Here is a 49,809-nt window from a genome sequence, read left to right as displayed (position 1 = left end):
CCCAAGTAGCACGGGGCCCGAGAAATCCCGTGTGAATCTGGCGGGACCACCCGTTAAGCCTAAATATTCCCTGGTGACCGATAGCGGATAGTACCGTGAGGGAATGGTGAAAAGTACCGCGGGAGCGGAGTGAAATAGTACCTGAAACCGTGTGCCTACAAGCCGTGGGAGCGTCGCTGTCGTCTTTGGACGGCAGTCGTGACTGCGTGCCTTTTGAAGAATGAGCCTGCGAGTTTGCGGTATGTTGCGAGGTTAACCCGTGTGGGGGAGCCGTAGCGAAAGCGAGTCCGAATAGGGCGTTCAGTAGCATGCTCAAGACCCGAAGCGGAGTGATCTAGCCATGGGCAGGTTGAAGCGGAGGTAAGACTTCGTGGAGGACCGAACCCACCAGGGTTGAAAACCTGGGGGATGACCTGTGGTTAGGGGTGAAAGGCCAATCAAACTCCGTGATAGCTGGTTCTCCCCGAAATGCATTTAGGTGCAGCGTCGTGTGTTTCTTGCCGGAGGTAGAGCACTGGATAGGCGATGGGCCCTACCGGGTTACTGACCTTAGCCAAACTCCGAATGCCGGTAAGTGAGAGCGCGGCAGTGAGACTGTGGGGGATAAGCTCCATGGTCGAGAGGGAAACAGCCCAGAGCATCGACTAAGGCCCCTAAGCGTGTGCTAAGTGGGAAAGGATGTGGAGTCGCAGAGACAACCAGGAGGTTGGCTTAGAAGCAGCCATCCTTGAAAGAGTGCGTAATAGCTCACTGGTCAAGTGATTCCGCGCCGACAATGTAGCGGGGCTCAAGCACACCGCCGAAGTCATGTCATTGCCATGGGAGCCCTAACGGGTGTGGTGATGGGTAGGGGAGCGTCGTGTGCCGGGTGAAGCAGCCGTGGAAACGAGTTGTGGACGGTTCACGAGTGAGAATGCAGGCATGAGTAGCGATACACACGTGGGAAACGTGTGCGCCGATTGACTAAGGGTTCCTGGGTCAAGCTGATCTGCCCAGGGTAAGTCGGGACCTAAGGCGAGGCCGACAGGCGTAGTCGATGGACAACCGGTTGATATTCCGGTACCCGTTGTGAAGCGTCAAACATCGAGCCCTCTGATGCTAAGGCCGTGAAGCCGCCCTGATCTCTTCGGAGTTGAGGGGAGTGGTGGAGCCGCTGATCCAAGGTGGTAGTAGGTGAGTGATGGGGTGACGCAGGAAGGTAGTCCAGCCCGGGCGGTGGTTGTCCCGGGGTAAGGGTGTAGGACGCACGGTAGGTAAATCCGTCGTGCATATAGTCTGAGACCTGATGCCGAGCCGATTGTGGCGAAGTGGATGATCCTATGCTGTCGAGAAAAGCCTCTAGCGAGTTTCATGGCGGCCCGTACCCTAAACCGACTCAGGTGGTCAGGTAGAGAATACCGAGGCGTTCGGGTGAACTATGGTTAAGGAACTCGGCAAAATGCCCCCGTAACTTCGGGAGAAGGGGGGCCATTGCTGGTGATCCGATTTACTCGGTGAGCTGGTGGTGGCCGCAGAGACCAGCGAGAAGCGACTGTTTACTAAAAACACAGGTCCGTGCGAAGCCGTAAGGCGATGTATACGGACTGACGCCTGCCCGGTGCTGGAACGTTAAGGGGACCGGTTAGTCATGATTCGTCATGGCGAAGCTGAGAACTTAAGCGCCAGTAAACGGCGGTGGTAACTATAACCATCCTAAGGTAGCGAAATTCCTTGTCGGGTAAGTTCCGACCTGCACGAATGGCGTAACGACTTCTCGACTGTCTCAACCATAGGCCCGGTGAAATTGCACTACGAGTAAAGATGCTCGTTTCGCGCAGCAGGACGGAAAGACCCCGGGACCTTTACTATAGCTTGATATTGGTGTTCGGTTCGGCTTGTGTAGGATAGGTGGGAGACTGTGAAGCGATCACGCCAGTGGTTGTGGAGTCGTTGTTGAAATACCACTCTGGTCGTGCTGGATGTCTAACCTGGGTCCGTGATCCGGATCAGGGACAGTGTCTGGTGGGTAGTTTAACTGGGGCGGTTGCCTCCTAAAGAGTAACGGAGGCGCCCAAAGGTTCCCTCAGCCTGGTTGGCAATCAGGTGTTGAGTGTAAGTGCACAAGGGAGCTTGACTGTGAGACTGACGGGTCGAGCAGGTACGAAAGTAGGGACTAGTGATCCGGCGGTGGCTTGTGGAAGCGCCGTCGCTCAACGGATAAAAGGTACCCCGGGGATAACAGGCTGATCTTCCCCAAGAGTCCATATCGACGGGATGGTTTGGCACCTCGATGTCGGCTCGTCGCATCCTGGGGCTGGAGTCGGTCCCAAGGGTTGGGCTGTTCGCCCATTAAAGCGGTACGCGAGCTGGGTTTAGAACGTCGTGAGACAGTTCGGTCCCTATCCGCTGTGCGCGTAGGAGTATTGAGAAGGGCTGTCCCTAGTACGAGAGGACCGGGACGGACGAACCTCTGGTGTGCCAGTTGTCCTGCCAAGGGCATGGCTGGTTGGCTACGTTCGGAAAGGATAACCGCTGAAAGCATCTAAGCGGGAAGCCTGCTTCGAGATGAGTACTCCCACCTCCTTGAGAGGTTAAGGCTCCCAGTAGACGACTGGGTTGATAGGCCAGATATGGAAGCCGGGCAACCGGTGGAGTTGACTGGTACTAATAGGCCGAGGGCTTGTCCTCAGTTGCTCGCGTCCACTGTGTGGTTCCCGGGTTGCGAACAGTCGCAATCGCTGGTTGAACCAAGTTTCACCTTTTAATTGAAGAGTGTGCTTGTTCGCTAGAACCCGATAGGGTTTCGGTGGTCATTGCGTTAGGGAAACGCCCGGTTACATTCCGAACCCGGAAGCTAAGCCTTTCAGCGCCGATGGTACTGCAGAGGGGACTCTGTGGGAGAGTAGGACGCCGCCGAACAATTTTTTAGGACCCTTGGTCCCAGCGTTCATGCTGGGACCAAGGGTCCTTTTTGTTTTGCCGAAGCGCGCCGAAGTGGTCGGTGCGTGAGAATGATTGCAGTGCCGAAGACAGGAGTCACGTCGATGTCCAGTAACTCTTCCGACGATCGTTCGGAGCGTCGTCCGCAGCGGCGTGATGACGGCGACCGCGGTGGTTTCCGGCGTGATGACCGGGGGCCGCGACGTGACGACGGCCGTGGCGGACGCCCGTCCGGTGGCGGTTATGGTCGGCGGGATGACCGTTCGTCCGGGGGCGACCGGGGCGGCTTCCGTCGCGACGACCGCGGTGGCGAGCGTGGCGGCTTCCGTCGTGACGAGCGCCGCGACGACCGTCCGTCCGGCGGCGACCGTGGCGGGTTCCGTCGCGATGACCGGGGCGATGACCGGGGCGGTGACCGGGGCGGCTTCCGTCGCGACGACCGCGGTGGCGAGCGCGGGGGCTTCGGGCGGGACGACCGGCCGCGTGGGCCGCGCCGCGATGAAGGCGACCGTGGCGGGTTCCGTCGTGACGAGCGTCGGGATGACCGTCCGTCCGGCGGCGACCGTGGGGGCTTCCGCCGGGATGACCGTTCGTCCGGGGGCGACCGGGGCGGCTTCCGTCGCGACGAGCGTCGTGACGACCGTGGTGGCTCCCGCCGTGACGACCGGCCGTCGTTCCGGCGGGATGACCGTCCGTCCGGTGGGGACCGTGGGGGCTTCCGTCGCGACGACCGAGGCAGCGACCGTGGCGGCTTCCGGCGTGACGAGCGCCGGGATGACCGTCCGTCCGGCGGCGACCGTGGCGGGTTCCGTCGCGACGACCGAGGCAGCGGCCGTGGCGATTTCCAGCGGGATGACCGCGGCGGGGAGCGCGGTGGCTTCCGTCGTGACGAGCGCCGTGACGACCGGGGCGGCGACCGTGGCGGGTTCCGTCGCGATGACCGGGGCGGTGACCGCGGGGGCTTCCGCCGCGACGACCGTCCGTCCGGCGGCGACCGTGGCGGCTTCCGTCGCGACGAGCGCCGGGATGACCGTCGTGACGACCGCGGCGGCGACCGCGGGGGCTTCCGACGTGACGACCGGGGCGGTGACCGCGGTGGGTTCCGTCGCGATGACCGCCGGGATGACCGCGGGGGCTTCCGCAAGGACGACCGAGGCGGCGACCGTGGCGGATTCCGGCGGGACGACCGCCGGGATGACCGCGGCGGCGACCGCGGGGGCTTCCGTCGCGATGACCGCGGTGGCGACCGCGGCGGCTTCCGTCGGGACGACGAGCGTGGCCGTCGGCCTTACGGGGCCGGGCGTGGGCGTGATGACCGGCGTGATGACCGGCGGGACGAGCGGCGGGAGCCGATCAAGCGGCTGCCGATTCCCGAGGACGTCACCGGTGACGAGATCGACAAGGATGTGCGGCAGGAGCTGCTGAGCCTGCCGAAGACGCTTGCCGAGGACGTCGCCAAGAACCTGGTCATGGTGGCGAAGCTGCTGGATGAGGAGCCGGAGCGGGCATACGGCTACTCGCGGGTCGCGCTGCGGCTGGCGTCCCGTGTGGCCGCGGTGCGGGAGGCGGCGGGCTTCGCCGCGTACGCCGTCGGCAAGTACAGCGAGGCGCTGGCGGAGTTCCGGGCGTCGCGGCGGATGACCGGCAGCGTGGAGCTGTGGCCCGTCATGGCGGACTGCGAGCGCGGTCTGGGCCGTCCGGAGAAGGCGATGGCGATGGCCGGCGAGCCCGAGGTGGCGAAGCTGGACAAGGCCGGGCAGGTCGAGATGCGGCTGGTGGCCGCGGGTGCCCGCCGGGACATGGGCCAGGCGGAGGCCGCGGTGGTGACGCTGCAGAGCCCCGAGCTGGCGTCGAACGCCGTGCACCCGTGGACGGCGCGGCTGCGCTACGCGTACGCCGACGCGCTGCTGGCCGTCGGCCGGGAGGCCGAGGCGCGCGACTGGTTCGCCAAGGCGCTGGAGGCCGACCAGGGCGGGACGACCGACGCGTCGGACCGGCTGGCCGAGCTGGACGGTGTGGAGTTCACCGACGCGCTGGACGAAACGGCGGACGACGAGGGCGACGTGGAGCCCGCGGCCGCGAAGGCGGAGGACCGGGACGCGGCTGACGCCGGTGCCGGGGTCGTCGACGCGGCGGTCGATGTGGCCGACGAGGACGCCGGTGAGGTTGCCGAGGCCGGTCGGGAGAGCGACGAGGCGCGTGCGGACGGTGCCGACGAGGCTCGCCGGGACGGTGCCGAGGACGGCGAGCCCGGGAAGGGCTGAGCCGGTGCCGCGTCGCGGATGACGTGAAGGACGGAGGGCGGGATCCCGTGGGGATCCCGCCCTCCGTCGTGCGTGGTGGGGCCGGGGCGCCTGCGCCGGGGCGCCTGCGCCTGGGCGGCCCAGGCCACCTGGGTGCCTCCGGTCGGTGGCGCCCGGGCCACTCGTGTCCGGTTCGCCTTCTGGTCGGTGGTGCCCGGGCCATCGGCGTCCGGGGCATCTCTGGTGGGCCATGCACCGGCTCGTATCCGGGCCGCCTCCGGGACGCTCGGCCACCGACCGTCACGGCGGGCGGCCGTTTGCCCCGGCAGACCGCTCCGGATCAGTCCATCGCCGAGTCCAACGTACGCAGGACCAGCCCTGTGGCCGGTTTGGGGCCGAAGGAGGTGGACTTGCGGGGCATCGTGACGCCTTGGCGGGCGAGGTGGCGGACGGTCTCCTCGGTGGCGGCGCGCATCAGGAGGGCCGTGCCGCCGTGGCGGGCGGCCTGGGCGAGGGCGGCCTCGGTGTGGTGGAGGTAGCTGATGTGGGAGGGGTGGTCGGGGATCTGCCAGACCGTGTCGAGCAGGACGGAGTGGAGGACCGTGGCGTCGAGGGTCCGCCACAGCTCCGGGCGGTCGGCGCGTACCGCTTCCGCCAGCAGGTGCGGGTCGGGGCGGTCCAGCAGGTGGAAGGTGCCGGTGCCGTCCGTGAGGACGAAGGCGTTGCCCGGGGTCTTCTCCAGCGTCGCGAGGGCGGCCGCCGCGTCGCCCGGCAGCGGGCGGGCCCGGAAGGCGCCGCCGAGCCGGGCCAGCGCCTCGTCGGGCGGCAGGTGCGGCAGCACCCGGTGGATGGCGCGGACCTGGAGCGGATGGCGGGCGGTGTCGACGAGCAGCACCAGGCCGGAGGCCCACGGCGAGTCGATGTCGGCGCCGGGCGTCTGCTCGTGGAGGAGCTGGTAGGTGGCCCAGCGGTGGTGGCCGTCGGCGATCAGGGCCTGATGGCCGGAGAGGTCCGCGTCGATCGTCGCGAGTTCGGCCGGGTCGGTGACGGCCCAGAGCCGGTGGGTGAAGCCGTCCTCGGTGGTGGTGGCGAGCAGCGGGGCGCGCCGGACGGCGGTCTCGATGACGGCGGCGGCGCCGGTGACCGACCCGTCGCCGCGGTAGGCGAGGAGCAGCGGCTCGAAGTTGGCGGCCGCCGCACGCATCAGCTCCGCCCGGTCCTCGACCACCTCGGGGATGACGTCCTCGTGCGGCAGCACCGGCCCGTCCAGCCGCAGCGAGCCGATCAGCCCGCGCTGGAGGACGTCGCCGCTCCGCTGCTCGTAGACGTAGAGCGCGGGCCGCGGGTCCGTCACCAGGACGCCCTCGGCGCGCCAGCGGGCCAGGGTGGTGGCGGCCTGCCGGTGCCGGGTGGCCGGGTCGGCGGCGTGCGGCAGGATCAGCCGCACGATGTTGTACGGGTCGGCGGTCTCCAGCAGCCGGACGCCGTCGGGGCGGACCACGACGTCGTACGGGGGAGAGGTGACCGCGGTGAGACTGCTGATCCGGTCCGGGGCGTAGCGCAGTCCACGGAACGGGAGGAGGCGGAGGCCGTCGGTATCGGTCATTGGGGAATGCTACGGCGCCCGCCGTGTACGGGATGATCGGGGGAGAGCCAGGACATGGCTGGATGTATCGGTGGTCCGCGGGGCGGGCCGCGCGGCGGTGCGGGCGGAACGCGACGGTCCGCACCGGGGCGCGGTGCGGCGCGGGCGGTGAGGAGCGAAGCGGCATGACGGAGCGGATGCGCGGGCGGCCCGACGGGTGTGACCGTGCGCTGTGCGCGGAGTACGACACGGCGCTGCTGGATCTGGACGGGGTCGTCTACGCCGGGGGCGTGGCCCTGCCGCACGCCGTGGACGCCCTCACCGCGGCGCGGGAGGGCGGGATGCATCTGGCGTATGTGACCAACAACGCCGCCCGGACGCCGCAGACGGTCGCCGGTCAACTGACCGGATTCGGCCTGCCGACCGGTGCCGAGGACGTGATCACTTCGGCGCAGGCGGTGGCCCGGCTGATCGCCGAGCAGGTGCCGCCGGGCTCCCGGGTGCTGACCGTCGGCGGCGAGGGACTCCGCGTCGCGCTGCGCGAACGCGGGCTGGAGCCGGTGGAGTCGGCCGACGACGACCCGGCGGCGGTGGTCCAGGGGTACGACGCGGCGATCGACTGGGGGCGGCTGGCCGAGGCGGCGTACGCGGTGCAGCGCGGGGTGCCGTGGTTCGCGTCCAACACCGATCTGACGATTCCCCGGGAGCGCGGGATCGCGCCCGGTAACGGTGCACTGGTCGAGGTCGTGCGGATCGCGGCGGGCGGGACGCCGCAGGTGGCGGGGAAGCCGCAGCCGCCGATGCACCGCGAGACGGTGCTGCGGACCGGTGCGCGCCGGCCGCTGGTCATCGGGGACCGCCTCGACACGGACATCGAGGGGGCCTTCAACGGCGGTGTCGACGCGCTGCTGGTCCTCACCGGCGTCACCACCCCCGCCGACCTGCTCGCCGCGCCGCCGCCGCACCGGCCCGCCTACGTCGACGCCGACCTGCGCGGACTGCTGGTGCCGCAGCCCGCGGTGGTGCCCGACGGGGACGGGTTCCGGTGCGGTGGTCTGTGGGCGGTGGCCCGGGGCGACCGGCTGGACGTCGAAGGGGACGGTGCGCCTCTGGACGGGCTGCGGGCGCTCTGCGCGGCGGCGTGGACGGCGGCGGGGGACGGCGCGTACGCGGGGGACGCGGAGAAGGCGCTGCGGACGTTGGGGATGTGAGCGCGCGGCGGGCGTCCGGCCGGTCGGGCGCCGCCGCGTCCGGACCGCCGCAGGGCGTACCGCCCCCGCTCAGCGCACCTTTTTCGCTCCCCGGATCGCCTCCGTGAGCTGCTCGATGAGCGGCGTGGCGCCCTCGTACGAGAAGCGGGGTTCGCTCGACCACGGGGTGATCTGGCCGGCCTTGACGGCGGGGAGCTGGGCCCAGGACGGCTTGCTCGCCAGGTCCTTGGGCTGGAGGGTGGCGGTGCGGTTGTCGAGCAGCAGCACGTCCGCGCGGTACTTGTTGGCGTTCTCCCAGCTCAGGCTCTCGAAGTAGCCGCCCTTGTCGAGATGGTCGGGGACGATCAGGTCGACGCCGAGCGACGTGTCGTACATGAGGTCGGCGTTGATGCCGGGGTTGGACGCGTAGAAGAGGTCGGCGCTGCCGGAGCAGGCGAGGACCTTGACGGGGCTGGCCTTGGCGGCGGCGCGCAGCTCGGCGCTCGCCTTCTCGAAGCGGGCCTTGGCGTCGGTGACGCGCTTCGCCGTCAGGTCGGCGCCGAGCGCCCCGGCCAGCTCCGCGTACCGTTCGATGATCTTCACCAGCGGGGTGCGGGACGCGGTGAGCGCGACGCTCGGGGCGAGCTGGGCGATCTTGTCCTTGCGGTCGTCGGGCACGAACCACAGGGCGCCCGGCTCGTACATGTGGGTGATCAGCAGATCGGGGCTCAGGCTCGCGTACTTCTCGACGTTGAACTGGTTGTAGGCGTTGCCGATGACGGTGACCTTGTCGACGTCGAGGCCGCCGGCCTGCGGGTCGGGCTTGCCGTTCGGCAGCTTGGCCGGGCCGAAGACGCCGACGATGTGGGTGTCCGCACCGAAGTCATGCAGCGCGGCGGCGGTGCCGGTGAACGCGACGATGCGCTGCGGGGTGTGACCGAGCGACACCTTCTTCTTCCGGTCGTCGGTGAACGCCCAGGCGCCGCCGCCCGCCGACCCGGAGCCCTTGCCGCCGCTGCCGCCGCCGCATGCGGCGAGGAGCGCGCCGATGCCGTCGGCGCCAAGCAGATCCCGCTCGACCAGGTCTGGCACGGCCTCGTCCACTACTCCGGCACCGACACCGACGTCATCGTCCACGACGTCCGCGTGCCCCGCACCCTCCTCGGTCTCGCCGTCGGCGCCGCCCTCGGCCTCGGCGGTGCCGTCATGCAGGCGCTGACCCGCAACCCCCTCGCCGACCCGGGACTGCTCGGCATCAACGCCGGTGCCGCGGCCGCCGTCGTCACCGCGATCAGCGTCCTCGGCATCACCTCGCTCACCGGCTACGTCTGGTTCGCCTTCCTCGGCGCCGCGGTGGTCTCCGCCGCCGTCCACGCCCTCGGCGGCACCCGCGGCGCCACGCCCGTACGGCTCGCCCTCGCCGGTACCGCGCTGACCGCCGTCCTCACCGGCTACACCAACGCCGTCAACCTCCTGGACTCCGCGGCGCTGGACAAGATGCGCTTCTGGACGGTCGGTTCGCTGGCCACCGCCACCATGCCGACGTTCGGGCACATCACGCCGTTCCTCGCCGCCGGGGCGCTCCTCGCGCTGCTGCTGGCCCGCCCGCTCAACGCCGTCGCGCTCGGCGACGACCAGGCGCGCGCCCTCGGCGCCCGGCTCACCCGCACCCGCATCCTGGCGATGTGCGCGGTCACCGGCTGTGCGGCGGCGCCACCGCCGCCTGCGGCCCGATCGCCTACGTCGGCCTGATGGTGCCGCACGCCGTCCGCGCCCTGACCGGCCCCGACCTGCGGTGGATCCTGCCGTACTCCGCGGTCCTGTCGCCGGTGCTGCTGCTCGGCGCGGACATCCTCGGGCGCGTCGTCGCCCGGCCCGGCGAACTCCAGGCCGGCATCGTCACCGCCGTCCTCGGCGGACCGGTCTTCATCCACCACGCTCCGTACCCCCGGCGGCCTGTCACTGCGCCTCGACGTCCGGGCCGTCGTCGCCGGGACGGCGCTGCTCGCCCTCGCCGCGGCCGCGGCCGCCGGGCCGATCGCCTTCGTCGCGCTCACCGCACCGCAGCTCGCCCGGCGGCTGACCCGCGCGCCCGGCCCCAACCTGCTGCCGTCCGCCGCGATGGGCGCCGCTCTGCCGGTCGGCGTCCTCACCGGCGCCCTCGGCGGCGGCTATCTCGTCTGGCTGCTGGTCACCGAACGCCGCGCCGGACGGATATGAGCGCCCGCCGCCCCGCCCCGAAAACCACCTCCAGGAGCCCCGAAGTGAGCCGTCTCGCGGCCGAGCACCTCACCCTCGCCTAACGACCGCCGGGTCATCGCCGACGACCTCTCGGTGGAGATCCCCGACCACTCCTTCACCGTCATCGTCGGCCCCAACGGCTGCGGCAAGTCCACCCTGCTGCGCGCCCTGTCACGGATGCTCAGGCCCACCGGCGGCCAGGTTCTGCTGGACGGCGCGGCGCTCTCCTCGTACCCGGCGAAGAAGGTCGCCCGGACCCTCGGGCTGCTGCCGCAGTCCTCCGTGGCGCCCGACGGCATCACCGTCGCCGACCTCGTCGCCCGCGGCCGCCACCCGCACCAGGGCGTGCTGCGGCAGTGGTCGCGCGACGACGAGCGGAGGGCGGGAGTCGATGGCGGCGACCGGCATCGGCGACCTCGCCGACCGCTACGTCGACGAACTCTCCGGCGGCCAGCGCCAGCGGGTGTGGATCGCCATGGCGCTCGCCCAGCAGACGCCGCTGCTCCTCCTCGACGAGCCCACCACCTGCCTCGACATCCAGCACCAGATCGAGGTCCTCGACCTCTGCGCCACCCTCCACGAGGAACAGGGCCGCACCCTCGTCGCCGTCCTCCACGACCTCGACCACGCCGCCCGCTACGCCACCCATCTGATCGCGGTGCAGGGCGGCCGGGTCGTCGCCGAGGGCGCGCCGTCGCAGATCGTCACCGCCGAGCTGGTCGAGTCCGTCTTCGGGCTGCGCTGCCAGGTCATCGACGATCCGCAGACCGGCACCCCGCTGATCGTCCCGGCGGCCCGCGCGGCCCGGCGTACGGCCGTGGCGGCTACAGCAGCTTCCTGAGCCGCAGCAGATCCCGCACCCCGGCCTCCAGCCGCACCCGGCCCCGGCCCCAGGCCCGCGCGAAGTCCAGCTCCCCGTCGACCAGCGCGATCAGGTCGTCGCCGGACATCGCCAGCCGGATCTCGGCCCGGTACGGCGGCGGTCCTGGCACGCTCGTCACGTCCTCGATGGTGCCGTGGGCCAGCCGACCCAGGAACGTGACGTCGGGGTCGGTGAGGCAGCAGCTGAGCGAGCGGTCGAGGGTGGCGGCGCCGCGTACCTCGCCGTCGGCACCGGACATGTTCCGGGCCAGCCGGTCGAGCGCCGCGCGGCACTGGTCGAGAGTTGCCATCGCCGCCGACGATAGCCCAGCGCCTCGCCCCGCGGCCCGCCGCCGCGGCGCCCCGGGGAGCGGCGTGGCGGGCCCCGCCGACCGGCCTGACCGGTGAGCCGCCCGGCCGTACGCGGTAGCGTCGGGGACATGCACGAGCCGACGCCGGACCCGCCGCCGCAGCGGTCGCATCAGCCCTTGACCGGGGAGACCGGCGGCCCGCCGCCTGACGGGTCCGGGAGGCCCGGCGGGCCCCGCGCGCCCGTCGCACCGGACGGCGCCCCGGAGCCGGAGGCCGGGCCCGGTCCCGCCGCTCCGGGCGCCCCGGAGCCCGGTCCGGCCGCCGACGCCCCGCCGGAACCCGAGGAGCCCGCCGCCCCGCAACCGCTGGGCGTCGCCCTCACCCCCACCGGCGAGCCCGCCGTCGACACCCCGCTGCGCCGCCTCGCCGACGCCGACCACCTCGCCGTCGGCGCGCACCTCGCGGTGTACGAGGATGTTCACCGTGGGCTGCGCGACGCGCTGGCCGCCCTCGACGGGCAGCCCGGGCCGCCCGCCCCCACGCACGACACCACGACGCACGACATCAGGAGCTGAACCACAGGTGGCAGGAGTGGCACGACGCCGACTCGACGCGGAGCTGGTGCGCCGCAAGCTGGCCCGCTCGCGGGAGCACGCCGGTCAGCTGATCGCCGCGGGACGGGTGACCGTCGGCGGCGCGACCGCGACCAAGGCCGCCACCCAGGTCGCCACCGGCGCCGCCGTGGTCGTCCGCGAGGATGCGAACGATCCGGACTACGTCTCGCGCGGCGGACACAAGCTCGCCGGGGCCTTCGCGGCATTCGTCCCCCTCGGGCTGCGCGTCGAGGGGCGCCGCGCCCTCGACGCCGGGGCGTCCACCGGCGGCTTCACCGACGTCCTGCTGCGCGCCGGGGCCGCCCATGTCGTCGCCGTCGACGTCGGCTACGGCCAGCTCGCCTGGTCCCTGCAGAGCGATGAGCGGGTCACCGTCAAGGACCGCACCAACGTCCGCGAGCTGACCCTCGACCGGATCGACGACATCCCCGTCGACCTGGTCGTCGGCGATCTCTCCTTCATCCCGCTGGGCCTGGTCCTGCCCGCCCTCACCGCCTGCACCGCGCCCGGCGCCGACCTCGTCCTGATGGTCAAGCCGCAGTTCGAGGTCGGCAAGGAACGCCTCGGCAGCGGCGGTGTGGTCCGCAGCCCGGAACTGCGCGCCGAGGCCGTCCGCGCGGTCGCCGCCCGCGCCGCCGAACTGGGCCTGGGCGTCCTTGGCGTGACCGCGAGCCCGCTGCCCGGCCCCTCCGGCAATGTCGAGTACTTTCTGTGGCTCCGCGCCGGGGCGCCCGCACTCGACCCGGCGGACGTCGACCGTGCAGTGGCGGAGGGGCCGCGTTGACCACCACACAGGCAGTTCAGGAGAGCGCACCGCACCAGGGCGAGCAGCCGGCACGGACGGTGTTCCTGCTCGCCCACACCGGCCGCCCGGCGGCGATCCGCAGCGCCGAACGCGTCGTTACGGGGCTGCTGCGCCACCGCATCGGCGTCCGCGTCCTCGCCGAGGAGGCCGCCGACCTGCCGCTGCCCGACGCCGTCGAACGCGTCGCCTCCCGCCAGAGCGCCGCTGAGGGCTGTGAACTGCTCGTGGTCCTCGGCGGCGACGGCACCCTGCTGCGCGGCGCCGACTTCGCCCGCACCTCCGGCGTGCCGATGCTCGGCGTCAACCTCGGCCGGGTCGGCTTCCTCGCCGAGGCCGAACGCGACGACCTCGACAAGGTCGTCGACCGCGTCGTCACCCGCTCCTACGAGGTTGAGGAGCGTATGACCCTCGACGTCCTGGTCCGCAACAACGGCAGCATCGTGCACACCGACTGGGCGCTCAACGAGGCGTCCGTCGAGAAGGCCGCCCGGGAGCGGATGCTGGAGGTCGTCACCGAGGTCGACGGCCGCCCCGTCTCCCGCTTCGGCGGCGACGGCGTCGTCTGTGCCACCCCGACCGGCTCCACCGCGTACGCCTTCTCGGCGGGCGGGCCGGTCGTCTGGCCCGAGGTGGAGGCGCTGCTGATGGTGCCGATCAGCGCCCATGCCCTCTTCGCCAAGCCGCTGGTCACCTCCCCGAAGTCGGTCCTGGCGGTGGAGGTGCAGCCCAAGACGCCGCACGGCGTGCTGTGGTGCGACGGCCGCCGCAGCGTCGAGCTGCCCGCCGGGGCACGCGTCGAGGTCCGCCGCGGCGCCGTCCCGGTCCGCCTGGCCCGGCTGCACCACGCCTCCTTCACCGACCGGCTGGTCGCGAAGTTCGCCCTGCCGGTGGCCGGCTGGCGCGGCGCCCCGCACTGACCGGCCCGCGCCCGGTACCGGGGTGTACCGGGACGATCCCGGGCGCCCCGAGGAGCGGGCGGCCACCCCGGCGGGTGGCGGGGGCGGGAGTCCGTCGCGAGGGGGCCGCCGGACCTCGTAAGGTCGTATCCGTGTTGGAGGAGATGCGGATCCGGTCCCTGGGCGTCATTGACGACGCCGTAGTCGAGCTGTCCCCGGGCTTCACGGCGGTGACGGGTGAGACGGGCGCGGGCAAGACCATGGTCGTCACCAGCCTCGGCCTGCTGCTCGGCGGGCGCGCCGACCCCGCGCTGGTGCGGATCGGCGCCAAGGCGGCGGTCGTCGAGGGCCGCCTCACGATGGACGCCGACGCGCCCGCGGCGGTCCGCGCCCAGGAGGCGGGCGCCGAGCTGGACGACGGGGCGCTGCTGGTCAGCCGCACCGTCTCCGCCGAGGGCCGCTCCCGCGCCCATGTCGGCGGCCGGTCCGTCCCGGTGGGCCTGCTGGGGGAGCTGGCCGACGAACTGGTCGCCGTGCACGGCCAGACCGACCAGCAGGGCCTGCTGCGCCCGGCCCGCCAGCGCGAGGCCCTGGACCGCTACGCGGGCGCCGCCGTCGCCGCGCCCCTCGCCCGCTACACCACCGCCCACCGGCGGCTGCGCGCGGCCGCCACCGAGCTGGAGGCCCTGACGACGCGGGCCCGCGAACGCGCCCAGGAAGCCGATCTGCTGCGCTTCGGGCTGGACGAGATCGCCGCCGTCGAACCGCAGCCCGGCGAGGACACCGCGCTCGCCGAGGAGGCCGAACGTCTCGGTCACGCCGAGGCCCTGGCCGGTGCCGCCGGTGCCGCGCACGCCGCGCTGGCGGGCCATGTGGAGGACCCCGAGGGCGTGGACGCCGCCGCCCTCGTCGCCGGGGCCCAGCGCGCGCTCGACGCCGTACGCGGCCACGATCCGCAGCTGTCCGCGCTGGCCGAGCGGGTCGGCGAGATCGGCATTCTGATGGCGGACGTTGCGGGCGACCTCGCCGGATACGCCGACGGGCTGGACGCCGACCCGCTGCGGCTCGCCGCCGTCGAGGAGCGCCGCGCCGCGCTGACCCATCTGACCCGTAAGTACGGCGAGGACATCGACGCGGTTCTGGTGTGGTCCCAGGAGAGCGCGGCCCGCCTGGACGAACTGGACGGCGACGACGACCGGATCGGCGAGCTGACCGCCGAACGCGATGCCCTCCGCAGCGAACTGGGCGCCCTGGCACAGGAGTTGACCGCTGCCCGGACCGCCGCCGCCGGCCGCTTCGCCGAGGACGTCACGGCAGAGCTGGCCGAACTCGCCATGCCGCATGCCCGGGTGAGCGTCGACATCCGCCAGACCGAGGCGGCCGAGGAGAGCGACGGCATCGAGGTCGGCGGCCAGTCCGTTGCCTACGGGCCGAGCGGCGCCGACGAGGTCGAGCTGCTGCTCGCCCCGCATCCGGGCGCCCCGCCCCGCCCGATCTCCAAGGGCGCCTCCGGCGGTGAACTCTCCCGTGTGATGCTCGCTGTGGAGGTCGTCTTCGCCGGCTCCGACCCCGTCCCCACCTACCTCTTCGACGAGGTCGACGCGGGCGTCGGCGGCAAGGCGGCGGTGGAGGTCGGCCGCCGCCTTGCCCGCCTCGCGCAGTCCGCGCAGGTCGTCGTCGTCACCCACCTCCCGCAGGTCGCGGCCTTCGCCGACCGGCAGCTGCTGGTCGCCAAGACCCACGACGGCTCGGTCACCCGCAGCGGCGTCACCGTCCTGGAGGGCGAGGAACGCATCCGGGAACTGTCCCGCATGCTCGCCGGCCAGGAGGACTCGGAGACGGCCCGCGCGCACGCCGAGGAACTGCTGGAGACGGCGCGTACGGGACGGTGACCACGGCGCCGCCGCCCGCGTGGGGGGCGGCGCCGACGGCTGAGGGGAGCGGGATGAGCGGGGCACGCGGGCGCGGGTTTGTGACGGACGGCCGGGCGGTGGTCCTCGCGGGTGCGGCGGTCGCCACCCGCGCCGTGCACGCGGCGATGCGCCGCAGGCCACCGGGCGGCGCGGCGCGGTGGCGGCGCACCAACCACGCGGGACGCCCGGTGACGCTGTACGCCGGGCCCGCCACCGCCCTGGGCACCGCCTGCGCCGTGGCCGCCGCCCCGGGGGCGCCACGCGCCCGCGCCGTCGGGGCCCTCACCGTCCTCGCCGCGGGCGCCTGCGGGGCGTACGACGACCTGTGCGCCGCGGGTGATCGACGGCGCGGCTTCCGGGCCCATCTCATGGCGCTCGCGCACGGCGAGCTGACCGGCGGTGCGGTCAAGCTGTTCGGCATCGGGGGCGCGGGGCTCGCCGCCGGGGCGGTGCTGCGGCGGCGGCCGGTCGACGCGCTGCTCGCGGGCGTCGTCGTCGCCGGGAGTGCCCATCTGGTGAACCTCCTCGACGTCCGGCCCGGCCGCGCCGTCGGCGCCGTCCTCGCCCTGGGCGCGCCGGGCCTGATCGGCGGCGGCCCCGCGGGGCGTGCGGCGGCCGCGCCGGTGGGCGCCGCGGCCGCCGTCCTCGCCGACGATGCCGCCGCCCGGACCATGCTCGGCGACACCGGCGCGCATGCGCTCGGGGCGGCGCTGGGCCTGTCCGTCGTGGCCCGGTACGGCCGGGCGGGGCTCGCCGCGCACGCCGCCGCGCTGGTGGCGGCGGCGGTGGTGGGCGACCGCCGGGGCCGGTCGCCGGGCCCGGCCCCGACGGAGCGTCGGGGAACAGGCGTTCTGTCCCCCATGGGGGTGGTCCAGCGGTCGGGTGGGTGAGACATCCCACCTGAACGGCGGGCGAACGGTGCGGAATTGACGCGCCCGGCCTGGCATCCTGGTGCGCGGTGCCGCGGCGGACGCTGCACACCACTCCCCGCGTACGCCCCCGGCGCCCGCAGGTGCCCCGCGCGCCCCTCGGTGTGCAACTCACCGCGCCCCGCCGGTGTGGACCTGCACGACCGTCCCGCCGTACGGACCTCAGCCCGCCGAACCAGGAGCCCACGCCGTGACCCGCACGCCGCCCCCGCCGCACGGCCAGGCGCCACTGCGCACGGTCCAGGTGCTCGGCCACGGTGCCACGGCCGGCGCCGCCCACGTCCGCTCGCTCACCGCCGGGCTGATCGCCCGGGGCGTGCAGGTCACGGTCTGCGCCCCGCCCCCGGCCGAGGAGACGCACGGCTTCACCGCGGCCGGGGCCCGGTTCGTCCCGGTGGCGACCCGCCCGGACCCGGTCGCGCTCGCCGCGCTGCGCGGCGCCTTCCGCGACGCGGACGTGGTCCACGCCCACGGCGTACGGGCCGGGCTGAGCGCCCTGCCGGTGCTGCGCACGGTGCGCGGTCCACGGGGCGGCCGCCTCCCGCTCGTCGTCACCTGGCACACCGCGGCCCGTGCGACGGGGGCGCTGGTGCGACTGCGGGAGCGGCAGTTGGCGCGCGCCGCGGCCGTCGTCCTCGGCGTCTGCGCCGGGCTCGTCGACCGCGCCCGCGAGCGTGGGGCACGCGACGCCCGGCTGGCCCCGGTCGCCCCGCCGGGCCCCCGGACCGGCGGTGACGGCGGTGAGGCCGACCGGACGCGCCACAAGGTCCGGGCCGAACTGGGCGTGGTGGACCGCCCGTTGGTCCTCGCTGCGGGGCCGCTGGAGGAGCGCCAGGAATACGATCTGCTGCTGGACGCCGCGCACGCCTGGGCCGCGCGCGAACCCCGTCCGCTGCTGGTCGTCGTCGGCGAGGGCAGCCGCCGCGCCGCCCTCCAGCGCCGCATCGACACCGAGGAGCTGCCCGTCCTCCTCGCCGGGCACCGCGCCGATCTGCCCGAACTCCTCGCCACCGCCGATGTGGTGGCCGTCCCGGGCCGCTGGGAGGCCCGGCCGCCGCTCGCGCAGCAGGCGCTGGCGGCCGGGGCGCCGCTGGTCGCCGCCGCCACCGGCGAGCTGTGCGAACTCCTCGGCCCCGCCGCCGAGCTGACCCGCCCCGGTGACGCGGTCTCCCTCGCCCACGCGGTCCTGGGCCTGCTCGCCGACCCGGCCCGGCGCACCGCCCTCGCCACCGCCGGTCCGCTCCAGGCCGCCGACTGGCCGACCGAGGACGCCACGGTCGCCCAGGTCCTGAGCGTCTACGACGAGGTGGCCCGGCCCGGCCGTTCCCGCGCCCCGGCCTGATCCCGGCCCGACCGCCGGGCCGGGCGGGCCACTACGGTGACCACCGACGGAACGGTCCGTTCGCGCCCTGGGCGCGGGGCGGCGGGACCGGGGACGCGGAAGGCAGGCGGACAGTATGACGGCAGCGATGGCGGGCTTCGCGCTCTTCGCCCTGATGATGACGGTGGTGCCGGGCCCGGACACTCTGCTCGTCCTGCGCAACTGCCTGCGCGGTGGCCGCCGCTCCGGCGCGGCCACCGCCCTCGGCGCCGCGGCGGGCTCGCTGGCCTGGGCGGTGGCGGCGGCCTGCGGCCTGGCCGCGGCCCTCCAGCGCTGGGACGCCGCGTTCACCGCCGTACGCCTCCTGGGCGCCGGATATCTGGCGGTGCTCGGCGTCCAGGCGCTGTGGGCGTGCCGCCGCTCCGCCGCGCCGGGCCCCGGGGCGGACGCCGGGCCGTCCGGTGAAGTGGCGCCCGAGGCGGCCGCCACCGCGCTGCGCGGCTTCCGTCAGGGCCTGCTGAGCTGCCTGCTCAACCCCAAGGTCGGGATCTTCTTCGTCGCCGTGGTCCCGCAGTTCCTGCCCCAGGGCCGCTCGGTCCTCGGCGCGACGCTGCTGCTGGGCACGGTCGACGCGGTGATCGCCGCCGGCTGGCTGTTGTTGATCGCCCTCGGCGCCGGGCGCCTCTCCACCTGGCTGCGCCGCCCCCGGGTGCACCGGGGGCTGGAGGGCGCGACCGGCGGCGTCCTCGTCGCACTCGGTCTGGGGACCGCCCTGGAGACCGCTGCGGGGTGAGCGGGCGGGGGAGCGGACCGGCTTCCCGGAGGACGCCGGGCGACCTTGGGGGATCGGCGGAGATCCCCGGCTACGACGGGCGTCCGCCGAACTGCCAGTGGTGCACCTCGATGCCGGCGTACCGGTCCGGGGTCAGGAAGGCGCGTGCCGTGTCCGGGTCCGGCGCCCGGACCAGCGCCTCCGTGCCCAGCCAGGTGGCGCCGTCGTCGGAGAGCAGCGGCCCGTAGGCGATCAGCTCGTTCCGGCCGGACGGAACCGCGAGGTCCGCGGCCGGCCCCGCGCCGAGGCCGAGTACCAGGTCGGTTGCCGCCGGTCCGGCCACCGGGGAAGTCCCCCATGGTGCGCCCCAGAGTGTTCCGCCACCGCCGCAACAGCACGTCACGGTGGACGCCGGCCTGGTAGTTCGGCTCGTCGAAGGCGAACGCGCGGGCAGCGGCGGGATCGGGCAGGTCGAGGAGGTGCACGCTGCCGGTGGGCGTGTTGCCGTCGTCGGCGAGGGTCGGGCCCCGGGCGATCATCTCCTTCGTGTACCGGTCCATGGAGGACCAGTGCTCTTCCAGCAGCTTGTGGCGGAGCGGCAGGGAGCCGGGCCGGTCGCGGTGGTAGCAGAGGAACTCCTACCCGAAGGATCCCTGCAAGAAGGCGACCGGGTCGAGCGGGTTCTGTCGACAGCCGGTGAACGGCGGGCCCGGTCGGTGTGATCCGCGGCCCCGCGGCTCCGGCCCGCCTGCCCCACCGGAAGCCACCCGGCCGCCCGCCCGGAGGCCCTACCCCTTCTCCGCATGCCGCCGTGCCCGGAGCGCTAGCCGCAACCCCAGTACCGTCTGCGGATCGTCCAGGTCGGTGCCGAGGAGATGCGCGATGCGGGCCAGGCGGTCGTAGAGGGTCTGGCGGTTGACGTTGAGGGCGCGGGCCGTCTCCGCCTTGCGTCCGGCGCTCGCGAGATACGCCTCCAGCGTCGGCAGCAGCGGCTGGCGGGCCGCCTTGTCATGGCTGAGCAGCGGGCCGATGGCGCGGGTCACGAAGTCCGCGAGGACCTCCTCGCCGCCGTGCTCCCGCATCCGCCACAGCAGCAGTTCGATGTCGAGACGCCGCGCGTCGTACCACGGCTGGTGCGGCAGCCCCTGCGCGGCGGCCGCCGCCTGGGCGGCATGGCGCAGCCCGGACCCGGCCGCCGCCCATTCGCCCGCCGTGCCGACCACCACCACCGGCCGCGCTGCCGCGGGACGGTCAAGACCGGCCCGCGCCACCCCGGTGTGCAGCGCCTGCGCCACCCGGTCGGCGAGCGCCTCCCGGGCCCGCCCCGCGCGCAGCGCCACCAGCAGCGGTACCCGCCCCTCCACCGGCCGTACGCCCAGCAGCACCGGCACGCCCAGCGCGGTCAGCTCCTCGCGCAGCGCCTGGGCGAGGACCGCCCAGCCGCCGTCCGACACCAGCCCCGACGGCAGCCGCATCACCACCGGCAGCACCGGGTCGCCGCCCGGCCGGAACCCCAGCAGCCGCGCCTGGCCGGGTGCCTCGGCCGCCGACACCCGGCCCTCGGCGAGATCGGCGAGGAAGTCGCCCCGGCCGCGCGCCGCCAGCACCTCCTCCTGGCGGGACTGGAGCATCACCACGGCCAGCAGATCGGCCGCCCGCGCCGCGGCGATCCGGTGCACCGGCGCCGCCGGGGAGTTCACCGGCAGCAGCACCAGCCGCGCCCGTACGGCATCCGGCCCAGACCCGCCCCCGGGCACGTCGACGCGGACACCGGTGTCCCGCAGCCCCTCCCAGGCCAGCAGCGGGTCGGCGTCCGCGGGCCCGTCGTCGCCCTGTGGGCCCGCCGCGTACAGCGGGCTGCCGTCGGCCGACTCCAGGCAGAGCGGATTGCCGGTGAAGTCGGCGAGCAGCCGCAGCACCTCCGGGGCGCCGCCGCCGCGCAGCAGCGCGTCCGTACAGCGCCGGATGAGGGCGTCGGCGCGGCGCAGCAGCGTGTAGTGGCTGTTGACGATCTCGGTGTGGATCTCCTCGGTGACCGTGACGTACGGGACCTCGCGGTGCAGCTGGATCAGGGTCAGCCCGCACTCGCGGGCCGCGTCGGCCAGTGCCGGGGGCAGGGTGGTGAACCGCGCGCCCAGCTCCACCACGAGCGCCGCGATCCGCCGGTCGGCGAGATCGCGGACGAAGGATCGCAGCTCGGTGGGGCGAGTGCCGAGCCCCAGGCCCGTGGTGAGCAGCAGCTCGCCGCCCTTGAGCAGCGAGGCGATGTTCGGCACCTCCCCGGCGTGCACCCAGCGCACCGGACCGTCCAGCCCGTCGGCGCCCGCCACCACCTCCGGCAGACCGCGCCGCAGCGCGGGCAGCTCCAGCGCCCTGCGTACGGTGATCTCCGCTTCGATCGTCGTCTCCGGCCCCATGGCGTCGACGGTACCCGCCGCACGTCGTCCCACGTCACAGCGGCCGCGACGCCCACCGCGGACCGTCAGCCCGACGAGCCGCGGACCACCAGTGTGGCCGGGGTGATGACGGCCCCCGGGCCCGCGTCCTGGGGGTCCGCCACCTCGCGCAGCAGCATCCGCGCCATCAGCCGCCCCATCTCCGTCACGTCCTGCCGCACCGTGGTCAGCGGCGGATCGGTCCAGGCGGCCGGTTCCAGATCGTCGTAGCCGACCACCGCCACGTCCTCCGGCACCCGCCGCCCCCGCTCCCGCAGGGTGCGCAGCGCCCCGGACGCCATCAGGTCCGAGCAGACGAACACCGCGTCCAGCTCCGGCGCCGCGTCCAGCAGCCGGTCCATCGCCGCCTCGCCGCCGTCCGCGGTGAACCGGCCGTCCGCGACCAGCCGGGGATCGGCCGCCCCCGGCGCCAGCGCGTCGCGGTAGCCCGCGAGCCGGTCGGCGGCCGAGGTCTGGTCGGGCGGCCCGGTGATGACGGCGATGGCGCGCCGTCCCCGCTCCCGCAGATGCCGCACCGCCTGCCGGGCGCCGTCGCGGTTGTCGGTGCCGACGTACCGCACCCCCGGATCGTCCGCGGCGCCCGCCCAGTCGGGCCGTCCGCCGTAGACCACCGGCAGCCCGGCGCGCGCCGCGACCGACGGCAGCGGATCGTCGTGGTGCAGAGAGAACATCAGCGCGCCGTCGACGTGCCCGGCGGCCAGATACCGGCCGATCCGCGGCCAGTCCGCGCGGCTCTCCACCAGGAGCAGCAGCAACTGGGTGTCCGCGGCGGCGAGTTCCCGGCCGATGCCGCGCAGCTGCCGCCCGAAGAACGGATCGCTGAACACCCGCTCCTCCGGCTCGCCGATGATCACCGCGACCGCGCCGGTGCGCCGGGTGACCAGGGAACGGGCCGCGCTGTTGGGGACGTACCCCAGCTCGGCCACGGCCCGCGCCACCCGCTCCCGCACCGCGGGCCGCACCCCGGCGCCGCCGTTGACCACCCGTGAGACCGTCGCCCGGGAGACCCCGGCGCGCGCGGCGACCGCCTCCAGCGTGGGCCGCCGGTCGTTCCGTTCCACCACCACCGTGCAACTCCTTTTTCTCTGCCGCGGGTTGACGTGGTACCGCCGAATCGGCAGGGTGCCCCCCAATGCATGAGAGCGCTCTCACGCGCGCATCCCGAAGACTCCTCCCCCACCCCCCACCGTGTCGAGGAGAACGACATGATCATGGAATTCCGGGCGCAGGCAGTGGCACTCGCCTGCGCCCTGGCGTTCGGGGCCCCCTTCTGGTCGAGCCCGTCCGCCGCACCGGTCAAGGAGGCGGCCCCCGCCTTCCAGGAGGTCTGGCGCGCCGACTTCGACGGCGCCGCCGGCTCCCGCCCCTCCGCCGACGACTGGATCACCGACACCGGCACCGGCTACCCCGGCGGCCCCGGCCGCTGGGGCACCGGCGAGGTCCAGACGTACACCGACGCCCCGGAGAACCTCCAGCTCGACGGCGCCGGGCATCTGAAGATCACCGCCCGCAAGAAGGACGGCGGCTGGACCTCCGGCCGTATCGAGACCCGCCGCACCGACTTCGCCGCACCCGAGGGCGGCGCCCTGCGCATCGAGGCACGCATCGAACTGCCCGCCGTCAGCGGCGACAAGGCCCTCGGCTACTGGCCCGCCTTCTGGACGCTCGGCGCCGACTTCCGGGGCACGTACAGCAACTGGCCCGGCGTCGGCGAGTTCGACGTCATGGAGAACGTCAACGGCGCCGACACCCTCTGGGGCACCCTGCACTGCGGCGTCAGCCCCGGCGGCCCCTGCAACGAGACGCAGGGCAAGGGGAGTTCCCGCCCCTGCACCGGCTGCCGGGACGACTTCCACACCTACGCCCTCGCACTCGACCGCACCGACCCCGCCCACGAGAAGCTGACGTGGTACCTCGACGGCGCGGCCTACCACACCGTCGCCGCCTCCGAGATGGACGCCGACACCTGGGCCCGCGCCACCCACCACGGCCACTTCCTGCTGATCGACCTCGCGATGGGCGGCGGCTTCCCGGACGGCGTCGCCGGGCGCGCCACCCCCACCGACACCACCGCACCCGGCGCCTCCCTACTGGTCGACAACGTTGCTGTCTCGGTCGCCCGGCCCGCCTCCGCCCGCACCCCGTAAGGAGCCCCAGTGATCAGCCGCCGTACCCTGCTCGGCTCCCTCGCCGCCACCACCGCCGGGCTCGCCCTCGCGCCCCGGGCGTTCGCACAGCCCGCACCGCTGGGCTCGGCCGCCGCCGGAATGCCACTGCACCTCGTCAACGCCACCGGCGCGTACGACAACGCCTCCATCCGCGTCTACATCGTCGGCAACGACGGCAACCAGCAGGTCCGCGTCACCCCCGACGGCCAACTGGCGCCCGTCGCCCTCGCCGACAACGGCCCGGACGGCTTCACCGACTACGCCATCCCGCTCGCCGCCAGCGGCACCACCACGCTGAACCTGCCGCAGATGTCCGGCCGGATCTACGTCGCGCTCGGCGACCCGCTGAAGTTCAAGGCGGTCGAGGACGGCAACGGCAAGGCGGCGCTCGCCTACCCGGCGGGCTGGGTCGAGGGCGACCCCAACTACCCCGTCCTGCACGACTGCGCGGAGTTCACCTACAACTCCGGCGGCATGTACGGCAACACCACCATGGTCGACATGTTCAGCGTGCCGCTGGAGATCAAGCTCAACGGTGCGAAGGAGCAGACCACCGGCACCCTCAAGGACGGCGCCCGCGCCAAGGTCTTCGCCGACGTCAAGGCGGCCGACGGCTTCGGCAAGCTGATCGTCGGCGACAAGCGCGTCATCGCCCCCGGACACGGCCTGGACAGCGGCCTGTTCGCCACCGACCACCTCGCCCCCGCCATCGACGAGGCGTGGTCCACGTACGAGAGCAAGGACCTCAAGGTCACCACCAACGCCGGGACCTTCACCGGCCGGGTCGGCGGCGGCAAGCTCGCCTTCACCGGCCCCGGCTCCGTCTCCTTCGACAAGCCGTCCACCCGCGACGTCCTCTTCTGCGACGGCACCCTCGCCGCCCCCAACGACGGCACCCTCGGCCCGGTCGCCGCGATCCTCGGCGCCGCCCTCAACCGCTCCATCCTCACCACCGCCGACGCCCAGCCCGGCACCGACCCGGCCACCTTCTACCGGCAGCAGCTCACCAACCACTACGCCAAGGCCATGCACGAGGCCACCCGCGACGGCAAGGCGTACGGCTTCGCCTTCGACGACGTCGCCGGGTTCGCCTCGTACATCGAGGACGGCGCCCCGAAGGAGATCACCCTGACCCTCACGGCGTTCTGACGGCCCGCCGGCGGCCGCTCCCCGGGTACCGGGCGGCCGCCGCGCCCCGGGGTGCCGTTCCGGCCGCCCGCCCGGCCTGGCCGGAATTCGGTGGGGCCGCGCCGTGCCCGCCGCCCGCCTCGGCCTGGTCACGGTCGTCCTGGGCCACGCCGTCATGGTCTCCGTGATGACGATGACCCCGATCCACCTCGCCCACCACGACGCCGACCTGAGCGTCGTGGGCTTCAGCGTCAGCCTCCACATCGCCGGGATGTACGCGCTGTCGCCGCTGATCGGACGGCTCGCCGACCGCCTCGGCCGGATCCCGGTGATCCTGCTGGGCCAGGCGCTCCACCTCGTCACCGCCACCGTCGCCGGGCTCGCCGGATCCAGCCACGCCGCCACCGTCGGGGCCCTGTTCACGCTCGGCCTGGGCTGGTCCTGCGTCACCATCGCCGGATCCACCCTGCTCACCGAGTCGCTGCCCGCCGCGCAGCGCTCCGAGATCCAGGGCCTCGCCGACACCCATGAACCTCGCGGGCGCGGCCGGCGGCGCCGTGGCCGGCGGCCTCGTCGCCCTCATCGGCTACGGCGGCCTCAACGTGGCCGCCGCCCTCCTCACCCTGCCCGTCCTCGCCCTGGTCCTGGCACCCCGCACCCGCGCCTGATCACCGGCGCATACGAGAGGGGCCGCCCCACCCGGAGCGGCCCCTTTCCGTACGCGTACGACGTCCGGCTCAGCCGCCCCCGTACGCGCCGCTCGCCGTCAGCCGCAGCGCGGTGTCGATCAGCGGGACATGGCTGAACGCCTGCGGGAAGTTCCCCACCTGGCGTTGGTTGGCGGAGTCCCACTCCTCGGCCAGCAGTCCCAGGTCGTTGCGGAGCGACAGCAGCCGGTCGAAGAGCGTGCGCGCCTCCTCCACCCGCCCGATCATCGCCAGATCGTCAGCCATCCAGAACGAACAGGCCAGGAACGCGCCCTCGTCGCCCTCCAGCCCGTCCACCCCGGCCTCGTCACCGGAGGTCGGGTAGCGCAGGATGAAACCGTCCTCGGTGGACAGCTCCCGCTGGATCGCCTCGATCGTGCCGATGACGCGCTTGTCGTCCGGCGGCAGGAAACCCATCTGCGGGATCAGCAGCAGCGACGCGTCCAGCTCCTGGGAGCCGTAGGACTGCGTGAAGGTGTTGCGCTCCTTGTCGTACCCCTTCTCGCAGACGTCCTGGTGGATGCGGTCGCGCAGCTCCTTCCAGCGCTCCAGCGGCCCCTCGGCGTCGCCCGCCTCGATCAGCTTGATGGTGCGGTCCACCGCGACCCACGTCATGACCTTGGAGTGGACGAAGTGGCGGCGCGGCCCGCGGACCTCCCAGATGCCCTCGTCCGGCTCGTGCCAGTGGTTCTCCACCCAGTTGATCAGCTTCAGCTGGAGCAGCGAGGCGTAGTCGTTCCGGGCCAGGCCGGTCATGTGCGCCAGGTGCAGCGCCTCGATGACCTCGCCGTACACATCGAGCTGGACCTGGCCCGCGGCGCCGTTGCCGACCCGCACCGGCCGGGAGCTCTCGTACCCCGGCAGCCAGCTCAGCTCGTTCTCGCCCAGCTCCCGCTCCCCGGCGATGCCGTACATGATCTGGAGGTTCTCCGGGTCCCCGGCCACCGCGCGCAGCAGCCACTCGCGCCAGGCCCGGGCCTCCTCGCGGTAGCCGGTGCGCAGCAGCGAGGAGAGGGTGATGGCGGCGTCCCGCAGCCAGGTGAAGCGGTAGTCCCAGTTGCGGGAGCCGCCGAGGTCCTCGGGCAGCGAGGTGGTCGGCGCGGCCACGATCCCGCCGGTCGGCGCGTACGTCAGCGCCTTCAGCGTGATCAGAGACCGGACCACCGCTTCCCGGTAGGGCCCGTGGTACGTGCAGTGCTCGATCCACTCGCGCCAGAAGTCCTCGGTGGCGGTCAGCGAGTTCTCCGGCTCGGCCACCGCCGGGGGCTGGTGGTGCGAGGGCTGCCAGCTGATCGTGAAGGCGACCCGCTCGCCCGGCGCGACGGTGAAGTCGGAGTAGGTGGTCAGCTCCTCGCCGTACGTCTGCGCCGTCGTGTCCAGCCACACCGAGTCCGGCCCGGCCACCGCGACCGTCCGCCCGTCGACCTTGTGGACCCAGGGCACCACCCAGCCGTACGCGAACCGCATCCGCAGCTCGGAGCGGACCGGGACGGTGCCGCTGACGCCCTCGACGATGCGGACCAGCTGCGGTGCGCCGTCGCGCGGCGGCATGAAGTCGATCACCCGGACCGTGCCCTGCGGGGTGTCCCACTCGGACTCCAGCACCAGCGAGTCACCGCGGTAGCGGCGCCGGTCGGCGGGGAGCGGGCGGGTGCCCTCGCAGTGGGCGGGGCCCATCCGCCAGAAGCCGTGTTCCTCGGTGCCCAGCAGCCCGGCGAAGACCGCCGGGGAGTCGAAACGGGGCAGGCAGAGCCAGTCCACCATGCCGTCCCTGCACACGAGAGCGGCGGTTTGCATATCGCCGATGAGTGCGTAGTCCTCGATGCGCCCGGCCACGTGCATCTCCTGTCGAACTGGAGTCACGCCCCCTCGGGACGTGATAGCTGTCCGTCCTGCCCATGAAACGTTGTCGAGCAGCGGGACCGGAAATCGGGCGGGGATGGTGCCTCACCGGACGGCTCGTAACGAGTTTCCGAGCAGGATACGACGGCCCATGGGGCCCCGCGCGACGCCCACGAAGGGGAGCGTCACTCGTTCGGGTGGCGTGCGGCGGAGCGGGTGCGGCGGACGCCGCCGGGCGCGACCATCCCCGGTCGCTGATAGCCTGGTATCCCGTGGACCGGTGGGCCCCACAAATGTCACGGCAGATGTCACGGCACCCCCCGAGCCGCAGCGAAGGCACCCCTCGTACCCCGGGGACGGCGCCGCATCGCACCTCTCCACTCGCGACCACGGGAGCCCCCTCTTGGCCATGACGCCCTCTGCTTCTCGACAGAACGCAGCCACGACGACCAAGCACATCTTCGTCACCGGGGGCGTTGCCTCCTCGCTCGGCAAGGGCCTCACGGCCTCCAGCCTCGGCGCGCTCCTCAAGGCGCGGGGTCTGCGGGTCACGATGCAGAAGCTCGACCCGTACCTGAATGTCGACCCCGGCACGATGAACCCGTTCCAGCACGGTGAGGTCTTCGTCACCAACGACGGTGCCGAGACCGACCTGGACATCGGCCACTACGAGCGCTTCCTCGACGTCGACCTCGACGGCAGCGCCAACGTCACCACCGGCCAGGTCTACAACACCGTGATCGCCAAGGAGCGCCGCGGTGAGTACCTGGGCGACACCGTGCAGGTCATCCCGCACATCACCAACGAGATCAAGCACCGCATCCGCCGGATGGCGACCGACGACGTCGACGTCGTCATCACCGAGGTCGGCGGCACGGTCGGCGACATCGAGTCGCTGCCGTTCCTGGAGACCGTCCGCCAGGTCCGCCACGAGGTCGGCCGGGACAACGTCTTCGTCGTGCACATCTCGCTGCTGCCCTACATCGGCCCGTCCGGTGAGCTGAAGACCAAGCCGACCCAGCACTCCGTCGCCGCGCTGCGCAACATCGGCATCCAGCCCGACGCGATCGTGCTCCGCGCCGACCGCGAGGTCCCCACCGCCATCAAGCGCAAGATCTCGCTGATGTGCGACGTGGACGACAACGCCGTGGTCGCCGCGATCGACGCTCCGTCGATCTACGACATCCCGAAGGTGCTGCACTCCGAGGGCCTGGACGCGTACGTCGTCCGCAAGTTGGACCTGCCGTTCCGCGACGTCGACTGGACCCAGTGGGCGGACCTGCTGGAGCGCGTCCACAACCCCGACCACGAGGTCAAGATCGCGCTGGTCGGCAAGTACATCGACCTGCCGGACGCCTACCTCTCGGTCACTGAGGCGCTGCGCGCGGGCGGCTTCGCCAACAAGACCCGCGTGAAGATCAAGTGGGTCACCTCCGACGACTGCACGACCCCGGCCGGCGCCGTCGAGCAGCTCGGCGACTGCGACGCGGTCTGCATCCCCGGCGGCTTCGGCGACCGCGGTGTGGACGGCAAGGTCGGCGCGATCACCTACGCCCGTGAGCACAAGCTGCCGCTGCTCGGCCTCTGCCTGGGCCTGCAGTGCGTGGTCATCGAGGCGGCCCGCAACCTCGCCGGTATCGAGGGCGCCAACTCCACCGAGTTCGACCCGGCCGCCGCCCACCCGGTCATCTCCACGATGGCCGAGCAGATGGACATCGTCGCCGGTGAGGGCGACATGGGCGGCACGATGCGGCTCGGCATGTACCCGGCCAAGCTCGCCGAGGGCTCGATCGTCCGCGAGACGTACGACAACCAGCCCTACGTCGAGGAGCGCCACCGCCACCGCTACGAGGTCAACAACGCCTACCGCGGTGAGCTGGAGAAGAAGGCCGGTCTGCTCTTCTCCGGCACCTCTCCGGACAACAAGCTCGTCGAGTACGTCGAGTACCCGCGCGAGGTGCACCCCTACCTCGTCGCCACCCAGGCCCACCCGGAGCTGCGCTCCCGCCCGACCCGCCCGCACCCGCTCTTCGCGGGTCTGGTGAAGGCAGCTGTTGCGCAGAAGACGGCAGCACAGAAGCCGGCGGCACAGAAGCCGGGCGCCGGTAAGTAAGCAGAACCCGGCCGTTACGGTGGACCGGGGCAGGGATCTCGTACGAGGTCGCTGCCCCGGTTTCTGCGTTGACGAGGACAAACAGGAGGACGCATGGCGATCGAGGACACCCCCGAGGAGTGGACGGTCACCGCGACCGCGACGCCGTTCACCGGGAACAAGACGAGCGTGCGTACCGACGACGTCGTCATGCCGGACGGCTCCACCGCCCGCCGCGACTACCAGGTCCATCCCGGTTCGGTGGCCGTCCTCGCCCTCGACGACGACGGCCGGGTCCTGGTCCTGCGCCAGTACCGCCACCCCGTGCGCCACAAGCTGTGGGAGATCCCCGCCGGGCTGCTGGACGTCCCCGGCGAGAACCCGCTGCACGCCGCCCAGCGCGAGCTGTACGAGGAGGCGCACGTCAAGGCCGACGACTGGCGGGTGCTGACGGACGTCTACACCACGCCGGGCGGCTGCGACGAGGCGGTCCGGGTCTTCCTCGCCCGGGGTCTGTCCGAGGCGGAGGGTGAGCGGTTCGCGGTCTCCGAGGAGGAGACCGACATGGAGCTGGCGCGGGTCCCGCTGGACGAGCTGGTGCGCGGCGTGCTCGCCGGGGAGCTGCACAACAACTGCCTGGTCGTCGGCGTGCTGTCGCTCGTCGCGGCGCAGCAGGGACCAGGCCTGGAGTCGCTGCGCCTGGCCGACGCGCCCTGGCCGGCGCGCCCCTTCGACGCCTGATCCGCCGCCTGCCCGCCGCCGGTCCGCCGCGCCGCCACACCGTCCCCGGTCGGATGATCCGCTGATCCGGCGGAGTGACCCGAACGCCAAGGCCCGTGCGGAGCACGGGGTATGACGGGGTGTGAACTACGCTCGGCAGCGTTCCCGTCCGCGACCGGCGGCGGGCTCGTATGTGCAGGTGGACGGGAGAGTGGCCCGTGACGGACCAGGCGGTGGGCACAGGGCACCTTCCGCCGGAGGCGGCGGGATGCGCCGCACCGGCGGGGGGCCGACGGGCGCCGGGTGACGGCGAGGGTGCGGTGGCCGGTCCGCCGTCCTCGGCCGTGCCCGCCATGCCGGCCACGCCTCCGGCCGCCGGGTCGCAGGGCGAGGGGCCCGGGCCCTCCGGGGCATCGGCTCCCGCGCCCGTGGCCGCCGCCTCCGTCCCCCGTCCCGTCGTCCCCCCGCGTCCCCCCGCCCGGCCGATGCCGGTCGCCCCGCCGCGCGCCGCCTCCGGCCCCCTGCCGTCCCGCGGTCTGCTGGGCCGTTCCCGGGAGCTGAAGGCGCTCCGGGCCGACATCGAGCGGGCCGGGCTCGACACCCTCTCCGGCCGGAAGAGTCCCCGCAGCCGGGTGCTGCTCATCGCCGGGCGGCCCGGGTGCGGCCGCACCGCGCTCGCCGAGGAGCTGCTGCGCACCCTGTCCTGCACGTACCCGGACGGGGTGCTCCGGGCCCGGCTGTCCGGGCCGGGCGGGGTCCCCGTCCCGACCGGCGATGTCGCCCGCGGGCTGCTCACCGCGCTCGGCGCCACCGTCCCGGCGGGCTCGGACGACGACGAACCGGCCGAGGTGCTGCGCGCGGAGCTGGCGGCCCGCCGCGCGGTCCTCCTCCTCGACGACGCGCCCGGCGCCGACCACGTCGAACCGCTGCTGCCCGACGCGCCGGACTGCCTGGTCGTCGTGGTGTCCGAGGGCCCGCTCACCGGCATCCCCGACGTCCGGCCGTGCACCCTGGGCGGGCTGGACGGCGCTGCCGCGGTCGCGCTGCTGACCCGGTTCACGGGGCCGGTCCGGGTCACCGTCGACCCGCGGTCGGCCGACGCCGTGGTCGAGGAGTGCGGCGGGCAGCCCGCCGCGCTGGTGCTGGCGGGCGGCTGGCTCGCCGCCCGGCCCAAGGCGTCCGTCTCGGATCTGCGCACGGCGCTGCGCGCGGTGCCGCTCCCGGACGAACTCCCCGTCGGCGAACGCCCGCTGCGCCGCGCCTTCCACCTCGCCCACGACGCGCTGGCGCCGTCCGCGGCCCGGACGCTGCGGCTGCTGGCCCTCGCCCCGCCCGGCCTGGTCGACGCGCACACCGCGTCCGCGCTGGCCGGCTGCACGCCGGACACCGCCGCGGCGACCCTCGTCGATCTGACCGCGCTGGGGCTGCTGCACCAGGAGGCGGACGAGCCGGACGGCGACGACGGCCCGTCCTCCCCGGGCGTCGCCGCCGGTCCCCGCTACCGGCTTCCCGGCTGCCTCGCCGCCTGGACCGGGGAGCTGCTGCGCACGCACGAGCGCCCGGCCGAGGTCCAGTTGGCCCGCGCGCGGATGCTGGAGCGCACCGTCCGGCTCCTCCAGTCCTGCCGGGGGAGCGGGGAGCCGTCCGGGTCACCGGCGCGGGAGCGGGCGGCGGGGCTGCCGTATGCGCTGCGCTTCCCCTCGCGCGCGGCGGCCGCCGCCTGGCTGCGCCGCCGCCGCGCCGCCCTGCTGGACGCGGCCCGCCTCGCGGTGTCGGACGGTGAACTCGACACGCTGGACCGGAGGTTGATCGCCACCCTGGTCCGCGCGCTGATGGCGCACGAGGGCCCGGACGCGGCCGCCGGTGACCTCTATGCCCTGCACGAACTGGTCCTGGAGGTCGCCGAACGCCGGGGCCTGGGCCGGGAGAAGGCCGCGGCGCTGCTCAACCTCGCCGATCTGGACGGCGGAGCCGGACGCACCGAGGCGGCGCTCGCCCGGTACCGCGGCGCCCTGGAGGCGGCCCGTTCGGCGGGGGACGCGGTGGCGACCGGCCGTGCCCTGGAGTCGCTCGGCGGCACGTACAGCGAGCTGGGTGACTGGCAGCGTGCCGCCGACTGGTACGGCCGTGCCCTGGAGCTGCGGCTGAGCCGGGGCGAGACGGTGGATGCGGCGCGGCTGCATGGCCGGATCGGTGGGGCGCATGGCCGGGCCGGGCGGTGGCCGGAGGCGCTCAAGGAGTGGCGGGCGGCGGCCCGCACCTCCCGCAGGCTCGGTGATCTCGCAGGTCAGGCGCGTGCGGCGGCCGAGGTGGCACGGGCCTGGGAGCGCTCCGGGCGGCCCGAGGAGGCGCTGCGGACGTCCCTGGAGGCCTTGCACACGGCGCGCGGCGCGGGCGACGTACCGCTGGAGGCGGGGCTGCAGCTACGGATTGCGGACCTCCTCGACGGGCTCGGCGACCCGGCAGCGGCACGGCTGCACCGCGCCGCCGGGGAACAACTCCTCCAAGATCACCCCAAGTGACCTACGAAATCGGTGGTGATCTTGGAAACAATTAATGCTTTGCAAGGCTAGACAAGAAGGGATCCTTCAATAGACTGGGTTCACCGCGCCGCTCGCGGTCAGTTCCGTCATGTGTCACATGAGGGATAATTCTCCTGTAAGCACTCTTTCAAGGATCGTGATCGACGTGAAGGTCGGAATCCCCCGCGAGGTAAAGAACAACGAGTTCCGAGTGGCGATCACGCCCGCCGGTGTCAACGAACTGGTCCGCAACGGCCACCAGGTCTTCATCGAGAAGGACGCCGGTGTCGGCTCCTCCATCCCCGATGAGGAGTACGTGGCCGCCGGCGCGAACATCCTCGGCACCGCCGACGAGGTCTGGGCCACCGCCGACCTGCTCCTGAAGGTCAAGGAGCCGATCGCGGAGGAGTACCACCGCCTCCGCAAGGACCAGACCCTCTTCACGTACCTGCACCTCGCGGCCTCCCGCGAGTGCACCGACGCGCTGCTGGAGTCCGGCACCACCGCCATCGCCTACGAGACCGTCGAGACCGCGAGCCGCGCGCTGCCGCTGCTCGCCCCGATGTCCGAGGTCGCGGGCCGTATCGCCCCGCAGGTCGGCGCCTACCACCTGATGCGCCAGGCCGGTGGCCGTGGCGTGCTGCCCGGTGGCGTCCCCGGTGTCCAGGCGGGCAGGGCGGTCGTCATCGGCGGCGGCGTCTCCGGCTGGAACGCCGTGCAGATCGCCGTGGGCCTCGGCTTCCACGTCACCCTGCTCGACATGGACATCAACAAGCTCCGCGAGGCCGACCGGATCTTCGGCACCAAGGTGCAGACGATCGTCTCCAACGCCTACGAGCTGGAGAAGGCCGTCGTCGAGGCCGACCTCGTCGTCGGCGCGGTCCTGATCCCCGGCGCCAAGGCCCCCAAGCTCGTCACCAACGAGCTGGTCGCCAAGATGAAGCCCGGAAGTGTCCTTGTCGACATCGCGATCGACCAGGGCGGCTGCTTCGAGGACTCGCACCCCACCACGCACGCCGACCCGACCTTCCAGGTCCACAACTCGGTGTTCTACTGCGTCGCCAACATGCCCGGTGCGGTGCCCAACACCTCCACCTACGCGCTGACCAACGCGACCCTGCCGTACATCGTCTCGCTCGCCAACAACGGCTGGGTCGAGGCGCTGCGCCGCGACGCCGCGCTGGCCAAGGGCCTCAACACCCATGACGGCAAGGTCGTCTACCGCGAGGTCGCCGAGGCGCACGGCCTGGAGTCCGTGGAGCTGAGCGCCCTCCTGGGCTGAGCGTCAACCGCGCGCGTCCATGCGGAAAAACCGGCCGGGTCCCGTCGACGGGACCCGGCCGGTCGCGTGTGTGACGCGCCCGTACCACGGCGTCGGTGCGGCACCGGCGTGGGGGCGTGCAACTCGCGTCGTACGTAACCCTTGAGGTGATTCGCGTACCCCCGAAGCCTCATGTGCGCGCGGCTTGCACCCTTGACATGGGCGGGTTTCGTATCCGTCACATCGCGCCGGGTCGGGTGGATTGTGTTGCTGCGGACGCCCGACACGCCATAGAGTCGCCAATCGTCGGCATGGTGTCACGCTGACCTATCGATAAGTTTCCTGGTTCCATCCAAGGAGGTACGACGACTTGTGAATAAGTCGACAATTACTCCCGGAGGTGCTCAGCCAGGAGCAGTTGCGCGGGGCCAGGCCCCCTCGGGGTACGAGGCTGTCGGCTCCGCAGCGGTCCACACCCCCGCAGTCCACCCGAGCACGACCTCGACAGCCCACCAGAGCATGGACGGCCATTACGTGAACGCCACGGCCGGCGACCGGGGCAGTGGAGATCCCACCCGTCTCGCCGACTACGAAGACCTGCCCAAGGGGCATTTCTACGATCCGGACGCGGAGTACGAGCCGGACCCCGAGTACGCGGCCACGCTCGCGCCGGACGCTGCCCGTCAGCGCCGCGAGCGCGTCGGCCCGACCGGCCGTCCGCTGCCGTACTTCCCGATCCCGGGACCGTTGTCGGAGCACGGCCCCGCCAAGATCATTGCGATGTGCAACCAGAAGGGCGGGGTCGGCAAGACCACCTCGACCATCAACCTGGGCGCCGCACTCGCCGAATACGGGCGCCGGGTGCTGCTCGTCGACTTCGACCCGCAGGGCGCCCTGTCGGTCGGCCTCGGCGTCAACCCGATGGAGCTCGACCTGACGGTCTACAACCTGCTCATGGAGCGGGGCATGTCGGCCGACGAGGTGCTGCTCAAGACGGCGGTCCCCAACATGGACCTGCTGCCCAGCAACATCGACCTCTCCGCCGCCGAGGTGCAGTTGGTCAGCGAGGTGGCCCGCGAGTCGACGCTGCAGCGCGCGCTCAAGCCGCTGATGAACGACTACGACTACATCGTCATCGACTGCCAGCCCTCGCTCGGCCTGCTCACCGTCAACGCGCTGACGGCGGCTCACAAGGTCATCGTGCCGCTGGAGTGCGAGTTCTTCGCGCTGCGCGGTGTCGCGCTGCTCACCGAGACGATCGAGAAGGTCCAGGAGCGGCTCAACCCCGACCTGGAGCTGGACGGCATCCTGGCGACGATGTACGACTCCCGCACCGTGCACAGCCGTGAGGTGCTGGCGCGCGTCGTGGAGGCGTTCGACGAGCACGTCTACCACACGGTCATCGGCCGTACGGTCCGCTTCCCCGAGACGACCGTCGCGGGCGAGCCGATCACCACGTACGCCTCCAACTCCGTGGGGGCCGCCGCCTATCGTCAGCTCGCCAGGGAGGTGCTCGCCCGGTGTCACGCCGAGTGAGTCTGCCGGGCGCCGACGAGTTGTTCCGCACCACCGGGGGCACGGGCCTGCAGCCCGCACCGCCCCGCCGCACGGCCGAATCCGGCGACGAGGCGCCCCGGGTGCCGTCGCCGGGCGGTGAGCTGGACCCGGCGCCCGACGGTGCGGCGGACGCCACCGCGGCGCGCACCGCCCCGGCCGAGCACGGCGGTCGCGGCGCGGACCAGGAGGCCGCCAACGGGCACCGCCGGCCGGAGGGCCGGGCGGTGCCGGAGGCGGCCGCCGCGGCCGCGCAGCCGGGCGGGGCGGCCCGCCGCCGCGGGGGCCGGGGCGCCAACCGCCGCCCCAGCGGCCGCGAGCGCCACGACGAGAAGATCACCGTCTATGTCTCCGCCGAGGAGCTGATGGATCTGGAACACGCCCGGCTGGTGCTGCGCGGCGAGCACGGACTCGCCGTCGACCGCGGCCGGATCGTCCGCGAGGCCGTCGCCGTCGTCCTCGCCGACCTGGAGTCCCGCGGCGACGCCAGCATCCTGGTACGGCGGCTGCGCGGCCGGTAGGCCCTGTCGTCACCCTCCCGTCCGCCCCGGGACGACAGGGCCCGGCCGCCCCCGGCCCCGATAGCCTGCCGCCTACGCGGGCCCGCCGCCCGCGCGTCAGCCCGCCCGCGCGCGGGGCCCGCAGCACCCTGGACCACGATGCCGACGACCCAGCACGACACCGCCTCCCCGCGGCCCCCGCGCCGTACCCTCGGCCGGGGGGCGGAGGACGGCACGGCGGACCCGGACGGGGCCACCGCGGAGCCGGGCGGAGCCCCGGCGGCCGAGGAGACGCCCGCGGCCGGAGCGCCGGAGCCCGGCGCGCACCGGCCCGGCAGCGAGACCGCCGAGTCAGGCGAGTCCGCCGACGAGGCCCCGGAGCCCGACGTCCCCGGTGACCGCCGGTTCACCGTCCGGCTGGACAACTTCGAGGGGCCCTTCGACCTCCTCCTCCAGCTGATCTCCAAGCACAAGATGGACGTCACCGAGGTCGCGCTCTCCCAGGTCACCGACGAGTTCATGGTGCACATCCGGGCCATGGGTGCGGACTGGGACCTCGACCAGACCACCGAGTTCCTGGTCGTCGCGGCCACCCTGCTGGACCTCAAGGCCGCCCGGCTGCTGCCCGTCGCCGCCGTCGAGGACGAGGCGGACCTGGCGCTGCTGGAGGCCCGTGACCTGCTCTTCGCCCGGCTGCTGCAGTACCGCGCGTACAAGCGGATCGCGGACCTCTTCGGCGGCCGGCTGGCGGACGAGACGCGCCGCCACCCCCGCACCGTCGGCCTGGAACCGGTCCACGCCGAGCTGCTGCCGGAGGTGGTGCTGGGCATCGGCCCCGAGGGGTTCGCCCGGCTCGCCGTCAAGGCGATGCAGCCGCGGGCCCGCCCGCAGGTCTACGTCGACCACATCCACGCGCCGCTGGTCAGCGTCGCGGAACAGGCCGGGGTGGTGGCGGCGCTGCTGCGCCAGGCGGGCGCGCGCACCTTCGCCGAGCTGGTGGCCGACGCCCCCGACACCCTCACCGTCGTGGCGCGCTTCCTGGCGCTCCTTGAGCTGTACCGGGAGCGGGCGGTGGCCCTGGACCAGCCGGAGGCCCTGGGCACCCTCACGGTCCGCTGGACGGGCCCCGACGAAGTGACGCCGCAGGTCACCGACGGATACGAGGGGCGGCCCGACGCCGCGGACGGGGCCGATGACGAGCCGGACGACGCGTCCGGCGCGACCGACGACGAGGGAGAGCGCGCGTGAGCGGGGCCGGTGAGGCGTACGACGTCACGGAGCAGAGCGGGCCCGCGCGGCCCGGGGAGCCGGCCGGGGCGCTCGGTGTGGCGGAGCTGGAGCTGAAGCCCGCGCTGGAGGCCGTCCTCATGGTCGTCGACGCCCCGGCGACCGAGGAACACCTGGCCCGGGTGGTGCAGCGGCCCCGCCGCGCGGTCGCCCGGGCGCTGCGCGAACTGGCCGACGAGTACGCCCGCCAGGGCCGCGGCTTCGACCTGCGGCTGGTCGCCGGGGGCTGGCGGTTCTACGCCCGCGCCGCGTACGCCGACGCCGTGGAGAGCTTCGTCCTGGACGGACAGACGGCCCGGCTGACCCAGGCCGCGTTGGAGACTCTGGCCGTGGTCGCGTACCGTCAGCCGGTCAGCCGTTCCCGGGTCTCCGCCGTACGCGGGGTCAACTGTGACGGCGTGATGCGCACCCTCCTCCAGCGCGGGCTGGTGGAGGAGGCGGGGACGGAACCCGAAACAGGTGCGATCCTGTACAGGACGACGACGTACTTTCTGGAGCGGTTGGGCCTGCGTGGCCTGGACGAGCTCCCGGAGCTCGCACCGTTCCTCCCGGAGGCGGAGGCGGTTGAGCGCGACTCCCCGGAAGGTATCCCGTCGTTCGAAGTGGACGACAGCGGCGACTCTCAGACGGATCATTGATGCGAAGCAGCGGCAGGAACAGCACGGGCAGCGGCGGCGGTAAGGGCAACTACCGCGGCGCCGGGAACAAGCGCGACGAGAAGCAGCAGCGCGCGGGTCGGCCCCGTCCCGAGGAGCGCCGCTACGACGTGGGCGAGTCCGGCGACGGCCGCGGGTCCGCCCCGAAGAGCGGCGGCGCCCGGGGTGCCGCCGCCCGGGGCGGCGCCAAGGGCGGCCCCCGCACCGGCGCGAAGCAGGGCGCGCCCAAGGGCGGCCCGCAGCGCGGCCGGGGCCAGGCGCCGTCGCGCCCCCGCGAGCTGGACGCCAAGATCGAGGAGCGCAACCGCGCCCGGCACAACAAGCCGCAGGTCAAGACCCCGAAGACGTTCGGCGAGCAGGAGGGCGAGCGGCTGCAGAAGGTCCTGGCCCGCGCCGGTATGGGCTCGCGGCGTGCCTGCGAGGAGCTGATCGAGCAGGCGCGCGTCGAGGTCAACGGCGAGATCGTCCTGGAGCAGGGCGTCCGCGTCGACCCGGAGAAGGACGAGATCAAGGTCGACGGCCTCACCGTCGCCACCCAGTCGTACCTCTTCTTCGCGCTGAACAAGCCCGCCGGGGTCGTCTCCACGATGGAGGACCCGGACGGCCGCCAGTGCCTCGGCGACTACGTCAACAACCGTGAGACGCGGCTCTTCCACGTCGGGCGGCTGGACACCGAGACCGAGGGCATCATCCTGCTCACCAACCACGGCGAGCTGGCCCACCGCCTGACGCACCCGCGCTACGGCGTCCAGAAGACCTACCTCGCCGCGATCCAGGGCCCCCTGCCGCGCGAGATCGGCCGGATGCTCAAGGACGGCATCCAGCTGGAGGACGGCCACGCCCGCGCGGACCACTTCCGCGTCGTGCAGCAGACCGGCAAGAACTACCTCGTCGAGGTCACCCTCCACGAGGGCCGCAAGCACATCGTGCGGCGGATGCTGGCCGAGGCGGGCTTCCCCGTCGACAAGCTGGTGCGCACCGCGTTCGGCCCGATCGCGCTGGGCGACCAGAAGTCCGGCTGGCTGCGCCGCCTGACCAACACCGAGGTCGGCATGCTGATGCGCGAGGTCGACCTGTAACAGGCATCGCTTGCCCGTAGTGATCACCACCCCTTATTGTCATCGTGACGATTAAGGGGTGGTTTTCATGGGATCCGCGGCGACCGGCGCACTGATGGGGCTCGCACTGGGGGACGCACTCGGCTATCCGACCGAGTTCCAGGACGTCCCCGCGATCCTGGCCGCCCACGGCGACTGGCGCCGCCTCCCGCTGCCGGAGCCCGCGCTCATCACCGACGACACCCAGATGACGCTGGCCCTGGGCCGGGCGCTGGAGGCCGCGCGGGCCGCCGGGCCGCTCACCGCCCGCACCCTGGAGCCCCCGGCCCGCGCCGCGTACACCGCCTGGTGGCGCTCCCCGGAGAACAACCGCGCCCCCGGCACCACCTGCCTCACCGCCTGCGCCCGGCTCGCCGAACCGGGTACGCGCTGGACCGAGGCCGCGCCGATGCGCTCCAAGGGGTGCGGCGCCAACATGCGGGTCGCGCCCGTCGGCCTCGTACCGGGCCTCACGGCGCGGCAGCGCTCCGGCGCCGCACAGTTCCAGGGCGCCCTCACCCACGGCCACCCCACCGCGCTCGCCGCCTCCGATCTCACCGCGTACGCCGTGCGGGCACTCGCCGACGGCGCGCACCCGGACAGGCTGACCGCCCTGCTGCGGGAGTACGCCCACGCCTCGCGCACCGCTTACCAGGAAGACTGGCTCGGCGACCTGTGGCGCCGCTCCGGGGACGCCACCCCGCAGGCGTACCTCGCCCGCGGCTGGGACGACTGCCTCGCCGTCCTCGACCGGCTGGACGCCGCGCTGCGCGCCCCGGACCGCGAGGCCGACCCCTGCGCGGCCACCGGCGCCGGGTGGATCGCCGAGGAGGCGCTCGCCACCGGCCTGTACTGCTTCCTGCTCTTCCCCGACGAGCCGGTCACCGCGCTGCGCCGGGCCGCCGTCAGCTCCGGCGACTCCGACTCCCTCGCCTGCCTCGCCGGGGCGTTCGCCGGGGCCCGCCTCGGCGCCGGAGCCTGGCCCCGTGAGTGGACCGACCGCATCGAGCACCGCGCGGACCTGCTGGCCCTGGGCGCCGCCTGGGACGCCTGACCCGCCGGCCGCTGTCCGCCGGTCGGTCGCCGCGTACGGCTGTCGGTGGTGCTGGATACGCTTGATCGTGTGCGTGCGGGGTGTGCGCACCGAGGCAGGGAGCAGGACGTGAGCGTACGAGCGGTCGGTGGGGCCGTCGACAGCGGCTTCGCCGGGGCCGGTGGCGCGCCTGTGTACCCCGGCGCCACCGCGGCGCCGCGAAAGGACATCGCCCAGTGAGATCCGCACTCGTCATCGGCACGGGCCTGATCGGCACCTCCGTCGCGCTCGCCCTCCAGGCACGTGGCGTGCAGGTGTACCTGGAGGACCACGACCCGACGCAGGCCCGTACGGCCGCGGCGCTCGGCGCGGGCACCACCGAGCCGCCGCCGGGCCCCGTCGACCTCGCCGTCGTCGCGGTGCCGCCCGCGCACGTCGCGGACACCCTCGCCGGGGTGCTCCGCCGTGGCGCCGCCCGCGCCTGCATAGACGTCGCCAGCGTCAAGGGCGGCCCGCGCCGTCAGCTCCAGGAGCTGGGCTGCGATCTCTCCGCCTACCTCGGCACCCACCCGATGGCGGGCCGGGAGCGCTCCGGTCCGCTCGCGGCCACCGCCGACCTCTTCGAGGGGCGGCCCTGGGTGCTGACCCCGTCCCCGGGCGACGACACCGAGGTCCTCAACCTCGCGCTGGAGCTGGTCGCGCTCTGCCGCGCCGTCCCGGTGGTCATGGACGCCGACGCACACGACCGCGCCGTCGCCCTCGTCTCGCACACCCCGCAGCTGGTCTCCAGCCTCGTCGCCGCCCGCCTCAAGGACGCCGACGAGACCGCGGTGCGCCTGTGCGGCCAGGGCATCCGGGACGTCACCCGCATCGCCGCCTCCGACCCGGCGATGTGGCTCGACATCCTCTCCGCCAACCCCGGCCCGGTCGCCGACATCCTCGCCGAGGTCGCCGCCGATCTGGACGGCACGGTCCGGGCGCTGCGGGGCCTGGAGTCCGCGGACGCGCAGAAGCGCACGGGTGGCACGGAGGGCATCGAGGACGTGCTGCGCCGCGGCAACGCCGGACGCGAGCGGGTCCCCGGCAAGCACGGTGCCGCCCCCGCCGCGTACGAGGTCCTCGCCGTCCACATCGGTGACCAGCCCGGTGAGCTGGCCCGGATCTTCGCCGACGCGGGCCGCGCCGGGGTCAACATCGAGGACGTCCGCATCGAGCACGCCACCGGCCAGCAGGCCGGTTTCATCCAGCTCACGGTGGAGCCGGGCGCGGTGGCGCAGCTCACCGCGGAGCTGCGGGAGCGGGGCTGGTCGATCCGCCGCTGACGCCGTGGACCACGGGCCGCGGGGGAGCCAGTAACCTTGACGGAGGCCATTCGGCCCGTGGACCCCCGCCCCGTGTAACCAGAAAGGTGTTCACCACCGTGGAAACCGCCGCCCGGACCGCCCCGGCTGCAGTGATTGTCGCCATCGACGGCCCCGCTGGCACGGGCAAGTCCAGCACGTCCAAGGCCGTCGCCGCCAAGCTCGGCCTCGGCTACCTCGACACCGGCGCCCAGTACCGTGCGATCACCTGGTGGATGCTGAGCAACGGCATCGACGTGAACGACGCCACGGCGGTCGCCGAGGCCAGCGGCAAGCCCGCCATCGTCTCCGGCACCGACCCGGCCGCCCCGGCCATCGCCGTCGACGACCTCGATGCGGCCGGTCCGATCCGCACCCAGGAGGTCACCTCCGCGGTCAGCGCCGTCAGCGCCGTGCCCGAGGTGCGCTCCCGGATCACCGCGCTGCAGCGCACCATCGCCGCCGAGGCGCCGAACGGCATCGTCGTGGAGGGCCGCGACATCGGCATCACGGTGCTGCCCGACGCCGACCTCAAGGTCTTCCTCACCGCCTCCGCCGAGGCGCGCGCCGCCCGCCGCAGCGGTGAGCTGAAGGGCAAGGAGGCCGGCGACCTGACGGCCACCCGCGAGGCCCTGATCAAGCGCGACGCCGCCGACTCCTCCCGTAAGACCTCGCCGCTGGCCAAGGCCGACGACGCCGTCGAGGTGGACACCACCGAGCTGACGCTGGAGCAGGTCATCGAGTGCGTCGTCACCCTCATCGAGGGCGCGGGCGCCGCGAAGGCGGGGCGGGACGCGCGGTGACCACCAGCGGCGTGGCCCCGAGCGAGGCGGGTGCCGCGGTCGGCCGGCGGATCGGCATCGGCCTGATGTACGGCCTGTGGCGGCCCCGGGTGCTGGGCGCCTGGCGGGTGCCGTCGGCCGGGCCGGTGATCCTGGCGGTCAACCACGCGCACGGCCTCGACGGCCCGATGCTGATGGGCACGGCGCCCCGGCCGGTGCACTTCCTGATCAAGAAGGAAGCGTTCATCGGCCCGCTGGACCCGTTCCTGCGCGGCATCGGCCAGCTGAAGGTGGACCGCGCCACCACCGACCGCAAGGCGATCACCGATGCCCTCGCGGTGCTGGAGCACGGCGGTGTGCTGGGCATCTTCCCGGAGGGCACCCGGGGCGAGGGCGACTTCGCCTCACTGCGGGCCGGTCTCGCGTACTTCGCGGTGCGCTCCGGCGCGCCGGTCGTCCCGGTGGCGGTGCTCGGCTCCGCCGACCGCCGCAGCCGCCTCACCCCGGCGGTGCCGCCGCTGCGCTCCCGCGTCGACGTCGTCTTCGGCGACGCCTTCGAGGCGGGGGACGGCTCGGGGCGGCGCACCCGCACGGCGCTGGACGAGGCGACCGGGCGGATCCAGGGCCGGCTCACCGCCCACCTGGAAAACGCCAGGCGCCTGACCGGGCGCTGACCGACACTTGAGCGGCGGACCGACGCGGCCCGCCGATGACGAAGCCACGCGGCCGACGCCGCACAGTGAGCAGGACGAGGAACGGACTTCATGAACGACCAGATCGACACCGGCGACGAGCACGGTGCGCTTGGCGATGCCGAGTACGCGGAGTTCATGGAGCTCGCCGCGCAGGAGGGCTTCGACCCCGAGGAGGTCGGCGGGGACATCGCGGCGGCCGGGCACGGCCCGCTGCCCGTCCTCGCCGTCGTCGGCCGCCCCAACGTCGGCAAGTCGACGCTGGTGAACCGCATCATCGGCCGTCGTGAGGCGGTCGTCGAGGACCGGCCGGGCGTCACCCGCGACCGCGTCACCTACGAGGCCGACTGGAACGGCCGCCGCTTCAAGGTCGTCGACACCGGCGGCTGGGAGCAGGACGTCCTCGGCATCGACGCCTCCGTCGCGATGCAGGCCGAGTTCGCCATCGAGGCCGCCGACGCCGTCGTCTTCGTCGTCGACGCCAAGGTCGGCGCGACCGACACCGACGAGGCCGTCGTCAAGCTGCTGCGCCGCTCCGGCAAGCCCGTCGTGCTCGTCGCCAACAAGGTCGACGGCCCCTCCGGCGAGGCCGACGCCTCGATGCTCTGGTCGCTCGGCCTCGGCGAGCCGCACCCCGTCTCCGCGCTGCACGGCCGTGGCACCGGCGACATGCTGGACGCCGCCCTCGACGCGCTGCCCGAGGCACCCGAGCAGACCTTCGGCACCGCGCTCGGCGGCCCCCGCCGCATCGCCCTGATCGGCCGCCCGAACGTCGGCAAGTCGTCGCTGCTCAACAAGGTCGCCGGGGAGGAGCGCGTGGTCGTCAACGAAATCGCCGGCACCACCCGCGACCCGGTCGACGAACTGATCGAGCTGGGCGGCACCATCTGGAAGTTCGTCGACACCGCGGGTATCCGCCGCCGGGTCCACCTCCAGGAGGGCGCCGACTACTACGCCTCGCTGCGTACCGCCGCCGCCGTCGAGAAGGCCGAGGTCGCCGTCGTCCTGATCGACGCGAGCGAGTCGATCAGCGTGCAGGACCAGCGCATCATCACCATGGCCGTGGAGGCCGGACGCGCCCTGGTCATCGCGTACAACAAGTGGGACACCCTCGACGAGGAGCGCCGCTTCTACCTGGAGCGGGAGATCGAGCGGGATCTCGTGCAGGTGCCGTGGGCGATGCGGGTGAACGTCTCGGCGCGCACCGGCCGCCACATGGAGAAGCTGGTCCCGGCGATCGAGACGGCGCTCGCCGGGTGGGAGACCCGTGTCCCCACCGGCCGGCTGAACGCCTTCCTCGGCGAGATCGTGGCCGCCCACCCGCACCCGATCCGCGGCGGCAAGCAGCCCCGCATCCTCTTCGGTACGCAGGCGGGGACGAAGCCGCCGCGGTTCGTGCTCTTCGCCTCCGGCTTCCTGGAGGCGGGCTACCGCCGCTTCATCGAGCGCCGTCTGCGCGAGGAGTTCGGCTTCGAGGGCACCCCGATCCACCTCTCCGTCCGGGTGCGCGAGAAGCGCAACCAGAAGAAGAAGTGACAGCGGGGGCCGGGCCGTACGGCGGCCCGGCCCCGGTACGGGCCCCGCGCCCGGTTGTACGGCTCAATGGTCGTGCGGCCGGGCGCCGCGCGTTCCCGGCGGCAGCGCGGGCAGCGCGCCCCGCGGGCGGTACGGCTGGCGGGCGACGCGCTCCCACTGGCCGGGCGAGGCCGCGGCGCGGCTCCAGCTGCTGCCGCCGTGCCCCGGACCCGGCCCCTCCTCCTCGCCGGTCCGGTCGCCGGGCAACGCCCGGAACGCCCGCCGGTACTCGGCGTACAGCGCGTCGTAGATCGGTGTGGCCGAACGGCCGGTCCCGGCGGCCCCGGGGTCCTGCGACGGACGCATACCGGGGATCTGCTGCGGAGGGCGGGAGCGGGAGAAGGGGTCATATGGGTGCACGTCTGCACCAACGAACCCGAATCGCCGGGGATGCGGCCTCGGTCCGGAAATGACGGATCGCGGGGGCGTTCCCGTACGGTTCGACGGGAACGCCCCCGCGATCGGCGGGGTCCTCAGGCTCAGGTGCCGGCCAGCGGCATCTCGGCGGCGACCAGCACGCCCTGGGCCGCGGCCTTCTCCATCGCCTGGCGCATGAGGTCCTCCCGCGGCTGGTGGCCGATGGAGCCGGACGGCGCGGCGTACATCAGTACCGACTGCGCCTTCGTGGCGGCGGCCCGCCAGCCGTCGGACACGGCCAGCGGCTGGTGCGCCTGCCACCACGCGGCCTGGCTGCCGGTGTTGCCCGGCTGCAGCACGGCGTGCAGCTTGCCCATGGCGAGCAGCGCCGACCAGCCCGGGTTCGGCGCGGGCAGCGCGTCCACATCGGTGACCGGGTGGAAGCCCTGCTCCAGCAGGAGCGGCAGGAAGTCGTCGTCCAGGCTGACCGAACCGGGGCGGGCGATCGGGCCGTCCGGCTCGACGACCAGCGCCGCCCGCAACTCGCCCGAGACCAGCACCAGCCCGCAGGTGATCCCGAGCGTCGCCTGACGCTCGCCCACCGGGACCGGGCGGGTGGGCGCCGTCCCGGACTCCTGTGCGGCGGTGATGGACTGCACGGCGCCCTTGAGCTGCTCCTCCGAGACCGATACGACCTGCGAGGGGATGCAGGTGGCGTGGGCGAAGGCGAGTACCGCGGTCTCCTCGCCGACGAACAGGACGGTGCTGGTGCGCTCCTGCGCGCTGTCGCCCGGGGTGCGGCAGGAGGTGCAGTCGTAGCTGCCGGGGGCGTCTCCACCGGCCAGCAGGCGGTCGGCTTCTTCGTCGCCGATCTCGGCGCGAACGTCGTCGCTGACGTCGAGCATGCGCGGCACGGGTGGCTCCTCGATCTCTGCGTGGGTGCCGGGGGACCCCGGCTGGTACGGGGGCCGGGTGTCGTCCCCGGCTCGCCGACATGGACAACGGGTGAGCGGCGGCCGGAGTCACGCGCGGACCGGCACGGAATCGAACCGATCACCGCACACGGGAATGGAGTACCGAAAACGGTCGCCGGGCGCCAGCCCTTGGACGTCATTCGGGACGTCCGCCACCGCGGGCCGACGGCGGCGGCCGATGCCGAATCGGTGCCACAGGTTCCGTCATATCGCTACCGATGGCCTAACTTTCTCGGAACAACTTGGCATAAGCCCACAACCCGGAACCCTCCGGCTCGGTCCAACCGTTCAGGAGTCGGATGCACGACGACCTCCTGAAGGATGCGCGGGCCCCGTCGCCCGGGTGGGGAGCGTCGCCGCAGCGGTGCCGCCCCCTCGGTGGGGCGGGACCGCACACAGCGTCGACAACACGATCCGGCGCCAGGGCGACCGGAAAGCCAGGGGATACGGGACGGATGCATATCTCATTCCTGATTCACAACGCGTACGGCATCGGCGGCACGATCCGCACGACGTTCAATCTCGCCCATGCGCTCTCCGCGCACCATGACGTCGAGATCGTCTCCGTGCTGCGCCACCGCGACACCCCCGTCCTCGGCCTGGGCCCCGGCGTCCGGCTGCGCCACCTCGTGGACCTCCGTGAGGACAGCCCCACCTACGACGGGAACGACCCGGAGTTCGCCCGGGCGGCGAAGGTCTTCCCCGCCGCCGAGGGCCGCTTCGGCCAGTACAGCGAGCTGACCGACCGGCGGATCGCCCGGCATCTGCGCCACGTCGAGGCGGACCTCGTCGTCGGCACCCGCCCCGGTCTCAACGTCCACATCGCCCGGCAGACCCGCCGCGGCGTGGTCCGCGTCGGCCAGGAACACCTCACCCTCGACTCCCACAGCCGGGCGCTGCGGCTTGCGCTGCGCGGCGTCTACCCGCGCCTGGACGCGCTCACCACCGTCACCGAGGCGGACGCCGCCGCCTACCGCCGTCTGCGGCTGCCCGGCGTCCGCGTCGAGGCGGTGCCCAACAGCGTGCCCGCGCCCGGCCTCGCCCCGGCCGACTCCACCGGCAAGTGGGTCGTCGCGGCCGGGCGGCTCGCCCGCGTCAAGCGGTACGACCTGCTGATCCGCGCGTTCGCCGAGGTCGTGGCGGCCCGCCCGGACTGGCGGCTGCGGATCTACGGCGGTGGCTCCGAGAAGGCCGCGCTGCGCGCGCTCATCGACGAACTCGGCCTCTACAACCACGTCTTCCTGATGGGCCCGGCCAACCCCCTGGAGTCCGAGTGGGCCAAGGGCTCGATCGCCGCCGTCTCCTCCAGCCTGGAGTCCTTCGGCATGACGATCGTCGAGGCGATGCGCTGCGGCCTGCCCGTCGTCGCCACCGACTGCCCGCACGGTCCCGGCGAGATCATCGATGACGGCGTGGACGGCAGACTTGTCCCCGTGGACGACCCCGGCGCGCTGGCCGGGGCCCTGCTCTCCCTGATCAACGACGACGCCGGGCGCCGCCGGATGGGCCGGGCGGCGCTCACCGCCGCCGCCCGGTTCGACCCCGCCCGGATCGCCGCGCGGTACGAAGCGCTCTTCGGGCAGCTGCTGGAGGAGAAGCGGGCCAACCGGCTGCGCGGCGCGCTGCACCGTACCCGCGGTGCCCTGCTGAGCGGCGCCTACGTCACCAAGGACGCGGCGAGCGCCGCGCTGAGAGGGGTGCGGACGGTATGAACACCTCGACGCGACCGCCCGCGGCGGGCTCCGGCCGCATGCCGGCGTCCTCCGGGGCCGACGGCAACCCGCCCGGGCTGACCGCCGACTGCATCGCCGACTCCGCGGGCGGCCTCACCTTCGATCTGGCCGCCCCGCCGGACGTCCGCACGACCTGGAGCGCGGCGCTGGTGCTGCGGCTGCGCGGCGCGGACGCCGAGGAGGTGCGGCTGCCGCTCGGGCCGAACGGCGCGGGCGGGCTGCGCGCCGTCCTCCCCAGCACCGTCGCGCTCGCCGAGGGCCGCTGGCAGGTCTACGCCGACCTCGGCGACGGCCACGCCCCGCGCCGTCTGCTGCCCGGCCTCAACGACCTGCGCTCCCTGGTGGACCGCCGCCCGCTCGCGGGCATCGGCCGCCTCGGCGTCCGCATCCCGTACACCACCAAGCTCGGCAATCTGGCGTTGCGCAGCTGGCTGCGCGGACCGCACGCCGAGGCCGGGGACATCCTGGTGGACCGCGAGGGCATGACGGTCGAGGGGCGGCTCTACGGTGCGCTGCCCGGTCCGGGCGCCCATATGGAGGCCCGGGCCCGCCGCGTCGCGGGCCAGGCCGCCACAGGCGCCACCGTCACCGTCCCGCTCACCGCCGACGGCGCCCACTTCTCCTTCACGCTGCCCTACGCCGGGCCGGTCGGGCACTGGCGCGGCGGCGGCGAGCCGTGGGACCTGTGGCTGGTGCCCGCCGAGGGCGCGCCGCTGGTGCGGATCGGCCGGTTGCTGGACGACGTCGCGGACAAGAAGCAGGTCTTCGCCTACCCCGCGGTGCCCGTCCCGGTGGCCGGGACGGAGGTCCGGGTCGGCCCGTACTACACGCTCGACAACGATCTGGCGCTGCGGGTCGCGGGCCCGGACACCGTCGACTGACACGGCGTCAGAATCCGGTCTCCCCGTGCGCCGCCGCGGCCCGCCGGGCGGCGGCGGCCACCTCCGGGTGGTGCAGGTCGAAGGCGGGCGACTCGGAGCGGATGCGCGGCAGCGTCGTGAAGTTGTGCCGCGGCGGCGGGCAGGACGTCGCCCACTCCAGCGAGCGCCCGAAGCCCCACGGGTCGTCCAGCTCCGTGCGGGTGCCGTACCGCGACGTCCGCCAGACGTTGTACAGGAACGGCAGCGTGGAGATGCCGAGCAGGAACGCGCCGAGGGTGGAGAGCGTGTTGAGGGCGGTGAAGCCGTCGGCCGCGAGGTAGTCGGCGTAGCGGCGCGGCATGCCCTCGACGCCCAGCCAGTGCTGCACGAGGAAGGTGAGGTGGAAGCCGGTGAAGAGCGTCCAGAAGTGGATCTTCCCGAGCCGTTCGTCGAGCAGCTTGCCGGTGAACTTCGGCCACCAGAAGTAGAAACCGGCGAACGTCGCGAACGCCACCGTCCCGAAGACCACGTAGTGGAAGTGGGCGACGACGAAGTACGTGTCGGTGACGTGGAAGTCCAGCGGCGGCGAGGCGAGGATGACGCCGGTCAGCCCGCCGAAGAGGAAGCTCACCAGGAAGCCCACCGACCACAGCATCGGCGTCTCGAACGACAGCGAGCCGTGCCACATCGTGCCGATCCAGTTGAAGAACTTCACCCCCGTCGGCGCCGCGATCAGGAACGACAGCAGCGAGAAGAACGGCAGCAGCACCGCTCCGGTGGCGAACATGTGGTGCGCCCAGACCATCACCGACAGCGCGGTGATCGCCATGGTGGCGCCGATCAGCATGACGTAGCCGAACACCGGCTTGCGGGAGAAGACCGGGATGATCTCGGTGATGATGCCGAAGAACGGCAGCGCGATGATGTACACCTCCGGGTGCCCGAAGAACCAGAAGAGGTGCTGCCACAGCAGCGCACCGCCCCACTGCGGCTCGAACACCACCGCCCCGAACCGCCGGTCCGCCTCCAGCACCAGCAGCGCCGCCGCGAGCACCGGGAACGCCATCAGCACCAGGACCGACGTGAAGAGGATGTTCCAGGTGAAGACCGGCATCCGGAACATCGTCATGCCCGGCGCCCGCAGCGTGATGATCGTGGTGACGAAGTTGACCGCCCCCAGGATCGTCCCGAACCCGGCCAGCGCCAGGCCCATCACCCACAGGTCCGGGCCGATGCCGGGGGAGTGGAGCGGGGAGTTCAGCGGCGCGTACGCGGTCCAGCCGAAGGACGGGCCGCCGTCCGGCGTGAGGAAGGCGCCGAGGACCATCAGCCCGCCGAAGAGGTAGAACCAGTACGACAGCGCGTTCAGCCGGGGGAAGGCGACGTCCGGCGCCCCGATCTGGAGCGGCATGATCTCGTTGGCGAAGCCCGCGAACGCCGGGGTGGCGAAGAGCAACAGCATGATCGTGCCGTGCATGGTGAACGCCTGGTTGAACTGCTCGGCGCTGATCAGCTGGAGCCCCGGGCGAGCCAGCTCGGCGCGCATCACCAGCGCCAGCACCCCGCCGACCAGGAAGAACCCGAACGACGTGATCAGGTAGAGATGCCCGATCTTCTTGTGGTCCGTCGTTGACAGCCAGTCGGCCAGCACCCGCCCGCGGTGTCGCGCCCTGACCGGCGGGAGGGCTGCTGCGGTGTCGGTTCCCATACGCGGCACCTCGTTCGTCGGGGGCGGACCGGGGCCGGGCGGGAGCCGGACCGGGGGACGCGCCACATGATGCGCGCGGCGTTGGGACGGAGCGAGGGGGCGCTCCGGTCCGTTCCGGTGCGATTCGCCCGCCTGCCCGAGGCGGGGGCACGGGCCCGGTACGG

The 49,809-nt window shown here is 73.2% G+C and carries 38 protein-coding genes, 2 rRNA genes and 4 pseudogenes (1 of these 44 only partly in view); 34 read left to right on the top strand and 10 right to left on the bottom strand.

The annotated features are described in order from the left end of the window. From OG422_RS06265 to OG422_RS06250, 4 genes are all read left to right on the top strand, one after another. Positions 1–2,667: ribosomal RNA gene (locus tag OG422_RS06265) — 23S ribosomal RNA — on the top strand; it begins 454 nt to the left of the window's first position. A 114-nt stretch (positions 2,668–2,781) separates the two neighbouring features. Next, positions 2,782–2,898 (top strand): 5S ribosomal RNA (rrf, locus tag OG422_RS06260). Between the two features lie 276 nt (positions 2,899–3,174). Then, the gene (locus OG422_RS06255; protein WP_405748082.1) at positions 3,175–4,344 is read left to right on the top strand and encodes a hypothetical protein; all 1,170 of its coding nucleotides are present in this window, start codon (positions 3,175–3,177) and stop codon (positions 4,342–4,344) included. Further along, positions 4,281–5,183 (top strand): hypothetical protein, encoded by a 903-nt coding sequence (locus OG422_RS06250; RefSeq protein WP_251076490.1) that lies wholly within the window; start codon positions 4,281–4,283, stop codon positions 5,181–5,183. The genes OG422_RS06255 and OG422_RS06250 overlap by 64 nt, the downstream gene beginning before the upstream one ends. A 319-nt stretch (positions 5,184–5,502) precedes the next feature. On the opposite strand, the gene OG422_RS06245 is transcribed toward OG422_RS06250, so the two are convergent. After that, positions 5,503–6,768 (bottom strand): DUF1015 family protein, encoded by a 1,266-nt coding sequence (locus OG422_RS06245; RefSeq protein WP_143940648.1) that lies wholly within the window; start codon positions 6,766–6,768, stop codon positions 5,503–5,505. 164 nt (positions 6,769–6,932) lie between these two features. On the opposite strand from OG422_RS06245, the gene OG422_RS06240 reads away from it, so the two are divergent. Then, complete coding sequence (locus OG422_RS06240; protein ID WP_405740634.1) at positions 6,933–7,958, top strand: HAD-IIA family hydrolase; 1,026 nt, start codon at positions 6,933–6,935, stop codon at positions 7,956–7,958. Between the two features lie 69 nt (positions 7,959–8,027). On the opposite strand, the gene OG422_RS06235 is transcribed toward OG422_RS06240, so the two are convergent. After that, positions 8,028–9,041, bottom strand: coding sequence for an ABC transporter substrate-binding protein (locus OG422_RS06235; protein WP_405740631.1), 1,014 nt, complete (start codon positions 9,039–9,041; stop codon positions 8,028–8,030). Here OG422_RS06235 and OG422_RS06230 point away from each other — a divergent pair. The 3 pseudogenes from OG422_RS06230 to OG422_RS06220 form a co-directional block, all read left to right on the top strand. Continuing rightward, positions 9,006–9,871: pseudogene (locus tag OG422_RS06230) on the top strand (FecCD family ABC transporter permease); the annotation flags it as partial. The gene OG422_RS06235 and the pseudogene OG422_RS06230 overlap by 36 nt on opposite strands. Before the next feature lie 22 nt (positions 9,872–9,893). After that, positions 9,894–10,157, top strand: a pseudogene (locus OG422_RS06225) (iron chelate uptake ABC transporter family permease subunit); the annotation flags it as partial. Between the two features lie 44 nt (positions 10,158–10,201). Continuing rightward, a pseudogene (locus OG422_RS06220) lies at positions 10,202–11,019 on the top strand (ABC transporter ATP-binding protein). Here OG422_RS06220 and OG422_RS06215 read toward each other — a convergent pair. Continuing rightward, positions 11,003–11,350 (bottom strand): sterol-binding protein, encoded by a 348-nt coding sequence (locus OG422_RS06215; RefSeq protein ID WP_405740628.1) that lies wholly within the window; start codon positions 11,348–11,350, stop codon positions 11,003–11,005. The pseudogene OG422_RS06220 and the gene OG422_RS06215 sit on opposite strands and share 17 nt — an antisense overlap. A gap of 129 nt (positions 11,351–11,479) precedes the next feature. On the opposite strand from OG422_RS06215, the gene OG422_RS06210 reads away from it, so the two are divergent. From OG422_RS06210 to OG422_RS06180, 7 genes are all read left to right on the top strand, one after another. Then, positions 11,480–11,926, top strand: a complete 447-nt coding sequence (locus tag OG422_RS06210) for a hypothetical protein (protein WP_405740625.1) — start codon at positions 11,480–11,482, stop codon at positions 11,924–11,926. A 7-nt stretch (positions 11,927–11,933) separates the two neighbouring features. Further along, positions 11,934–12,749, top strand: coding sequence for a TlyA family RNA methyltransferase (locus OG422_RS06205; RefSeq protein ID WP_143940642.1), 816 nt, complete (start codon positions 11,934–11,936; stop codon positions 12,747–12,749). Further along, entirely contained in the window at positions 12,746–13,687 is a 942-nt protein-coding gene (locus OG422_RS06200) for an NAD kinase (protein ID WP_251076488.1), read from the top strand. The genes OG422_RS06205 and OG422_RS06200 overlap by 4 nt, the downstream gene beginning before the upstream one ends. A gap of 143 nt (positions 13,688–13,830) precedes the next feature. Next, the gene (recN, locus tag OG422_RS06195; RefSeq protein WP_405747661.1) at positions 13,831–15,558 is read left to right on the top strand and encodes a DNA repair protein RecN; all 1,728 of its coding nucleotides are present in this window, start codon (positions 13,831–13,833) and stop codon (positions 15,556–15,558) included. A 53-nt stretch (positions 15,559–15,611) separates the two neighbouring features. After that, positions 15,612–16,469, top strand: coding sequence for a hypothetical protein (locus OG422_RS06190; protein ID WP_405740621.1), 858 nt, complete (start codon positions 15,612–15,614; stop codon positions 16,467–16,469). 229 nt (positions 16,470–16,698) lie between these two features. Beyond that, the gene (locus OG422_RS06185) at positions 16,699–17,850 is read left to right on the top strand and encodes a glycosyltransferase family 4 protein (protein WP_405740618.1); all 1,152 of its coding nucleotides are present in this window, start codon (positions 16,699–16,701) and stop codon (positions 17,848–17,850) included. 115 nt (positions 17,851–17,965) lie between these two features. Next, the gene (locus tag OG422_RS06180) at positions 17,966–18,622 is read left to right on the top strand and encodes a LysE family translocator (protein ID WP_143940640.1); all 657 of its coding nucleotides are present in this window, start codon (positions 17,966–17,968) and stop codon (positions 18,620–18,622) included. A 70-nt stretch (positions 18,623–18,692) separates the two neighbouring features. Here the strand turns inward: OG422_RS06180 and OG422_RS06175 are convergent. The 3 genes and pseudogenes from OG422_RS06175 to OG422_RS06165 form a co-directional block, all read right to left on the bottom strand. Further along, positions 18,693–19,203: pseudogene (locus OG422_RS06175) on the bottom strand (YciI family protein). A gap of 186 nt (positions 19,204–19,389) precedes the next feature. Further along, positions 19,390–21,018, bottom strand: coding sequence for a PucR family transcriptional regulator (locus OG422_RS06170; protein WP_143940638.1), 1,629 nt, complete (start codon positions 21,016–21,018; stop codon positions 19,390–19,392). Between the two features lie 65 nt (positions 21,019–21,083). Further along, positions 21,084–22,124: a LacI family DNA-binding transcriptional regulator gene (locus OG422_RS06165; protein ID WP_405740614.1), complete on the bottom strand. Its 1,041-nt coding sequence runs from the start codon at positions 22,122–22,124 to the stop codon at positions 21,084–21,086. A gap of 138 nt (positions 22,125–22,262) precedes the next feature. Between OG422_RS06165 and OG422_RS06160 the strand changes: the two genes are divergently transcribed. From OG422_RS06160 to OG422_RS06150, 3 genes are all read left to right on the top strand, one after another. Then, positions 22,263–23,204: a glycoside hydrolase family 16 protein gene (locus OG422_RS06160; RefSeq protein ID WP_405740611.1), complete on the top strand. Its 942-nt coding sequence runs from the start codon at positions 22,263–22,265 to the stop codon at positions 23,202–23,204. A gap of 9 nt (positions 23,205–23,213) precedes the next feature. Then, on the top strand, positions 23,214–24,374 hold the full coding sequence (locus OG422_RS06155; RefSeq protein WP_143940635.1) for a beta-1,3-glucanase family protein: 1,161 nt from the start codon (positions 23,214–23,216) through the stop codon (positions 24,372–24,374). Between the two features lie 103 nt (positions 24,375–24,477). Further along, positions 24,478–25,158: an MFS transporter gene (locus OG422_RS06150; protein ID WP_405740608.1), complete on the top strand. Its 681-nt coding sequence runs from the start codon at positions 24,478–24,480 to the stop codon at positions 25,156–25,158. On the opposite strand, the gene OG422_RS06145 is transcribed toward OG422_RS06150, so the two are convergent. Next, positions 25,091–26,902 carry a glycoside hydrolase family 15 protein gene (locus tag OG422_RS06145; protein ID WP_405747660.1) on the bottom strand — a complete coding sequence of 604 codons (1,812 nt, stop codon included), beginning with the start codon at positions 26,900–26,902 and terminating at the stop codon, positions 25,091–25,093. The two genes, OG422_RS06150 and OG422_RS06145, sit on opposite strands and share 68 nt — an antisense overlap. Before the next feature lie 409 nt (positions 26,903–27,311). Here OG422_RS06145 and OG422_RS06140 point away from each other — a divergent pair, with 409 nt between their 5' ends. The 14 genes from OG422_RS06140 (at position 27,312) to der (ending at position 43,974) form a co-directional block, all read left to right on the top strand. Further along, positions 27,312–29,015: a CTP synthase gene (locus OG422_RS06140; RefSeq protein WP_405740605.1), complete on the top strand. Its 1,704-nt coding sequence runs from the start codon at positions 27,312–27,314 to the stop codon at positions 29,013–29,015. A gap of 93 nt (positions 29,016–29,108) precedes the next feature. Further along, the gene (locus OG422_RS06135; protein WP_405740602.1) at positions 29,109–29,735 is read left to right on the top strand and encodes an NUDIX domain-containing protein; all 627 of its coding nucleotides are present in this window, start codon (positions 29,109–29,111) and stop codon (positions 29,733–29,735) included. A gap of 464 nt (positions 29,736–30,199) precedes the next feature. Continuing rightward, entirely contained in the window at positions 30,200–32,236 is a 2,037-nt protein-coding gene (locus OG422_RS06130; protein ID WP_405740599.1) for a tetratricopeptide repeat protein, read from the top strand. Positions 32,237–32,402: 166 nt separating this feature from the next. Next, positions 32,403–33,518 (top strand): alanine dehydrogenase, encoded by a 1,116-nt coding sequence (gene ald / locus OG422_RS06125; RefSeq protein ID WP_405740597.1) that lies wholly within the window; start codon positions 32,403–32,405, stop codon positions 33,516–33,518. Between the two features lie 498 nt (positions 33,519–34,016). After that, positions 34,017–35,033, top strand: a complete 1,017-nt coding sequence (locus tag OG422_RS06120) for a ParA family protein (protein ID WP_143944289.1) — start codon at positions 34,017–34,019, stop codon at positions 35,031–35,033. Next, positions 35,018–35,572 carry a hypothetical protein gene (locus tag OG422_RS06115; RefSeq protein ID WP_143944290.1) on the top strand — a complete coding sequence of 185 codons (555 nt, stop codon included), beginning with the start codon at positions 35,018–35,020 and terminating at the stop codon, positions 35,570–35,572. The genes OG422_RS06120 and OG422_RS06115 overlap by 16 nt, the downstream gene beginning before the upstream one ends. 138 nt (positions 35,573–35,710) lie before the next feature. Continuing rightward, positions 35,711–36,799, top strand: a complete 1,089-nt coding sequence (locus OG422_RS06110) for a segregation and condensation protein A (protein WP_405740593.1) — start codon at positions 35,711–35,713, stop codon at positions 36,797–36,799. Continuing rightward, positions 36,796–37,476, top strand: coding sequence for an SMC-Scp complex subunit ScpB (scpB, locus tag OG422_RS06105; RefSeq protein ID WP_405740590.1), 681 nt, complete (start codon positions 36,796–36,798; stop codon positions 37,474–37,476). The genes OG422_RS06110 and scpB overlap by 4 nt, the downstream gene beginning before the upstream one ends. Next, positions 37,476–38,573: a pseudouridine synthase gene (locus tag OG422_RS06100; RefSeq protein WP_405740587.1), complete on the top strand. Its 1,098-nt coding sequence runs from the start codon at positions 37,476–37,478 to the stop codon at positions 38,571–38,573. The genes scpB and OG422_RS06100 overlap by 1 nt, the downstream gene beginning before the upstream one ends. 67 nt (positions 38,574–38,640) lie before the next feature. Continuing rightward, positions 38,641–39,645, top strand: a complete 1,005-nt coding sequence (locus tag OG422_RS06095; RefSeq protein ID WP_405740584.1) for an ADP-ribosylglycohydrolase family protein — start codon at positions 38,641–38,643, stop codon at positions 39,643–39,645. Positions 39,646–39,860: 215 nt separating this feature from the next. Continuing rightward, positions 39,861–40,946, top strand: a complete 1,086-nt coding sequence (locus OG422_RS06090; RefSeq protein WP_405740582.1) for a prephenate dehydrogenase — start codon at positions 39,861–39,863, stop codon at positions 40,944–40,946. A 98-nt stretch (positions 40,947–41,044) separates the two neighbouring features. Next, complete coding sequence (gene cmk / locus OG422_RS06085; protein ID WP_251076543.1) at positions 41,045–41,767, top strand: (d)CMP kinase; 723 nt, start codon at positions 41,045–41,047, stop codon at positions 41,765–41,767. Then, positions 41,764–42,420, top strand: a complete 657-nt coding sequence (locus OG422_RS06080; RefSeq protein WP_405740578.1) for a lysophospholipid acyltransferase family protein — start codon at positions 41,764–41,766, stop codon at positions 42,418–42,420. The genes cmk and OG422_RS06080 overlap by 4 nt, the downstream gene beginning before the upstream one ends. Positions 42,421–42,510: 90 nt before the next feature. Further along, a complete protein-coding gene (gene der / locus OG422_RS06075) occupies positions 42,511–43,974 on the top strand; it encodes a ribosome biogenesis GTPase Der (protein ID WP_143941140.1) in 1,464 nt (487 codons plus the stop codon). 63 nt (positions 43,975–44,037) lie between these two features. Here the strand turns inward: der and OG422_RS06070 are convergent, their stop codons facing one another. Both OG422_RS06070 and OG422_RS06065 read right to left on the bottom strand, forming a co-directional pair. After that, positions 44,038–44,373 carry a hypothetical protein gene (locus tag OG422_RS06070; protein ID WP_405740575.1) on the bottom strand — a complete coding sequence of 112 codons (336 nt, stop codon included), beginning with the start codon at positions 44,371–44,373 and terminating at the stop codon, positions 44,038–44,040. A 119-nt stretch (positions 44,374–44,492) separates the two neighbouring features. Further along, on the bottom strand, positions 44,493–45,284 hold the full coding sequence (locus OG422_RS06065) for a hypothetical protein (RefSeq protein ID WP_143941141.1): 792 nt from the start codon (positions 45,282–45,284) through the stop codon (positions 44,493–44,495). A 515-nt stretch (positions 45,285–45,799) separates the two neighbouring features. Between OG422_RS06065 and OG422_RS06060 the strand changes: the two genes are divergently transcribed. Together OG422_RS06060 and OG422_RS06055 are read left to right on the top strand one after the other, a co-directional pair. Next, positions 45,800–47,056: a glycosyltransferase family 4 protein gene (locus OG422_RS06060; RefSeq protein WP_405740571.1), complete on the top strand. Its 1,257-nt coding sequence runs from the start codon at positions 45,800–45,802 to the stop codon at positions 47,054–47,056. 38 nt (positions 47,057–47,094) lie between these two features. Next, a complete protein-coding gene (locus OG422_RS06055) occupies positions 47,095–47,958 on the top strand; it encodes a hypothetical protein (RefSeq protein ID WP_405747658.1) in 864 nt (287 codons plus the stop codon). Between the two features lie 7 nt (positions 47,959–47,965). On the opposite strand, the gene ctaD is transcribed toward OG422_RS06055, so the two are convergent. Next, positions 47,966–49,645: a cytochrome c oxidase subunit I gene (gene ctaD, locus OG422_RS06050; protein WP_405740568.1), complete on the bottom strand. Its 1,680-nt coding sequence runs from the start codon at positions 49,643–49,645 to the stop codon at positions 47,966–47,968. Between the last annotated feature and the right edge of the window lie 164 nt (positions 49,646–49,809).

Source organism: Streptomyces sp. NBC_01525 (assembly GCF_045040405.1).
GTDB classification, from domain to species: domain Bacteria; phylum Actinomycetota; class Actinomycetes; order Streptomycetales; family Streptomycetaceae; genus Streptomyces; species Streptomyces benahoarensis.
This window is presented reverse-complemented; position numbering and strand designations above follow the sequence as displayed.

Bases quoted from the DNA above. Each gene is read 5' to 3' on its own strand.
- OG422_RS06255 (WP_405748082.1), top strand. From the start codon at position 3,175: ATGACCGTTCGTCCGGGGGCGACCGGGGCGGCTTCCGTCGCGACGACC.
- OG422_RS06095 (WP_405740584.1), top strand. From the start codon at position 38,641: ATGGGATCCGCGGCGACCGGCGCACTGATGGGGCTCGCACTGGGGGAC.
- OG422_RS06055 (WP_405747658.1), top strand. From the start codon at position 47,095: ATGCCGGCGTCCTCCGGGGCCGACGGCAACCCGCCCGGGCTGACCGCC.
- OG422_RS06145 (WP_405747660.1), bottom strand. From the start codon at position 26,902: ATGCACGTGGCCGGGCGCATCGAGGACTACGCACTCATCGGCGATATG.
- OG422_RS06120 (WP_143944289.1), top strand. From the start codon at position 34,017: ATGGACGGCCATTACGTGAACGCCACGGCCGGCGACCGGGGCAGTGGA.
- OG422_RS06100 (WP_405740587.1), top strand. From the start codon at position 37,476: ATGCGAAGCAGCGGCAGGAACAGCACGGGCAGCGGCGGCGGTAAGGGC.
- der (WP_143941140.1), top strand. From the start codon at position 42,511: ATGAACGACCAGATCGACACCGGCGACGAGCACGGTGCGCTTGGCGAT.
- OG422_RS06240 (WP_405740634.1), top strand. From the start codon at position 6,933: ATGACGGAGCGGATGCGCGGGCGGCCCGACGGGTGTGACCGTGCGCTG.
- OG422_RS06215 (WP_405740628.1), bottom strand. From the start codon at position 11,350: ATGGCAACTCTCGACCAGTGCCGCGCGGCGCTCGACCGGCTGGCCCGG.
- ctaD (WP_405740568.1), bottom strand. From the start codon at position 49,645: ATGGGAACCGACACCGCAGCAGCCCTCCCGCCGGTCAGGGCGCGACAC.
- OG422_RS06170 (WP_143940638.1), bottom strand. From the start codon at position 21,018: ATGGGGCCGGAGACGACGATCGAAGCGGAGATCACCGTACGCAGGGCG.
- OG422_RS06210 (WP_405740625.1), top strand. From the start codon at position 11,480: ATGCACGAGCCGACGCCGGACCCGCCGCCGCAGCGGTCGCATCAGCCC.
- OG422_RS06160 (WP_405740611.1), top strand. From the start codon at position 22,263: ATGATCATGGAATTCCGGGCGCAGGCAGTGGCACTCGCCTGCGCCCTG.
- OG422_RS06140 (WP_405740605.1), top strand. From the start codon at position 27,312: ATGACGCCCTCTGCTTCTCGACAGAACGCAGCCACGACGACCAAGCAC.
- OG422_RS06130 (WP_405740599.1), top strand. From the start codon at position 30,200: ATGCCGGTCGCCCCGCCGCGCGCCGCCTCCGGCCCCCTGCCGTCCCGC.
- OG422_RS06190 (WP_405740621.1), top strand. From the start codon at position 15,612: ATGAGCGGGGCACGCGGGCGCGGGTTTGTGACGGACGGCCGGGCGGTG.
- OG422_RS06245 (WP_143940648.1), bottom strand. From the start codon at position 6,768: ATGACCGATACCGACGGCCTCCGCCTCCTCCCGTTCCGTGGACTGCGC.
- OG422_RS06180 (WP_143940640.1), top strand. From the start codon at position 17,966: ATGACGGCAGCGATGGCGGGCTTCGCGCTCTTCGCCCTGATGATGACG.
- OG422_RS06110 (WP_405740593.1), top strand. From the start codon at position 35,711: ATGCCGACGACCCAGCACGACACCGCCTCCCCGCGGCCCCCGCGCCGT.
- OG422_RS06060 (WP_405740571.1), top strand. From the start codon at position 45,800: ATGCATATCTCATTCCTGATTCACAACGCGTACGGCATCGGCGGCACG.
- recN (WP_405747661.1), top strand. From the start codon at position 13,831: ATGCGGATCCGGTCCCTGGGCGTCATTGACGACGCCGTAGTCGAGCTG.
- OG422_RS06135 (WP_405740602.1), top strand. From the start codon at position 29,109: ATGGCGATCGAGGACACCCCCGAGGAGTGGACGGTCACCGCGACCGCG.